The 57,671-nt window shown below is 68.2% G+C and carries 42 protein-coding genes and 8 pseudogenes (2 of these 50 cut by a window edge); 30 read left to right on the top strand and 20 right to left on the bottom strand.

The window, feature by feature from the left end:
• The 4 genes in view from OCT49_RS34515 to OCT49_RS34500 are tightly spaced (at most 56 nt apart) and all read right to left on the bottom strand, a layout consistent with a single transcriptional unit that may run on beyond the window.
• Positions 1 to 440 carry the 5' portion of an SDR family NAD(P)-dependent oxidoreductase gene (locus OCT49_RS34515; RefSeq protein WP_283856098.1) on the bottom strand. Its footprint begins 382 nt before the window's first position, so 440 of the gene's 822 nt are visible here — the first part of the coding sequence; it begins with the start codon at positions 438 to 440; its stop codon lies beyond the left edge, outside the window.
• Positions 441 to 496: 56 nt separating this feature from the next.
• Positions 497 to 1,279: an SDR family NAD(P)-dependent oxidoreductase gene (locus tag OCT49_RS34510; RefSeq protein WP_283856097.1), complete on the bottom strand. Its 783-nt coding sequence runs from the start codon at positions 1,277 to 1,279 to the stop codon at positions 497 to 499.
• A complete protein-coding gene (locus OCT49_RS34505; RefSeq protein WP_283856096.1) occupies positions 1,236 to 2,045 on the bottom strand; it encodes a GntR family transcriptional regulator in 810 nt (269 codons plus the stop codon). Before OCT49_RS34505 ends, OCT49_RS34510 begins: the two co-directional genes overlap by 44 nt.
• A 33-nt stretch (positions 2,046 to 2,078) precedes the next feature.
• The gene (locus tag OCT49_RS34500; RefSeq protein ID WP_283856095.1) at positions 2,079 to 2,633 is read right to left on the bottom strand and encodes a VOC family protein; all 555 of its coding nucleotides are present in this window, start codon (positions 2,631 to 2,633) and stop codon (positions 2,079 to 2,081) included.
• A gap of 138 nt (positions 2,634 to 2,771) precedes the next feature.
• Between OCT49_RS34500 and OCT49_RS34495 the strand changes: the two genes are divergently transcribed.
• From OCT49_RS34495 to OCT49_RS34485, 3 genes are all read left to right on the top strand, one after another.
• Positions 2,772 to 4,970, top strand: coding sequence for an alpha-ketoacid dehydrogenase subunit alpha/beta (locus OCT49_RS34495; protein WP_283856094.1), 2,199 nt, complete (start codon positions 2,772 to 2,774; stop codon positions 4,968 to 4,970).
• 37 nt (positions 4,971 to 5,007) lie between these two features.
• The gene (locus OCT49_RS34490) at positions 5,008 to 6,339 is read left to right on the top strand and encodes a 2-oxo acid dehydrogenase subunit E2 (protein ID WP_283856093.1); all 1,332 of its coding nucleotides are present in this window, start codon (positions 5,008 to 5,010) and stop codon (positions 6,337 to 6,339) included.
• A gap of 119 nt (positions 6,340 to 6,458) precedes the next feature.
• Entirely contained in the window at positions 6,459 to 7,796 is a 1,338-nt protein-coding gene (locus OCT49_RS34485) for an MFS transporter (protein ID WP_283856092.1), read from the top strand.
• Positions 7,797 to 8,631: 835 nt separating this feature from the next.
• Here the strand turns inward: OCT49_RS34485 and OCT49_RS34480 are convergent.
• Positions 8,632 to 9,264, bottom strand: coding sequence for a TetR/AcrR family transcriptional regulator (locus OCT49_RS34480; RefSeq protein WP_283856091.1), 633 nt, complete (start codon positions 9,262 to 9,264; stop codon positions 8,632 to 8,634).
• Positions 9,265 to 9,371: 107 nt separating this feature from the next.
• Between OCT49_RS34480 and OCT49_RS34475 the strand changes: the two genes are divergently transcribed.
• The 3 genes from OCT49_RS34475 (at position 9,372) to OCT49_RS34465 (ending at position 13,555) form a co-directional block, all read left to right on the top strand.
• A complete protein-coding gene (locus OCT49_RS34475) occupies positions 9,372 to 10,928 on the top strand; it encodes an acyl-CoA synthetase (RefSeq protein WP_283856090.1) in 1,557 nt (518 codons plus the stop codon).
• A 14-nt stretch (positions 10,929 to 10,942) separates the two neighbouring features.
• Complete coding sequence (locus OCT49_RS34470; RefSeq protein ID WP_283856089.1) at positions 10,943 to 12,115, top strand: acyl-CoA dehydrogenase family protein; 1,173 nt, start codon at positions 10,943 to 10,945, stop codon at positions 12,113 to 12,115.
• 111 nt (positions 12,116 to 12,226) lie between these two features.
• Entirely contained in the window at positions 12,227 to 13,555 is a 1,329-nt protein-coding gene (locus OCT49_RS34465) for an MFS transporter (RefSeq protein ID WP_283856088.1), read from the top strand.
• Between the two features lie 447 nt (positions 13,556 to 14,002).
• Here the strand turns inward: OCT49_RS34465 and OCT49_RS34460 are convergent, their stop codons facing one another.
• Positions 14,003 to 14,587 (bottom strand): TetR/AcrR family transcriptional regulator, encoded by a 585-nt coding sequence (locus OCT49_RS34460; protein ID WP_283856087.1) that lies wholly within the window; start codon positions 14,585 to 14,587, stop codon positions 14,003 to 14,005.
• Positions 14,588 to 14,729: 142 nt separating this feature from the next.
• Between OCT49_RS34460 and OCT49_RS34455 the strand changes: the two genes are divergently transcribed.
• The 7 genes and pseudogenes from OCT49_RS34455 (at position 14,730) to OCT49_RS34425 (ending at position 21,507) form a co-directional block, all read left to right on the top strand.
• A complete protein-coding gene (locus tag OCT49_RS34455; RefSeq protein WP_283856086.1) occupies positions 14,730 to 15,521 on the top strand; it encodes a cyclase family protein in 792 nt (263 codons plus the stop codon).
• A gap of 111 nt (positions 15,522 to 15,632) precedes the next feature.
• Positions 15,633 to 16,565, top strand: a complete 933-nt coding sequence (locus tag OCT49_RS34450; RefSeq protein ID WP_283856085.1) for a fumarylacetoacetate hydrolase family protein — start codon at positions 15,633 to 15,635, stop codon at positions 16,563 to 16,565.
• Positions 16,562 to 17,788: a thiolase family protein gene (locus OCT49_RS34445; protein ID WP_283856084.1), complete on the top strand. Its 1,227-nt coding sequence runs from the start codon at positions 16,562 to 16,564 to the stop codon at positions 17,786 to 17,788. The genes OCT49_RS34450 and OCT49_RS34445 overlap by 4 nt, the downstream gene beginning before the upstream one ends.
• The gene (locus OCT49_RS34440; RefSeq protein WP_283856083.1) at positions 17,785 to 19,269 is read left to right on the top strand and encodes an AMP-binding protein; all 1,485 of its coding nucleotides are present in this window, start codon (positions 17,785 to 17,787) and stop codon (positions 19,267 to 19,269) included. The genes OCT49_RS34445 and OCT49_RS34440 overlap by 4 nt, the downstream gene beginning before the upstream one ends.
• A gap of 651 nt (positions 19,270 to 19,920) precedes the next feature.
• Positions 19,921 to 20,082 (top strand): hypothetical protein, encoded by a 162-nt coding sequence (locus OCT49_RS34435; RefSeq protein WP_283856082.1) that lies wholly within the window; start codon positions 19,921 to 19,923, stop codon positions 20,080 to 20,082.
• A gap of 105 nt (positions 20,083 to 20,187) precedes the next feature.
• A pseudogene (locus OCT49_RS34430) lies at positions 20,188 to 20,481 on the top strand (transposase); the annotation flags it as partial.
• A 42-nt stretch (positions 20,482 to 20,523) separates the two neighbouring features.
• The gene (locus tag OCT49_RS34425; RefSeq protein ID WP_283856081.1) at positions 20,524 to 21,507 is read left to right on the top strand and encodes a GNAT family N-acetyltransferase; all 984 of its coding nucleotides are present in this window, start codon (positions 20,524 to 20,526) and stop codon (positions 21,505 to 21,507) included.
• An 87-nt stretch (positions 21,508 to 21,594) separates the two neighbouring features.
• Here OCT49_RS34425 and OCT49_RS34420 read toward each other — a convergent pair whose 3' ends face one another.
• Positions 21,595 to 22,128, bottom strand: a complete 534-nt coding sequence (locus OCT49_RS34420) for a GrpB family protein (RefSeq protein WP_283856080.1) — start codon at positions 22,126 to 22,128, stop codon at positions 21,595 to 21,597.
• 129 nt (positions 22,129 to 22,257) lie between these two features.
• Between OCT49_RS34420 and OCT49_RS40215 the strand changes: the two are divergent.
• The 5 genes and pseudogenes from OCT49_RS40215 to OCT49_RS34395 form a co-directional block, all read left to right on the top strand.
• Positions 22,258 to 22,529 (top strand): annotated as a pseudogene (locus OCT49_RS40215) (oxidoreductase); the annotation flags it as partial.
• 129 nt (positions 22,530 to 22,658) lie between these two features.
• Positions 22,659 to 25,349 (top strand): SpoIIE family protein phosphatase/ATP-binding protein, encoded by a 2,691-nt coding sequence (locus tag OCT49_RS34410; RefSeq protein ID WP_283856079.1) that lies wholly within the window; start codon positions 22,659 to 22,661, stop codon positions 25,347 to 25,349.
• An 826-nt stretch (positions 25,350 to 26,175) separates the two neighbouring features.
• Entirely contained in the window at positions 26,176 to 26,517 is a 342-nt protein-coding gene (locus tag OCT49_RS34405) for a hypothetical protein (RefSeq protein ID WP_283856078.1), read from the top strand.
• Positions 26,445 to 27,145 (top strand): annotated as a pseudogene (locus tag OCT49_RS40210) (reverse transcriptase domain-containing protein); the annotation flags it as partial. The gene OCT49_RS34405 and the pseudogene OCT49_RS40210, both read left to right, overlap by 73 nt.
• On the top strand, positions 27,128 to 27,628 hold the full coding sequence (locus tag OCT49_RS34395) for a group II intron maturase-specific domain-containing protein (protein ID WP_502963515.1): 501 nt from the start codon (positions 27,128 to 27,130) through the stop codon (positions 27,626 to 27,628). The pseudogene OCT49_RS40210 and the gene OCT49_RS34395, both read left to right, overlap by 18 nt.
• 942 nt (positions 27,629 to 28,570) lie before the next feature.
• On the opposite strand, the gene OCT49_RS34390 is transcribed toward OCT49_RS34395, so the two are convergent.
• Together OCT49_RS34390 and OCT49_RS34385 are read right to left on the bottom strand one after the other, a co-directional pair.
• Entirely contained in the window at positions 28,571 to 29,287 is a 717-nt protein-coding gene (locus OCT49_RS34390; RefSeq protein ID WP_283856077.1) for an ABC transporter ATP-binding protein, read from the bottom strand.
• Position 29,288: 1 nt separating this feature from the next.
• Entirely contained in the window at positions 29,289 to 30,728 is a 1,440-nt protein-coding gene (locus OCT49_RS34385; protein ID WP_283856076.1) for an ABC transporter permease, read from the bottom strand.
• Positions 30,729 to 30,916: 188 nt separating this feature from the next.
• Here OCT49_RS34385 and OCT49_RS34380 point away from each other — a divergent pair, with 188 nt between their 5' ends.
• Positions 30,917 to 31,579: a response regulator transcription factor gene (locus tag OCT49_RS34380; RefSeq protein ID WP_283856075.1), complete on the top strand. Its 663-nt coding sequence runs from the start codon at positions 30,917 to 30,919 to the stop codon at positions 31,577 to 31,579.
• Positions 31,580 to 31,677: 98 nt separating this feature from the next.
• Positions 31,678 to 32,829, top strand: coding sequence for a sensor histidine kinase (locus OCT49_RS34375; protein ID WP_283856074.1), 1,152 nt, complete (start codon positions 31,678 to 31,680; stop codon positions 32,827 to 32,829).
• Between the two features lie 140 nt (positions 32,830 to 32,969).
• Here OCT49_RS34375 and OCT49_RS34370 read toward each other — a convergent pair whose 3' ends face one another.
• Positions 32,970 to 34,559, bottom strand: coding sequence for an ISAzo13 family transposase (locus OCT49_RS34370; protein WP_502963500.1), 1,590 nt, complete (start codon positions 34,557 to 34,559; stop codon positions 32,970 to 32,972).
• A 104-nt stretch (positions 34,560 to 34,663) separates the two neighbouring features.
• Between OCT49_RS34370 and OCT49_RS34365 the strand changes: the two genes are divergently transcribed.
• A complete protein-coding gene (locus OCT49_RS34365; RefSeq protein WP_283856073.1) occupies positions 34,664 to 35,902 on the top strand; it encodes an IS4 family transposase in 1,239 nt (412 codons plus the stop codon).
• A 254-nt stretch (positions 35,903 to 36,156) separates the two neighbouring features.
• Positions 36,157 to 37,038, top strand: a complete 882-nt coding sequence (locus OCT49_RS34360; RefSeq protein WP_283856072.1) for an IS5 family transposase — start codon at positions 36,157 to 36,159, stop codon at positions 37,036 to 37,038.
• Between the two features lie 109 nt (positions 37,039 to 37,147).
• Here OCT49_RS34360 and OCT49_RS34355 read toward each other — a convergent pair whose 3' ends face one another.
• The 5 genes from OCT49_RS34355 to OCT49_RS34335 form a co-directional block, all read right to left on the bottom strand.
• Positions 37,148 to 37,597, bottom strand: a complete 450-nt coding sequence (locus tag OCT49_RS34355; RefSeq protein WP_283856071.1) for a hypothetical protein — start codon at positions 37,595 to 37,597, stop codon at positions 37,148 to 37,150.
• A gap of 828 nt (positions 37,598 to 38,425) precedes the next feature.
• Positions 38,426 to 40,447 (bottom strand): trypsin-like serine peptidase, encoded by a 2,022-nt coding sequence (locus OCT49_RS34350; protein WP_283856070.1) that lies wholly within the window; start codon positions 40,445 to 40,447, stop codon positions 38,426 to 38,428.
• 1 nt (position 40,448) lies between these two features.
• Entirely contained in the window at positions 40,449 to 42,302 is a 1,854-nt protein-coding gene (locus OCT49_RS34345) for a peroxidase family protein (protein WP_283856069.1), read from the bottom strand.
• A gap of 51 nt (positions 42,303 to 42,353) precedes the next feature.
• Positions 42,354 to 44,258, bottom strand: coding sequence for a GMC family oxidoreductase (locus OCT49_RS34340; protein WP_283856068.1), 1,905 nt, complete (start codon positions 44,256 to 44,258; stop codon positions 42,354 to 42,356).
• Positions 44,255 to 44,668, bottom strand: a complete 414-nt coding sequence (locus OCT49_RS34335; protein WP_283856067.1) for a hypothetical protein — start codon at positions 44,666 to 44,668, stop codon at positions 44,255 to 44,257. The genes OCT49_RS34340 and OCT49_RS34335 overlap by 4 nt, the downstream gene beginning before the upstream one ends.
• 201 nt (positions 44,669 to 44,869) lie before the next feature.
• Between OCT49_RS34335 and OCT49_RS34330 the strand changes: the two genes are divergently transcribed.
• On the top strand, positions 44,870 to 46,324 hold the full coding sequence (locus OCT49_RS34330) for a hypothetical protein (RefSeq protein WP_283856066.1): 1,455 nt from the start codon (positions 44,870 to 44,872) through the stop codon (positions 46,322 to 46,324).
• Here the strand turns inward: OCT49_RS34330 and OCT49_RS34325 are convergent.
• The 3 genes and pseudogenes from OCT49_RS34325 to OCT49_RS34315 form a co-directional block, all read right to left on the bottom strand.
• Positions 46,308 to 47,342, bottom strand: a complete 1,035-nt coding sequence (locus OCT49_RS34325; RefSeq protein WP_283856065.1) for a hypothetical protein — start codon at positions 47,340 to 47,342, stop codon at positions 46,308 to 46,310. The two genes, OCT49_RS34330 and OCT49_RS34325, sit on opposite strands and share 17 nt — an antisense overlap.
• A 1,229-nt stretch (positions 47,343 to 48,571) precedes the next feature.
• A pseudogene (locus OCT49_RS34320) lies at positions 48,572 to 50,058 on the bottom strand (IS1182 family transposase); the annotation flags it as partial.
• Positions 50,059 to 50,238: 180 nt separating this feature from the next.
• Entirely contained in the window at positions 50,239 to 50,748 is a 510-nt protein-coding gene (locus OCT49_RS34315) for an AAA family ATPase (RefSeq protein ID WP_283856063.1), read from the bottom strand.
• A gap of 67 nt (positions 50,749 to 50,815) precedes the next feature.
• On the opposite strand from OCT49_RS34315, the gene OCT49_RS40205 reads away from it, so the two are divergent.
• A complete protein-coding gene (locus OCT49_RS40205) occupies positions 50,816 to 51,235 on the top strand; it encodes a DNA/RNA non-specific endonuclease (protein ID WP_502963499.1) in 420 nt (139 codons plus the stop codon).
• A 5-nt stretch (positions 51,236 to 51,240) separates the two neighbouring features.
• Here the strand turns inward: OCT49_RS40205 and OCT49_RS34300 are convergent.
• Together OCT49_RS34300 and OCT49_RS34295 are read right to left on the bottom strand one after the other, a co-directional pair.
• A pseudogene (locus OCT49_RS34300) lies at positions 51,241 to 51,936 on the bottom strand (IS256 family transposase); the annotation flags it as partial.
• 114 nt (positions 51,937 to 52,050) lie between these two features.
• Positions 52,051 to 52,737: an HAD family hydrolase gene (locus tag OCT49_RS34295; RefSeq protein ID WP_283856062.1), complete on the bottom strand. Its 687-nt coding sequence runs from the start codon at positions 52,735 to 52,737 to the stop codon at positions 52,051 to 52,053.
• 573 nt (positions 52,738 to 53,310) lie between these two features.
• On the opposite strand from OCT49_RS34295, the gene OCT49_RS34290 reads away from it, so the two are divergent.
• From OCT49_RS34290 to OCT49_RS34265, 6 genes and pseudogenes are all read left to right on the top strand, one after another.
• Positions 53,311 to 53,952 carry a ScbR family autoregulator-binding transcription factor gene (locus tag OCT49_RS34290; protein WP_283856061.1) on the top strand — a complete coding sequence of 214 codons (642 nt, stop codon included), beginning with the start codon at positions 53,311 to 53,313 and terminating at the stop codon, positions 53,950 to 53,952.
• A gap of 156 nt (positions 53,953 to 54,108) precedes the next feature.
• A pseudogene (locus OCT49_RS34285) lies at positions 54,109 to 54,384 on the top strand (integrase core domain-containing protein); the annotation flags it as partial.
• A gap of 10 nt (positions 54,385 to 54,394) precedes the next feature.
• Positions 54,395 to 55,027: pseudogene (locus OCT49_RS34280) on the top strand (IS3 family transposase); the annotation flags it as partial.
• A gap of 48 nt (positions 55,028 to 55,075) precedes the next feature.
• A complete protein-coding gene (locus OCT49_RS34275) occupies positions 55,076 to 56,476 on the top strand; it encodes an IS30 family transposase (protein ID WP_283856060.1) in 1,401 nt (466 codons plus the stop codon).
• Between the two features lie 10 nt (positions 56,477 to 56,486).
• A pseudogene (locus OCT49_RS34270) lies at positions 56,487 to 56,783 on the top strand (integrase core domain-containing protein); the annotation flags it as partial.
• Positions 56,784 to 56,934: 151 nt separating this feature from the next.
• Positions 56,935 to 57,671: the 5' portion of an IS4 family transposase gene (locus tag OCT49_RS34265; RefSeq protein WP_283856059.1), read on the top strand. Its footprint extends 904 nt past the window's final position; only the first 737 of its 1,641 coding nucleotides appear in the window; the start codon lies at positions 56,935 to 56,937; its stop codon lies beyond the right edge, outside the window.

Raw genomic sequence — 57,671 nt, 5'->3', positions numbered from 1 at the left:
ACGACGCCCCCGTCGCCCTCGCGCATGATGCGGGCGGCGGCGCGTGCGCAGACGAAGACTCCGGTGAGGTTGACGTCCAGCGCCGTGTTCCAGCGGTCCAGTTCGAGATCGAGCGAGGGCGCATTGGCGGACACGCCGGCGTTGGCGACCATCACCGACAGGTCTCCCGTCCGGGCGGTGAACGCGGTGAGCGCCGCCGTCACGGCGTCCTGGTCGCTGACCGGCGCGGTGGCGGTCTCGATCACCTGACCGGGGCTGCTCCCGGCCGCCAACACGGGCCGTACCCGGTCCAGTTCCTCGCCGTCGACGTCGAGCAGCAGCACATGGCAGCCGGCCCGTACGTACGCGTCGGCCATCGCCAGACCCAGGCCGCGCGCGGCACCGGTGACGCATACGGACCTACCCCTCAGGTCGGGGTAGATCGCCGCTTCGCTCGTCATGTTCCGTTCCGTTCCCGCTCGTTCTTACGCTGTCCCACCGGTGTGTTCGGTCCTGCTCAGATCATGTGCATCCCGCCGTTCACATGGATGACCTCGCCCTGCACGAAGCTCGCCGCGGGCGAGCACAGGAAGGTGACGACGGAGGCCACTTCCTCCGGCCTGCCCAGGCGGCCGAGGGGGGTGCCGGCGAGAGCGGTGTCGCCGCGGGTGGCGACGTAGTCGCGGGTCATGGCGGTCTCGATGATGCCGGGCGAGACCATGTTGATCCGTGCCCTGGAGCCGAGTTCCCAGGCGAGGCTGCGGGAGAAGGCGAGCAGCGCGCCCTTGGTCGCCGCGTAGTGCGCGTGCCGGATGCTGCCGCGGTGACCGGCCATGGAGGTCAGATTGACGATGCTGCCGCCCTCGTTGAGGTGGGGCAGGACGGCGCGGGTGAGGTAGAAGACGCCGTTGAGGTTGACCGAGATGACGGTGTTCCACTGCTCGTCGGTCATGTCGGCGACGGCCTGCTCCGGATAGATCCCGGCCGCCGGTACGAGAAAGTCGACCGAGCCGTACGTCTCGACCGCGGCGGCGACGAACGCGTTGTTGCTCTCCGGCGAGGCCGCGTCCAGGGTGCGGGTGATCACGGTCGTGCCCGTGGGGTCGAGCGTCGCGGCGAATTCCTCCAGCGCCCCGGCGTTCAGGTCGCCGAGCACCAGGTTGGCGCCGGCGGTGTGGAACTGGCGGGCCACCTCGCGGGCGATGCCGCCGCCCGCGCCGGACAGGAGGAGGGTCCGGCCCTCGAAGGGGCGGGCGTCAGTCCGCTCGGTCTGCTGCGTCTGCGATGTGGTCGTTGTCATGGTCGTCCTCCGTGAACAGTTCGGGATGCTGGGCCAGTTCCAGCCGGGTGCGGCGGATGTGGCCGGTGAGAAAGCGTTCGGCGTCGACGGTGTCGGCCCGCTTGATCGCCTCGATGAGCAGGCGGTGTTCGGCGTGGATCAGTTCCCAGCCGCTGTCGCCCGCGAGCCGGGCGAAGGCACGGCGGTAGTGCTGTGTGGTGTTCCAGAACCGGTCGACCATGGTGGTGATCTGGGCGACCCGGCATCCGGCGTAGGTGAGCAGATGCAGACGGCGGTCGAGGGCCAGGAAGCGGTCCACGTCGGTGGTGAGCTCGATCTGCCGGGCGATCGTCTCCAGTTCGGCGACCTGCTCGGCGGTCAGGTTCGGAATGCTCTCGCTGAGGGCGAGCGGTTCCAGGCGTTCGCGGATCTTGTAGACGCCCTCGCACTCCGCCATGTCCATTCTGGAGACCCAGGCGCCGCTGTTGGACTTCACGACGGTCAGCCCCTCGGCCGCCAGTATCCGCAGGGCCTCGCGCACGGGCAGCCGGCTGGCGCCGAGCCGGGCGGCGACCTGCTCCTGCATGATCCGTGCGCCGGGGCGCAGTTCACCGCTCAGGATGGCGGCCCGCAGATGGTCCGCGACGCGCTGGCTGGCGACTGCGGTGCCGGACCCGGACGCGCCGGCTCCGGACTTGCCGGCTCCGGACTCGCTGGATCCGGAGGGTTCAGATCCGGATGGTTCGGATCCCGACGGTTCGGATCCGGCGGTCGGCTTGCGTGACATGACTCTCCCTGATGCGGTGTCGCGGCAGCGTGTTCAGACGGAAGGCTGCCACAGCCGTACCGGTGAGTCGGCTTCGTACCGCTTGCCTCCCGGATACGAGACCAGCTCCAGCTGCATCCCCCAGGGCGTGAGGAAGTAGACCCAGCGCTGCCCCGTGCTCGGGCCCGAGCTGGCCGTGGGCTCGCCCAGGATCCGTACGCCGTGCCGCCGCAGGTGCGCCACGGCGGCATCGAGGTCGGTGACGTAGAAGGCGAGGTGGTGACCGCCGATGTCGCTGTTGCGCGGCGGCCTCGTCTCCTGCCCGGGGGCCTCGTACTCGAAGATCTCGAAGTTCGGGCCTCCGGCGCAGCGGAAGAAGCGCAGTTCGCGCATCACGGCACGCGGGTGGACGCCGAGGTGGTCGCTCATCCAGGTGCCGTCGGAGCGGAACGGACCGAGCGAGTAGGCGTGTTCGCAGCCGATCACCTCGACGAAGAAGCGGGTCGCCTCTTCGAGGTCGGGAACGGTGAAGCCGATGTGTTCGACACCGGCCAGTCCCGGAAGCCCATGCCCCCGGCCATCTGCTGAATGGATCCATTTCTCCGCCATGCCTCTCACTTTGCTTCGCCGAAGGTGCCGTAGTCAATGGAATCTCCCGGTACCTGAATGTAACGTTCCAGTGACGAGGTATTGGCTATGGATCCATTCGCTGCGACAGTGCTCACCGAATCACACAGGAGAGTGCTCATGCCCACACACCGGAAACTGGCCCCCGCGTCACCCTGGACCGAGGTGACGGCAACCAAGAAGGACTGGCACGGCGCGGACCCGCGGCTGCTGACCTCGATGTTCACCCAGACCTTGCTGATCAGGACCTTCGAGGAGTACGTTCTCGACCTGGCAGGCCAAGGACTGGTCCACGGGCCGGCCCACTCCAGCATCGGTCAGGAGGGCGGCGCCGTCGGCTCCGTGCTGCCGCTGACCGGCGCCGACTTCGTCGGCGGCTCGCACCGGGGGCACCACCAGTTCCTGGCCAAGGCACTGGGATACGTCGCGCCCGACGGCATCGATCTGCGCCGCCCCGTCGACGACGAAGTGCGCACCGTCCTGCAGCGCAGCCTGGCCGAGATCTGCGGGCTGGCCAGGGGCTTCTGCCGGGGCCGGGGCGGCTCCATGCATCTGCAGTGGCGCGAGGCCGGGGCCATGGGCACCAACGCGATCGTCGGCGGCGGCGTGCCGCAGGCCGCCGGGTTCGCCTGGTCGGCGCGGCAGGCCGGCACCGATGCCGTCTCGGTGACCTACTTCGGGGACGGCGCGGTCAACATCGGCTCCGTGCTGGAGACGATGAACCTCGCCGCCGCCTGGAAGCTTCCGGTCTGCTTCTTCATCGAGAACAACAAGTACGCCGTCTCCACCCACGTGGACGAGGCGACGGCCGAGCCCCGGCTCTCGGCGCGCGGTCTGGGCTTCAACATCCCCAGCTGGCGCGTGGACGGCATGGACCCGCTCGCCGTGTACATGGCCATGAGCGAGGCCGTGGACCACATGCGGGCCGGCGGCGGCCCGACCATCGTCGAGGCCGAGGTCTACCGCTTCTTCCACCAGAACGGACCGTTCCCCGGCAGCGCGTTCGGCTACCGCACCAAGGACGAGGAGAAGGAGTGGCGGGCCCGCGACCCGCTGGCCCTCCTCTCGCGGCAGCTCGTCGAGAACGGCGTGCTGAGCGCCGACGAGATCGAGGAGAGCACCGCGCGGGCCAAGGCGGTCATGGCCGCCATCGGCGACGAACTGCTGGAGCCCGACCCCGACGGCAAGCCGGGCACCCGCCGTATCAGGCCCTCCGAGTGGCCCGACCCGTCCTTCCGCGACGTCGGCGTACGGGGCGACCTCAGCGAGTTCGAGGGCGTGCGCCTCGCCGACACCGGCAGCGGGCCGGACGCCTTCCGGGGGCGTCTGGAGCAGCGGAAGTTCATCGACGTCGTGGCCGAGGTGATGGGCCGGCGCATGGCCGAGGACGCGTCGGTCGTCGTCATGGGCGAGGACGTGCACCGGCTCAAGGGCGGCACCAACGGCGCCACCAAGGGCCTGGCCGAGGCCCACCCGGACCGTGTCCTGGGCACCCCGATCAGCGAGAACGCCTTCGCCGGTCTCGCCGGCGGCATCGCGCTCGACGGCCGGTACAAGCCGGTGGTGGAGTTCATGTACGCCGACTTCATGTGGGTCGCGGCCGACCAGATCTTCAACCAGATCGGCAAGGCCCGGCACATGTTCGGCGGCGACGGGCAGGGCACCGGCGTCCCGCTCGTCCTGCGCAGCAAGGTCGCCATGGGCACCGGCTACGGCTCCCAGCACTCCATGGACCCGGCGGGAATCCTCGCCACGGCCCCGGGCTGGCGGATCGTCGCCCCGTCCACGCCCTTCGACTACGTCGGCCTGATGAACTCCGCGCTGACCTGCAAGGACCCGGTCGTCGTACTGGAACACACCGACCTGTACAACTCGGTCGGTCCGGGCCCGGTGGACGACTTCGACTACTGCCTGCCCGTGGGCAGAGCGGCCGTGCGCCGCACCGGCTCGCGGATCACCGTCGTGACGTACCTCGCGATGACCAACTACGTCCTGGAGGCCGTCGAGCAGCTGGGCCTGGACGCCGAGGTCATCGATCTGCGCTGGCTGGACCGCGCCAGTCTCGACTGGGACACCCTCGGCGAGAGCATCCGCAAGACCAACAACGTGCTCATCGCCGAGCAGGGACCCGTCGGCACCTCCTACGGCGGCTGGCTGTCCGACGAGATCCAGCGCCGCTACTTCGACTGGCTCGACCAGCCGGTGGAGCGCGTCCAGGCCGGCGAGTCCTCGCCCAGCATCAGCAAGGTGCTGGAGCGGGCGGCCATCGCACGGACCGAAGAGGTCGTCGACGCGCTCCAGCGGGTCACCGGGAACTGACCCTCCCCGTACGAGAGAACACCCAGGAGGGTTGATCATGGCAGAACTGTTCCGAATGCCCGCCGTGGCCGCCGACGCGACGACGGCCGTGCTGTCCGCCTGGCAGGTGGCGGAGGGGGCGTCGTTCACCAAGGACGACGCGCTGGTCTCCATCGAGACCGACAAGGCCGAGGTGGACGTCGCCGCCGAGCAGGACGGAGTCCTGCTCAAGACCCTGTACGAGGCCGGTGTCGAGATCGAGGTGGGCGACCCGATCGCCGTGCTCGGCGCCGTCGGCGAGCAGGCCGGTGACCTCGACGCACTGCTGGCGGAGCTCGGCGTCGGCACGCCCGCCGCCGCCCCGCAGGCAGTGCGCCGGGACGTACCGGAGGAGCCGGACGCTCAGCGCCCGGCCTCCCCGGCCCCCGCCGCAGCGGCATCCGGCGAGCCGGATCGCGGCGGGCGCGTCTTCAGCAGCCCGCTGGCCCGTCGGCTGGCCCGGGAGGCGGGCCTCGACATCGAGGCCCTCACCGGCACCGGACCCGGCGGCCGCATCGTCAGGCGCGACGTCGAGGCGGCGGCCGCGGCCCGGCCCGTACCGGCGACGGAACCCGCCGCCGCCCCACCCGTACCGGCGACGGAGCCGGCCGCCGCCCCGGCTCCCCGGCCGGCCCCCGCCGCGCCGCAGGCGGTCGCTCCCGCCGGCAGCGGCGACCACGAGGACATCCCGCACACCCGCATGCGCCGGGCCATCGCCCGACGCCTGACGGAGAGCAAGCAGCACACCCCGCACTTCTACCTGCGGGCGACCTGCGCCGTGGACGAGCTGCTCGCCCTGCGGCAGCGGATCAACGCGGTCAGCCCGGTCAAGGTCTCGGTCAACGACCTGTTGATCAAGGCCGTCGCCACGGCACACACACAGGTGCCGGAGATGAACGCGGTCTGGCAGCCGGAGGCCGTCCGCCGGTTCCGTACCGTCGACGTCTCGGTCGCCATCGCCACCGAAACGGGCCTGGTGACCCCGGTCCTGCGCGGCATCGAGAACCTGTCGGTATCGGCGATCGCCACGCGGACCCGCGCGTACGCGGAGCAGGCACGCTCCGGGTCCCTGCACCCCGCGGACCTCGAAGGCGGATCGATCACCGTCTCGAACCTCGGCATGTACGGGGTCGAGGAGTTCGCCGCGATCATCAACCCGCCGCAGGCCGCGATCCTGGCCATCGGCGCCGCACGCGACGAGGCGGTGGTCCGCGACGGTGCGGTCACCGCGGCCAAGGTGCTCGGCGTGGTCCTCTCCGTGGACCACCGTCCGGTGGACGGAGCCGTGGCGGCGCGCTGGCTCGCGGCCTTCACCGAGGCCGTTCAGAACCCGGTCCGACTCGTCGTCTGACCCCACCCCGGCGGCGCCGGGCCGGCCGCGGCGTCATCGCCGCGGTCCGCCCGGCACCGCCCACCCCCTGGGCCGCAGTCCGCGTCCGGCGGCTGCCAGAGCACTCCAGAAGGACACCGATGTCTTTGATCCGCGCTTCCCGCACACCAGGTGCGGCCCCATCGAACGAACCCCCGCGCGACGCGCTCGGCGAGCTGGACCGGCGCAATCTGCGGCGGCTGATGCCGCTGCTGCTGGCCGCCTACATCATGTCGTTCCTGGACCGGACCAACATCGGCCTGGCCAAGGAACGCCTGGAGGTCGACCTCGGCATCTCCGCCGCGGCCTACGGCCTGGGCGCGGGGCTGTTCTTCCTCACCTACGCGATCTCCGAGGTGCCCAGCAACCTGATCATGTACCGCGTGGGCGCCCGCTGGTGGATCACCCGGATCATGCTCACCTGGGGCGTCATCTCCGCCTGCATGGCCTTCGTACAGGGTGAGAAGTCCTTCTACGCCATGCGGCTGCTGCTCGGCGCCGCCGAGGCCGGGCTGCTGCCGGGCATCCTGCTCTACCTCACCTACTGGTTCCGCTCCGAGAGCCGCGGCAGGGCCATCGGGCTGCTCCTGCTCGGCGCCTCCATCGCCAGCGTCGTCGGCAACCCGCTCGGCGGACTGCTCATGGAGATGGACGGGATCGGCGGCTGGCACGGCTGGCAGTGGATGTTCGTCATCGAAGGCGCTCCCTGCCTCTTCCTGGCGGTCGCCATCTTCCGGTTCCTGCCCGACAGCCCGGCCAAGGCGCCCTGGCTGACGCCGGAGGAGGCCCAACAGGTCCAGGACGCGGTCGCCCGCGAGCAGGCCGAGGGAGCCGAGGCGGCCGGTAACGGCTCGGGATCCGGCTTCCTGCTGACGGTGCTGCGCGACAAGCAGATGCTGCTGGCCATCTTCGCCAACTGGACCCACCAGGTCGCCCTGTACTCCGTCGTCTACTTCCTGCCCGGCATCATCGGCGGCTGGGGCGACCTCTCGCCGTTCACCATCGGCCTGCTCACCGGACTGCCCTGGCTCACCGCGGCCGTCGGCGCCGTGCTGGTGCCGCCGCGCGCGACCACGCCCCGGCGCTCCCGCAACTTCGTGGTGGTCGGCCTGCTGATGATGTTCACCGGCCTCGTCGTCGCCGCCCTCGCCGGCCCCGTCATCGCCCTGCTCGGCTTCTGCTTCACCGGCCTGGCGTTCTTCGTCGTCCAGCCCCTCCTGTTCAACTTCCCCGCCACCCGGCTCTCGGGCAAGACCCTCGCAGGCGGCATCGCACTGCTCAACACCATCGGCATCACCGGCGGCTTCGTCGGCCCGTACATCATGGGCTACGCCGAGGACGCCACCGGCAACCACCTGTCCGGCCTGTGGGTGTCCATCGTCCTGCTGGCCCTCGGCGCGGTGGCGGCCACCCGCCTGCGCTTCTCCCCCAAGTCCTGAGCGGGACCGGCGTCGGCTCCTTCGGTCCGGGGGAGCCGGCGCCGGCACCCGGTCCGGGACAACGGGCACCGGTACCCGGTCCGGGACAGCCGGTGCCGGACGAGACCGGGCGGCGGCTCATCGGGGGCAAGGATCTCGCCGAGTTCTCAGTGGAGCCGGCCAAGGGCGGTGACGGTGCGGAGAACGCTTCGTCCACCCCGGGCCGCCACGCCTGCCCCTGGATTGTCACCGTGGTGAACTCGGCGATATCGCCGCCCAGGTGGAGATCCAGGCAGGCCCGCATCGGCTTCCGGGGCGGGTGGGAGCCACGCGGCACGGTACGGGCGGGCCTCCGGCCGGAGGCCGGTTCTTACGCAGCCGATCCCCGGCTCGGGGTGGTCGTGGTGGGTGCGGGGCCGGCGGGCCGACTTCCAGATACCGTCGGTGCCCGGGTGGAAGTTCCAGGCGGCCCTGTCGGCAACGTCATCGGCGGCGGGCTCGCCGACCTTTGGGGGACGAGGAGCTCCGCGAGCGTGAGGCACCGCCCGTACGGCTCCGTGAACGTGAGGCCGTCCAGGGCGCCGGCCGGTGTGGCGGGCAGCGGGGAGGGGCACACCGGAGCCCCGCCGGACACGGCGGCTCGGAAGGAGTTCCCGCCCCGATGCCGTGTGCCATCGGGCCGGCCCGGGCGGGATCGGTGTATCCCCGCGCCCGGACGAGGTCAGCCAACGAGGGAACGCCTGTCATGCGTTCGCTCCACTCTTCGATCGTGCGCCTCCTGAACTCATTATCGTACACATTGTTCGGTAACTTGACCAGAGATGGGCAGCGAAGACGGCCGCGTGGGCGGGGCGCCTCAGGGGGTGAGGTCGAGGGCCCCCGGTGCATCGGACGGGGTGAGCCCGGTGGCCCAGACGCGACCGTAGACCGACAGATCGCGCAGGTGGGCGGTGATCTCGGCGGCGCCGTAGCCGGTGTCGTTCTCCACCCACCAGGTGAGCAGGGCGATGAGTTCTCCCGTCCAGGCCCGCGCGACAACGTCCAGAGGGATCCTCGGGGCCACCGCGAGTTGCTCGACCCGCGTACGGAAAGCGGCTTCGGCGTGCATGCAGATGAGGTCCGCGAACTCGCGCAAAGCGCGGCCGTCGCCCTCGCCCCGCAGGATGACCTGGTAGACGGGCTTCTCCTGCTCGGCATGTTCGAAGATGTACTTCACCGGCAGTCCGGTGAACCCTTCCGCATGCGCCTGTCGCATCGCCGGCAGGAGGCGTTCGCGGTCCTCGGCCAGGTCGCGGACGATGCCGACCAGGAGGTCCTCCTTGTCGCGGTAGTGCGCGTAGAAGGTGGCGCGGCCGACATCGGCGCGCTCGGTGATCTCCTCGACCGTGACCGCGTGGAACCCCTTGTCCAGGACCAGTTCGACCAGGGCCTGGCGCAGTGCGGCACGCGTCCTGCGGACGCGGCGGTCTCCCGCGGGCTTCATGTCCATTTCGCTTCCTTCTCCTCCGGACCGTTGACCTGACCCTAACGCTGCCCTTACGTTTCCGCACACCAAGATTGATACCCGACACTCTGTTCGGAAACTCTGGAGGTGTGATGAATCTCGGGCGGTACGTACGCCGGACTGCTGGCCATCAACCCGGAGCCGAGGCTGTGGTCTGCGGACCGGTCCGGCTGACGTATGCGGAACTCGACGATCACAGCGACCGCCTCGCGACGGCTCTGCGCGCACTCGGCCTGAGCCGGGGCGACCGCGTGGCGATCCTCGCCGACAACCGAGCCGAACTGGTCGTCACGGAAGTCGCCCTCTACAAGGCCGGCCTGGCCCGAGTGCCGATCAACGCCAGGCTCGGCGCCGCCGAGGTGGCCCATCTGCTCGCCGAGTCCGACGCGCGGGTGCTCCTGACGGACGCCGCCCACCTGGACATCGCCCGCGCGACAGTGCCCGGCACGGGCGTGAGGACCGTACTCGGCTACGACGGCCCGAACGATCTCGGCACCGGCTACGCCGAGACCCTCGCGGGCACCGGGCCGGAACCCGTCGACACGGACTGCGACGAGGGCGACATCGCCGTACTGCATTTCACCTCGGGCTCCACCGGCAAGCTCAAGGCGGCGGTCCAGACATACGGAAACAGGCTCGCCCTGATGCGCAAGTCGGTGATGAGCGCCGACACCCGGGTCGGTCCCGGCGGCCGGCAGATCCTGGCCGGGCCGGTCACCCACGCCTCCGGCATGCCGCTGATGGGGATCTTCTTCGCCGGCGGCTGCGCGATCGTCCTGCCGCGTTGGGACGCCGAGGAGTTCCTCGCCACCGTCCAGCGCGAGCGTGCCACCCACGCCTTCGTCGTGCCGACCATGGTCAACACCGTGCTCGCACTGCCGAACGCCCGCGACCACGACCTGTCCAGCCTGCGCCAGCTGACCTACGGCGCCGCGCCGATGTCACCGGCCCGCATCAGGGCCGCCTGGGACCTCTTCGGCCCCGTCCTCTCCCAGGGATACGGGTGCGGCGAGACCACCTCCGGCGTGCTGTTCCTCTCCACCGAGGACCACCGGCGCGCGATCGAGGGTGAGGACGAAGAACTGTTGCTGTCCTGCGGACGTCCGCTCGCCGAGGCGGAGGTCGCCATCGTCGACGACGGCGGAAAGCCCGTACCGGACGGGGAGATCGGCGAGATCGCCGTGCGCGGGCCCGATGTCGTGCCCGGCTACCACAACGAGCCGGAACTCACGGCGGAGACCTTCCGGGACGGCTGGTTCCTCACCGGCGACCTCGCCCGGCGCCGCGCGGACGGCTACGTCTTCATCGTCGACCGGAAGAAGGACATGATCGTCTCCGGCGGGTTCAACATCTACGCCGTCGAGGTCGAGTCCGTCCTGCACCAGCACCCCGACGTGTACGAGGCCGCCGTCGTCGGCGTCCCCGACGAGCAGTGGGGCGAGGCCGTCACGGCGGTCGTCGTGAGGCGCGACGGCGCCACCCTCACGGAGGCCGACCTCGTCGACTTCTGCGCCGAGCACCTCGCCCGTATGAAGAAGCCCCGCTCGGTCGACTTCGTCGCCGCGCTGCCCCACAACCCCAACGGCAAGATCGACCGCCGCGCCATCCGCGACCGCTACTGGGCGGGCGCCGAACGCCGCGTCAACTGAACAGGATCACCGGCATGCCCTTCACCCTCGAACCCTCCTACGACGACAACCCCCGCCTCCAGGACCTCGTCCTCCGCCTCCGTGCCTATCTGCGCGACGAACTCGTCCCGTACGAGCACGAGCGCGGCATCACCGCCGAGACCAAGCTCGACCGCCCCACCCTCGAACACGTCTGGAAACGCAGCGCTGAACTCGGCTTCTACGGCATCAGCCTGCCGCCGGAGCTGGGCGGTCAGGGCCTGAACTTCTCCGAACTGTGCGCGCTCAAGGAGGAGCTGACCGCCTCCGGCGCCGCGCTCTCGCACTCCGTCCTCGGCGACATGGGCGGACCCCTGCGCGTCGGCGCGATCGTCAAGTACGCCACCGAGGACCAGCGGGAGCGCTACCTGATGCCCGTCGTCCGGGGCGAGCGGGCGTGCTGCTTCTCCATCACGGAAGAGGACGCGGGCTCCGACGTACGCCGGATGACGACCACCGCCACCCCGGACGGTGACAGCTACGTCCTCAACGGCAAGAAGGTGTTCAGCTCCGCCGCCCCCTTCGCGGACTTCGCCATCGTCGTGGCCCGCATGGCCGGCGATGAGGAGGAGGCTTACAGCGCTTTCCTCGTCGACCTGGACACCCCCGGCTGCACCGTTCTGGAGGGTGAAGTCCCCATGTCCGGCCAGCAGATGGAAGGCGATCTCGTCTTCGACGACTGCCGGATCCCGGCGGCGAACCTGCTCGGCGAGATCGGCCAGGGCCTGCGCATCGGCATCGGCCGCATCACCCTCAACCGCCTGCTGCACTGCCCGTCCCTGATCGGCGCCGCCCGTCGTGCCTGGGACCTGTCCCTTCAGTACGCGATGAACCGCGTCGTCTTCGGCCAGCCGCTCCTCGCCCACCAGGCGATCCACCACAAGATCGCCGAGATGGCCACCGAGATCTACGCCGCCCGCGCGATGGTCATGACCACCGCCGCCAAGGCCGACCGGGGCGACAACGTCTCCGTCGAGGCCAACATGTGCAAGCTCTTCACCTCCGAGGCGGCCTTCCGCGTCGCCGACCAGGCCGTCCAGATCCACGGCAAGGCCGGCCTGACCCGCGGCAACGAGGTCGAACAGATCTTCCGCACCCTGCGCATGTACCGGATCGTCACCGGAACCACCGAGATCCACAAGAACGCCATCGCCAAGGGCCTGATCTGACCGACCACCTTGGTGTCCGGGCGGCACCGCGGGCCCCGCAGCCGGGGCCCGCGGCCACGGGGAACCGCCCACTCGCCCCCCTGCCCCACTCGCATCCGCAGGAGCCGCCCCATGGCACCGCACACCGCCGCGCAGCCGCGGCCCACCGACGCCCCGGACCCCACTCCCGAGCGCCGCCGCGCCTGGCTGGTCACCGCCTTGATCGTGACGTTCATGGTCATCAACTTCGCCGACAAATCGGTCTTCGGCCTCGCCGCCGTTCCGATCATGGAGGAGCTGGACCTCAGCAACAGCACCTACGGCCTGATCTCCAGCTCCTTCTACTTCCTCTTCAGCCTCTCCGGACTGCTCGTCGGATTTCTCTCCACCCGCCTCTCCAGCCGCATCCTGCTCTTCGGCATGACGCTGCTGTGGGCCGTCGCGCAGCTACCGGTCCTGGTCGTGGCCTCGGTGCCCACCCTGCTCGCCGGCCGCATCCTGCTCGGCGCCGCCGAGGGACCGGCGGCCTCCATGTCCATGCACGCCCTGTACAAGTGGTTCCCGCCCGAGCGCCGCGCCCTGCCCTCGGCCCTCCAGATCGGCGGAGCGGCTCTGGGCACGCTCATCGCGGCACCCCTGGTGACCTGGCTCATCGAGGGATACGGATGGCGCTCGGCGTACGCCGTCCTCGCCGCCGTCAGCGCGATCTGGGCGCTGGGGTGGTGGCAGATCGGTCACGACGGCCCCTACGATCACGCCCGCTCCGGCCCCGGCGCCGGGAAGGGTGAAGATCCTCGGCTGCCCTACCGCAGGCTCCTGTCGACCGGCACCATCCTCGGCAGCATCTCCAGCGCGTTCGGCGCGGAATGGGCGCTGTCCCTCAGCCACGCCTGGCTGCCCGCCTATCTCAGGACCGAGCTGGACATGTCGGCGGAGTCCACCGCGACCACCATCAGCGTCATCTCCGGTTACGGCCTGCTCCTGCTGCTCGCCGTCTCCCCGGTCGTGGACGCGCTCAAGGCGCGCGGCGTCAGCAGCCGTTGGTCGAGCGGGGCGGCCCAGAGCATTGCGGTGTGCGTCGCGGGCTGCGCGATGGCCGCCTTCCCGTTCATCGGGAGCACCGTGGGCCGTCTGGTCCTGATCGGACTGGCCTTCGGCACGATCGCCATCGCCATTCCCCTGCACTACATGACCGCGGCCGAGGTCGTGCCCACCTCTCAGCGCGGCGCCGTCTTCGGCATCGTCGCCGGACTCGGCACCCTGCCCGGCCTCGTCGCACCCTCTCTGACCGGCCACCTCATCGACACGGCCGAGTCTCCCGCCGACGGCTACACCACAGCGTTCCTCACCGCCGCCGCGGTGATGCTCGTCGCCGGTGTGCTCGCCCTGACCGCCATCCGGCCAGAGCGCGATGCCCGTCGTCTGGGCCTGGACCACGGGCCGGCGGACGGAGCGCACTGAGATCGGCTCCCGCCGGCCTCGGCGCGCAGCTTCGGCGCGGCGGCTGGGCGCGGCGGTGCCGGCTCCGGAAGCCGGCGGTTCCCCGGCCCGTGAAGCGACCCGAGTCGCCCCTCACCCTCGCCCGCCCCTCGGTACCCGGCCATCCGTTCTTGCGCTCCAACAGCGCCGGCAACCCCCACACACAGGCCGGAGCCGACTCTCGCGGCTCGCTCCGCGTGAACCGGTGGGCAAACGCTCGTGCAACCCAGCGAGCCCGTCCGGCCACCGACGAGCATCCGCCTCGGACATGTCCCCACCCATGAATAGCCCAAGAGCGAACCGAACACCCCTTCCCGGCAAGCACCGTTGCAGTACCAGCTCGCCCGAGCTGCCCGGGCAGCCCGGGCGAACAGGCAGGGGTCAGGTGCCGGACGGAACGGGGGGTTCGGCGCCGGACGGAACGTGGGGTCAGGTGCCGGAGAGCGCAGCGGTGTAGATGTCCGTCATCGCGGTCACGGCCTGCCGGCGGTCCAGGGCCGGGTCCAGGTGGTGCTGGATGTTGATGCCCAGGGTGCCGCCGAGCAGTGCCGTCGCGACGGCCTCCGGGGCGGCGACGTGTGCGCCCGCCGCGCGCAGGTGGTCGGTGTACAGGCCGCGGATCTTGGCATACTCCTCGGCGTACGTCGCACGCAAGGGCGACTCGCGGCTCACCACCTCGATCAGGAGTGTCGAGAAGATGCGCGCCTCGGGTCGGGACATCAGGGCGAAGTTCGCCTCGATCAGCGCCTCGATCCCGGTGTCCGGTCCGGCGGCGTCCAGGCGTTCGCGCATGAAGCCCGCGCCCCACCGGAACGCTTCCTCGACCACCGCCTTCAGCAGCCCGTCCTTCGAGCCGAAGTGCCAGGCCACGGATCCCCGGCTGATGCCGGAGCGCTCCGCCACGGCCTGGACCGACGCCGCGGCAGCCCCGCCCTCGGCGGCGAGTTCCCACGCGGCGGCCACCAGGCGGCGCCGGGTCTCGGCGGAGATCTCCTGCTTGCGGGTCGCACCCACGCGGTGTCCTTCCCAACGTTGCGGCTGCTTGACGCAGCCGATTCTGTCACGCCGACCGGGCGACGCCCCGGGGCCGACGAACCTTGCCTATGTTAGCGATCCAGTTCTATGCTGAACGTCCAATAACCAAGAAGGGCTCGACATGGCACTGATCGACCTCACCCGGACGCTGGACCCCGCCGACCGCGAACGGCTCCCCGAGCAGCTGCGCGCCCTCGCCCCGGTGGTCGCACCCGTCGTGGCCTACGCGCACCCGGCGGGCGAGGGCCGAGAGCAGTTCGCCGCCGCCATGCACTGCAGCATCGAGGACCTGCCCGACGGCGAGGGCTGGGGCGCGGAACTGCTCACCGACTTCAACACCCACCTCGGCACCCATGTCGACGCCCCGCTGCACTACGGCTCGACCTGTGAGGGCAGGCCCGCCCGTACCATCACCGACATTGCCCTCGACGAGCTGTGGTGCGAGGCGCTCGTGCTGGACCTGCGCGGCCGGTGCGAACCGGACGCCCCGATCACCGTCGAGGCACTGGAGTCCGCCCTCGCCGACAACGGCGCCCCGGTCCCGGCCGGTGGGGCGATCCTGCTGCGCACCGGCCAGGAGCGGTACGGGCTGTCCGACCCCGAGTTCTTCCGCTACCCGGGCATGAGCCGCGAGTCGACGCTGTTCCTGGCCGACCTCGGGGCCAAGGTCCTGGGCACCGACGCGGCGGGTTGGGACCTGAGCTTCTCCGTGATGGCGGGCAAGTTCCGTGAAAGCGGCGACAACTCCGTGCTGTGGGACGGTCACCGGGCCGGCCGTGAGCGGGAGGTCTTCATCGTCCAGCAGCTGACGAACCTCGCCGCCCTGCCCCCGTCGGGGTTCCGGGTGGCGTTCTTCCCCATCAAGATCGCCCGTGCGAGCGCCGCCCCGGCCCGCGTCGTGGCCTTCGTCTGACACCCCGGCCCTTGCTGAGGATCTGACACCCCCGACCCTTGCTGAGGATCTGATCTTCCAGCCCCTGCTGAGGATCTGATCCCCGGCTCCTGCTGAGAAGAGGAACCGGCTGTGAAACTCGCAACCGTGGAGCACGACCGTGTCGAGCGGACCGCGCTCGTGCTCGACCAGGGCGAGCGCCTGTTGCTGCTCGACCGCGCCCACCGCCTGGTGACCGGTGAGCACGCCCCCGCGCTGACCACCATGCAGGCGATCATCGAGGGCGGCGAACCCGTGCGGCAGACCCTGGAGCGGCTCGCCGAACAAGTCCCGCCCGAAGCGGTCGTCGCCGCGTCCGAGGTGCGCTGGCTGTCCCCGCTGCCCCAGCCCGTGCAGATCCGGGACTTCGGCAGTTTCATGGATCACTTCCGCAATGCCCGCTCCCGGATCCAGGGCATCCCGGCCGACCAGGTCGAACTTCCCGCCATCATGCTCGAACGCCCGCTGTACTACGTGACCAACCGGCTCTCCGTGACCGGCCACGACAGCGACATCCACTGGCCCGCCTACTCCTCGGTGCGGGACTACGAGCTGGAGTTCGCCTGCGTGCTGGGCCGCGGCGGCACGGACATCCCCGCGACGGACGCCCCCTCGCACATCTTCGGCTACCTGATCTTCAACGACTTCAGCGCCCGAGACACCCAGCTGGAGGAGATCGCCACGGGCCTGGGCCTGAGCAAGAGCAAGGACTTCACCGACGCGAACGTCCTCGGCCCATGGATCGTCACCGCCGACGAGCTCGGCGACCCGTACCGGCTCACGATGACCGCCCGCATCAACGGCGAGGAGGTCAGCCGGGGCACCTCCGCCGACATGCACCACAGCTTCGCCGACATGATCGCATTCGCCTCCCGGTCGACCCGGCTGCATGCCGGAGAGGTCCTGTGCTCGGGCACCGTGCCCACCGGCTGCGGGCTGGAACACGGCCGCTTCCTGGAACCGGGCGACACCGTGGAACTCGAAGTCTCCGGCCTGGGCGTGCTGCGCAACCGGGTCGTGTCATGAACCGCGAAGCACTCATCCTCGGCGTCGGCGCCACCCCCTTCGGCCGCCACCTCGACCGCTCCGCCGGCGATCTCGCCGGCCAGGCCGCACACGAGGCACTGCGCGACGCCGGACTCGCCCCGGCCGATGTCGGCGCCGTCTTCCACGCCACGGTCAGCCAGAAGGCGATCGACGGCCAGCACATGATCCCCGGCCAGGTCGCCCTGCGCCCGCACGGGTTCGCCGGGGTACCCGTAGTGAATGTGGAAAACGCCTGCGCGGGCGGCGCCACAGCCCTGTGGCTGGCGATCGCCCACGTACGGGCAGGCCTGTCGGACACCGCCCTGGCCGTCGGCGTGGACAAGCTCGTCTGCGCCGACCCCGCCCAGGGACTGGCGGTGTTCGACGGAGCCATGGACGTCGCCCACCGCGAGGAGACCCTGGCCGCGCTCGCCGCCCTGACCGACCCCCTGCCGCCCGAACTGACCGTGGACGGCGACCGGTCGGTGTTCATGGAGATCTACGCCTCCCTGGCCCGCGCCCACATGCAGCGCTTCGGCACCACCGAAACCCACCTGGCCGCGGTCGCGGCGAAGAACCACGCCCACTCCGTCCACAACTCCCGAGCCCACTTCCGCCGGGCGTTCACCACGCAGGAGATCCTGGCCGCACGGCGGGTGGCATGGCCGCTGACGGTGCCGATGTGCTCACCGGTCAGCGACGGGGCCGCCGCCGTCGTCGTGACGCGGGCCGACCTCACCCATGACGAGTCGGCCGTGGCGGTGCTGAGCAGTGTCCTGCTGTCGGGCACCGACCGGGAGGCGGACGACGCCGGACGGCACATCGGCCGCCGGGCCGCACGTGCCGCCTACGAGAAGGCCGGCATCGCTCCGCAGGACATCGACGTGGCGGAGGTCCACGACGCCACCGCCTTCGGCGAGATCCAGCAGGTGGAGAACCTGGGATTCTGTCCGATCGGCGACGGCGGACCGTGGTCGGCCTCGGGCGCCGGCGCGCTCGGCGGCACCCTCCCGGTCAACCCGTCGGGAGGACTCGAATCGCGCGGCCACCCGGTGTCCGCCACCGGACTGGCGCAGATCCACGAACTGGTCACCCAACTACGCGGCCGGGCGGGCAAGCGCCAGGTCCCCGACGCGCGCATCGCCATCGCCGAGAACGGCGGCGGCCTCTACGGAATCGAGGAGGCGGTGGCCTCCGTGACCATCCTGGGGAGAACACGATGACACCCGGATACGCGGACCTGATCCTGTCGGCGCTGCGCAGACGGCCCGAGCGCACCGCCTTCCGCTTCACCGGCGACGACAAGACCAAGCACACCTGGACCTATGGCGAGACCGCGGAACGGATCGAACGCACCGCGGCCGCGTTCGGACAACTGGGTCTCACACCCGGCGACGGGATCGCCCTGCTGTGCGGCCCGAACCCGCAGGCGTTCACCGTCATGGCCGCCGCCTGCCTGGCCGGAATGCGCTACACCGCCCTGCACCCGCTGGCCACCGCGGACACCGACCGGACCATCCTGCGCGACAGCGCGTCCGACTACCTGGTCGTGGACGACACCCGCTTCGCCGCCCGCGCCCGCCCCGACGGCACCAAGGTGATCACCCTCGCCGAACTCGACCGCCTCGCCGCCGACACGCCCCCCGGCCCCGACGACCCGCGCGGCCCCGCCCTCTACCTCTTCTACACCGGCGGCACGACCGGCGAACCCAAGGGCGTGATGCTGCGCGACCGCTCCCTGCTCGCCAACGCCTGGGCCTCCTCCACCTGGGCCTGGCCACCGGACACCCACTTCCTGATCACCACCCCCATGTCGCACGCCGCCGGGCTCCTCGTCGCCCCCGGCCTGCTCCACGGCGCCGGCTTCGAACTCCACCCCTCCTTCGACCCGGACCGCGTCATCGACGCGATCGAACGCGACGGCGTGAGCGCCACGTTCGTCGTCCCCACGATGTTGTACTCCCTGCTCGACCACCCCCGCCTCCCCACGGCCGACCTGTCAGGGCTGAACTGGGTCCTCTACGGCGCCGCACCCGCCGACCCCGCCCGCCTCGCCCAGGCACACCGGCTCCTCGGCCCCGTACTCAGCCAGCACTACGGCCAGGCCGAGGCTCCCAACGCGCTGACCGTCCTGGACCCGGCCGAGCACCGCGACGACCCGAACGTCCTGGGCAGCTGCGGCCGGCCGATGCCCGGCGTGGAAATCGCCCTGCTCGACCCGCACGGCAGGCACGTACCGGCAGGCGAGCCCGGCGAGCTGTGCGTCCGAGGACCGCTCGTGATGGACGGCTACTGGAACAAGCCCGAACAGACAGCAATCGCGCTCGACGGAGGCTGGCTGCACACCGGTGATGTCGCCCGCCGGGACGACACCGGCCTGATCACCATCATCGACCGGATCAAGGACATCATCATCACCGGCGGCTTCAACGTCTACCCGCGCGAAGTCGAGGACGCCCTCGCCACACACCCGGCCGTCGCCGCCAGCGCCGTCTACGGCACACCCGACCCGCACTGGGGCGAAGCCGTCACCGCCACCGTGGTCCTGCACCCCGGACAGCAGGCCACCCCAGCCGATCTGACGGAGCACGTCCGTGCCCGCAAGGGCGCACTCTGGGCCCCGAAACTGCTCCGGCTCGCCGATTCGCTCCCCCTCACCGCCCTGGGCAAGGTGGACCGGAAGAAACTCCGCAACCAGCCCTGAACAGGGCTCGGGCGGGTAAACCGCCGCACCTGCCCGGACGACGATTGCCCGGCGGCACCGGCACGGGACCCCGGTGGACCTGTCCTGGAAATGACAGGTCCACCAAGACCTCCTGCACACCCGGCCGCGCAGGAGGAGCGGGGCGCTCTCCCTCCGTTCGCAGACGAGGCAGTCTCTCGGGCCGGCCGACCAGGACATACCGGCCGTGTACGGGCCGGGCACGGCTGGCTCTGTCACGCATTCGGCGGTGCCTGAATGCCGACGTCGAAGTGCCTGGTCCGGCATCCAAGCGCAGCAGACGCAGACACGTCCTCAAGCCGGACGGGCGCTGCCTCACTGGTGGCGTTACCTGCACCGACCTGGGAACAGCGCTGCCGACGACGGCACGGAAGCGGCAGTTCGCCGAGGCATGCTGAGATGCGGCATGTCACCCGTACCGCACGGCACCCCCACCGAACCTCCGTGGGGTAGGCCGTCGGCCGCGGCTTGAAGCAGTGGCGGACGTTCTTCTGATTGCGAGGGAGGAGCTGGCCGAGGCCCTGGCCGTGTCCGCCGCCGAGACGACTGCCGTGACCGAGGCGGAGCAGGAAGCCGTCTGGCGCTGAGAAGCACCAGCCGCTGACCTGGGCCGACGGCGAGGCCATCGGTTTCATGAGACACCCTGAACGCGAAGAACTACTCCACGACCACTGCCTGATCCTGAACCGCGTGCAGCACACTGATGGATGCCGAAACCGCCACCACCGCAATCAAGGATTCCTGGTCATGAGCGGCATCTACGACGCCCAGTACGGGCCCACCACCGAGCAGTAAGGGCCACGACCATGAACAGCGCCAACACCTACCGCGACGCGGCTCTTCAGGACCGCGTCGACGAGAACCGGCAACTCCGCCGCGACGCCGCCCGCGCCCTGGAGCTCATCGAACGAGGACGAACTGTTGGCGTTCTACGACTTCCCCGCCGAGCACTGGATCCACCTGCGGACAACCAACCCCGTCGAGTCGACCTTCACGACCGTCCGTCTGCGGACCAAGGTCACCAAGGGTGCCGGATCCCGGGCCGCCGCCCTGGCGATGGTCTTCAAGCTCGTCGAGGCCGCCCAGGCCCGCTGGCGAGCCGTGAATGCACCCCACCTCGTTGCCCTCGTCCGCGCCGGGGCCTGTTTCGAACGCGGCCAGCTCGTTGAACGGCCGCAGACGACCGCGGCGTGAATAGGGTGGCGGGCCTGCCTCGAAGTTCGAGATCATCCGGTCATGTTGGATGGCACGGCAGGACAGGACCTTCCGGTCGGCTTCGGGTTCCGGCCGTATCGCGGCGACGAAGACCACGGCGCCATGGCTGCGGTGCGGCGGGGGTGTGCTGAACGGGACCGGGTCGATGCCCAGTCGGTTGTGGAAGGGCTCCCGACAGCAGCCGAGATCGCGGAAGCTTCTGCCAAGTTGGAGGAGCCGTCCAAGAACCAGATCCTGGTGGTGTGCGACGGGAGCGTCGTCGGCTACTCGACGATCCGGTGGTGGCAGGAGCGGGACGATACGTGGCTATACCTGCACCGCGGCTACCTCTTGCCCGAGCATCGCGGCCAGGGCATCGGCTCAGAGATGCTGAGCTGGGCCGAAGAGCGGATCCGCCGGCTCGTCAAACAGCATGGAACGGCGCGGACGGCAGTGATCGGCGCGAACGCCATGACCTCCGAGCAGGATGCCACGGCACTTCTGCGCGCAGCCGGCTACCGACGTGTCTTCAGTCTGGTCGAGCTGGAGCTGGGCGATCTGCAGCAGATGCCCGAGCCGGGCGACGAACTGCCGGCCGGGATACGGACGGGGCCGATCGGGACAAGCCACTACCGTGCAGCCTGGAGGACGGTCGTCGATTCGTACGCGGACAGCGGCTTCACTCAGAGATGGCCGTTCCAGGACTTCGTCGACACCGCCGACCCGGCATGCTGGAGGGCTGCCTGGAACGGGCAGGACATGGTCGGCGTCGCCCTCTGCTCCATCCGCCGTCACGACCACACCGTGGGCGAGGTAGAAGAGCTGAGTATCCGGACGGATCAGCGACGCCTCGGAATCGGCCGGGCCCTGCTACTGGACGGGCTGCAAAGCCTTCGCGAACAGGGTGCAACGATCGCCCGGCTGTTCACGGGCACGGCAAATCCACACCGGTCCTACGACCTCTACGAGAGCGTGGGGTTCCGGCGGCAGAACGAATACGTCCGCTACCGCAAGCCGCTTGCTTGATCGACCGGCCATCGGGCTGTCCGGTCATCCACAGGATTTGACAATAGCTCAGCGTCGACATCACCAACCCGTGCGGCCACCGTCACGTCACGGTTCTCCGGCGGCCCGAGCGACGTAGGACTTCGCGACCAGTTCCTCCACCAGAGCGCTCTTCGCCCTCGAGTAGTCCCGTCTGCCCTGGCTGTCGGCGCGGAACCGCTGTGCGAGGGCCACCTTCAACGCACTGTAGCGCCGGACTTCATCGGGCCGCTGACGTAGGTAGTCACGGAGCAAGACGTGATCAAGGTGGGGTCTGGATCCTTTGACCACGCTGTACAGGTGATGCTCGGGAGCCGCAGGAGGGGCTTGAAAGGCCTCCCGCCCCGGAATCCCCAAATCGCCTTCGTGCCGGTAGCCCCGCTCGGAAAGCCGGGAGATCAGCGCGGGCATGGTGGCCTCCTCGGCCACCACGATGTCGAGGTCGATGATCGGCTTGGCGGCACATCCGGGCACGGCTGTGCTTCCGACATGCTCGATGGATACAGCCAGGTCCGCGGCATGAGGTGCAAGCCGCTGCCGCAGGTCCTCAAACCGCTCGGGCCATCGGGGGTCATAGTCGCCGACCACGATCATGCCAGTCATGCCAGCAGTCTCGCAGGATCGCCAGGGCCCATCGAATCGCTCTGACGGCCCCGGCTATCGCGTACCGAGTCGTAACGGACCGCAGGGACGCGGAACGCAAGTAATTGGTCGGCCGCGTATTTCTGAAGCATGCATGATCGCCCGTGTGGTACCCGTCTCGCCCACCACATTGCGGTGCTCCGATAACCTGCGGCCTGGCCTGTGAGGGCGGCACCACCACGGATCTCGTCGCCGAGTATTACGCCCAGCGCGCCTCGGCAGGCCTCATCATCACGGAGGGCATCCAGCCGTCCGTGGTGGGCCAGGGCCACCAGACCGGGTCCTCCCCGCCGATCCGGGCCGACGGTATCCGTACTCCTGGCGTTGAATCCGTACTGCCCTGGCGCCGAGCCGGTTCCGCTGCTGCCGGATTGTCGTCGGGCCGACGCGCGGTACCGCCTCCGAGCGAGCCCTGACCGCACGCACCTTCGAGCTCGCGGTGTTACAAAGAGCACTGGGTTAGTCGTTTCGGCCGATTCCGGAGCGCACAGATGCGGTCACTCACGGGCAAACGCCCCCGGAGCCTCGCAGGCCAGGTCTTCGCCCTGCAGGTGGTTGTGGTCGTGCTCCTCGTGGCTGCTTCGGTGCTGGCACTCGTAGTGCAGGCCCGGCACGCCAGCAGTACGGAGGCGCGAAACCGCTCCGTCGCCGTCGCGCAGACGTTCGCCCATTCACCGGTCCTCCTGACCGCGCTGAAGGCTCCTGATCCTTCCAGAGTGCTCCAGCCGCTCACCGAGGCGGGGCGGAAGGCGGCGGGCGTCGATTTCATCGTGGTGATGGACACGAACGGGATCCGCTACACGCATCCCCGGCCTGAGCTGATCGGGAAGAGGGTCGTCGCCACCATCGCACCGGCGCTGGCCGGCCACGTGTACACCGAGACGGTCAACGGCCCGCTCGGCCGCGAGGCGCAGACGATCGTCCCCGTCCACGATCACTCGCAGGTCGTCGCCCTGGTGGCCGCCGGCGTGAAGATCGAGAAAGTGACCGGAGCGGTGGCGCGGCAGATTCCGATCATCCTCGGCGCAGGAACGATCGTGCTCGGAGTGGCCACGGTCGGAACGGCCCTGGTGACCAGGCGGCTGCGGCGGCAGACCCACCGTCTGGGCCCTGCCGAGATGAATCGCATGTACGAGCACCACGACGCGGTGCTGCATGCCGTACGCGAAGGTGTGCTCATCGTCAGCAAGGACGGCCGACTGCTGCTGGCCAACGACGAGGCCAGACGGTTGCTGGATCTGCCGGTCGACGCCGAGGGGCGACGCATCTCGGACTTGTCCAGCCTTGATCCCGGCATGGTGGAGCTGCTGGCCTCAGGGCGCGCGGCCACGGACGAAGTGCATCTCGTGGGGGGCCAGCTGCTCGCGGTGAACCAGCGGCCCACGGATCGTCACGGTGGCCCCCGGGGGACAGTCACGACCTTGCGTGACTCCACAGAACTGCGGGTGCTGTCCGGCAGGGCGGAGAACGCCCGCGAGCGGCTGAACCTGCTGTACGACGCGGGCCTCGGTATCGGCACCACGCTCGATGTGGTGCGCACGGCCGACGAACTGACCGAGATCGCGGTCCCCCGGCTCGCCGACTTCGCAACCGTCGATCTGGCCGAACCGGTCCTCCACGGTGACGAGCCGACCAGTACGGACACGGGCATGCACCGCACCGCTGTACACGGCATCCGGGACGACCATCCCCTGTACAAAGTCGGCCAGCTGATCAGCTTTCTCCCCTCCACACCCCAGGCCCGGGCCTTCGCCACCGGTCGGCCGGAGCTGGTGCCCGACCTGTCCACCACACCCGGCTGGCTCGCCCAGGACCCGGAGCGAACACGAATGATCGTCGGTTACGGCATCCATTCGCTCATCACGGTCCCCCTCCAGGCACGGGGCGTCATCCTGGGCATGGCCAACTTCTGGCGCTCCGAGAAGCCCCAGCCGTTCGAGGAGGACGATCTGTCCCTGGCCGAAGAGCTGGTCGCGCGGGCAGCCGTCAGCATCGACAACGCCCGCCGGTACACCCGTGAGCACGCCATGGCCGTGACTCTGCAGCGCAGCCTGCTCCCGCGGGCCCTGCCCGAACAGAGCGCGCTCGACGTCGCCCATCGCTACCTGCCCGCAATCTCCGGGGTGAGCGGCGACTGGTTCGACGTGATCCCTCTCCCGGGCAGCCGGGTGGCGCTGGTCGTCGGGGATGTCGTCGGCCACGGCCTGCACGCGGCCGCAACAATGGGACGACTGCGTACGGCCGTACACAACTTCTCCACACTCGACCTGCCGCCCGACGAGATCCTCCACCACCTCGACGACCTGGTCGGGCGCATCGACCAGGAGGAGGCGGGAACCGCCGCCGATGCGGGAATCGTAGGGGCCACCTGCCTGTACGCGATCTACGATCCCGTCTCCCGCCACTGCGCCATGGCCCGTGCAGGGCACCCACTGCCCGCACTGGTCCGGCCCGACGGCAGTGTGTCGTTCCCCGACCTGCCGGCCGGCCCGCCCCTGGGCCTGGGCGCCATGCCGTTCGAGACGGCCGAACTGGAGGTGACGGAGGGCACGCAGTTCGTCCTCTACACCGATGGGCTCATCGAGGACCGCACCCGGGACATCGACGTGGGGATCGAGCTGCTGCGTCAGGCCCTGGCGTGCCATCCCGACCGGTCGCCGGAGGAGAGCTGCCAGGCGGTTCTCGACGCGCTCCTGCCGGATCGGCCGAAGGACGATGTGGCACTGCTCATCGCCCGGGCGCGGGCGATCCCGCCCGACCATGTCGCCGACTGGGACGTGCCGTTCGATCCTGCCGCTGTGGCGGGAATGCGCGCTGCCGTGGCAGAGCAGGTCGACAACTGGGGTCTGTCCGAGCTTGCGTTCGCCACGGAACTGCTGCTCAGCGAGTTGATCACCAATGCCATCCGCTACGGCTCCGCGCCGGTCACCGTACGACTGCTGTACGACCGCACCCTGACCTGTGAGGTGGCCGACAGCAGCAACACCTCGCCCCATCTGCGCGATGCCGCCGCGATGGACGAAGGGGGCCGCGGCCTGTTTCTCGTGGCACAACTGGCCGAGCGTTGGGGCGCCCGTTACACCCCCCAGGGAAAGGTCATCTGGGCGGAGATGTCGTTGCCCCGGCCCGACGGGAGCGCGGAAGGCGCGGCGCGGTCGGACGTCCTCGACGCGGAAATCTGACCGCTGGACCGGCAGGTCCCCGAAATCTGCGGTGGGTGCTCGGAGTAGTTCAGCGCGTATGCTCGACAGCCGCTTCAGTCGCTTCAGCTCCCTTCCGCAAGGCCTCCTCCGGGCCGCGGAACCCTTCTGGGGTGCGTTTCGAAGGTGCTGGTCACAGCCACTCGTTGTTGGCTGAGACCGGCACGGTCGCCTCGTAGCGGACGGCGAGCTTGTCGTATCTCGTGGGTGCGCCACGAGGCGCCATGGAATCGAGTGAGGTGAGAGACCTTCACCGCCGGGTTGTCGCAGCAACCTGGTTGAAGCTGGGGGAAGTTCGGCTCGGGGGATGCCGAGTCGAGCGGTAAGCAGCCCCGACAACGTCGGGACGGGCTGGCACTGCCAGACGGTCCGGGTCCGGCTAGTGAGACGGGAAGGTGCACGCGAGGAATCAGTGCTTGACGCCCCGTAATTACGACACCGGCTCGAACCTGGCGGATCTGGGCCGGATGCAGTGCACGACCACCGCTAGCCGGTGGTCGACTCCGAAGCCGATTCCACGTATCGGTGAGGAGGCCACGCCGAAAGCCTGCGGCGTAAGCGGGGCGATGCTGCCGGGGTAGAGCTGAGCACCTCACCCGTCGATTGATTCCGTGGTGAACGTGGGAACTGCCCGCGGGCACCCCAAGCCGGACCTCCAGTCCGGTGGAGGGCAGGCCCATCGCCGGCTGATGGCCGTCGGGCAGGACGGAGACTCCGTAGTACTCCGAGGCCGGGAAAGCCGGCCACAGAGGGAAGGGGGTCAGCAAGTCGGCAGTAAGGATGCTGGAATGCCAGGGGGTGGTCGCCGGTGAATTCCGACGAGCTGGAATGGGCCTTTATGAAGGCCGAACGCCGGGTACTGGATATCCAGACCAAGCTGCACCGTTGGGCTGCTGATGATTCTCATCGCAAGTTCGACGATCTGTTCAACCTCGTGGCCGATCCCGCCTTCCTGTTGGTGGCGTGGGACCGTGTCCGGGGAAACAAGGGTGCCCGCACGGCCGGTGTGGACGGGAAGACCGCCCGCTCCATTGAGGCCGGGCCGCCCGCTCCATTGAGGCCGGGCAAGGAGTCGAGATGTTTCTCGGCAGGTTGCGGGATCAGATCAGAGACCGCAGTTTCCGGCCGGTCCCCGTGCGTGAGCGGATGATTCCCAAGGCGAACGGCAAACTCCGTCGCCTTGGGATTCCGACCGTGGTGGACCGAGTGGTCCAGGCGTCCTTGAAACTGGCGCTGGAGCCGGTGTTCGAAGCGGATTTCCTCCCGTGTTCCTATGGGTTCCGCCCGAATCGCCGGGCTCATGGCGTGATCGCCGAGACTCGCTACCTCGCCAGCCACGGATATGAGTGGGTGGTGGAGGGCGACATCACGGCGTGCTTCGATGAGGTCTCGCACCCGGCTCTCATGGAGCGGGTGAGGAATCGAATCGGGGACAAGCGGGTGCTGTCCTTGGTGAAGGCGTTCTTGAAGTCCGGGATCCTGTCCCGGGACGGAGCCTTCACGGACACACGCACCGGAACCCCGCAGGGCGGGATCCTTCGCCGCTGCTGGCCAACATCGCGCTCTCGGTCCTGGACGAGCACATCGCCCAGGGGCTTGGAGGATCAGATGGCACCTCCGAGGATCGGCGCAGGAGACGGCGCCGGGGATTGCCCAACTATCGGCTGGTCCGGTATGCGGATGATTTCCTCGTGCTTGTCTTCGGGCGCCGTGAGCATGCCGAGGAATTACGCGACGAGGTCGCGGAGGTGTTGAAGCCGATGGGCCTTCGCCTGTCGGTGGAGAAGACAAAGATCACGCACATTGACGAGGGCCTTGATTTTCTCGGATGGCGCATCCAGCGCCACCGGAAACCGGGCACTGACCGGCAATACATCTACACCTATCCGGCACGGAAGTCAGTGCGTTCCGCAACGGGCAAGGTGAAGGAACTGACCGGACGGCAGAACGTCGGCTTGTCGCTGGAGTCCTTGCTCCACCGGCTGAACTCGGTGTTGCGGGGATGGTGCGCGTACTTCCGTCCCGGAGTGTCGAACGTCGCTTTCTGTTACCTCAGCCACTACACGTGGATGAGGATGACGCGATGGATCCGGCGCAAGCATCCCGGGATCACTTGGAAGCAGCTCCGTCGACGCTATTACGGCGGTGGCTGGTGGCCTGCCACGGAGGAAGCGGAATTGTTCAACCCGGCAAAGGTGAGCACGACCAGATACCGATACCGGGGAACACTCATCCCGACCCCGTGGCTCACTATGACATGAGGAACTGAGCATCCCGAAACGGGATTTGTGGAGAGCCCGGTGCCCGGAGACGGGCACGCCGGGTTCGGGAGGCGGCTCGGGGAAACCCGCTGGTGGAGACATCGGCAGGGCGCCCCGAGTCGACCTCACCGACCACGCGGTGACGCTTGAGGCGATTGATGCCGCACTCCATCGCATGGCGCTCTTTGCAGTCGGCCATGCCGGACTTCGGCGGCCGGCCACCGAGGAGCCGCGCTTTTTGCGGTTGGCGATCTGGTCACACTTCTCCGGGATCGTGCAGCGGATGCGGATACCGTGCTTGCGCAGGTAGGTGCGGTTCGCGCGGGAGCCGTAGGCCTGCCCCGCACGAACCCCTGTCCGGCCGGGGCACGGGCGGCCCGGCCCGAGCCCGGGCACCCGGATACGCCCAGGATCACTTGGAATCGAGGCGAGCCACCGCGCTGCCCGGCAGTGATCACAAGTGACATCGGCTTCTGGGCAGGCTCGACCGCCAGGTGGAGCCTGGTCGTCAGCCCGCCCCGGGAGCGTCCGAGCCCGTGGTCGTCGGGTTCGGCGAAGATGCCACCTGGCGGCTCGACCTGCATCCCCCTTCTTCTGCGGGCACCCGCCGCATACAGGCGGGCGCGGGAGATGGCCGAGTCACCGAGACGTCCCAGGTGATCAGCGGGGGGCAACAGTCATGCCGGGCCCGGAGGCCAGCGACCCTCTTGCAGGACCGCGAAAAGCATCACGGGGCAGTTTCGTGGATTTCTCCTCCGACTGCCCTCTGCGGCTCGGCTGCGCCCGGCGTACTGCCGATTCTGCCGGCGATCACTGGTGTCACAAGAGGGCGGAACGAGCCGGATCCGCGCAAGCGCGAACGGCCGTGGCCCCGGCGCCCATCTCCGCGCGGGAAACGCGACGACAGGGGGCGCCGGGTCCACGGCCCGCGCCACGTCAGGATCAGCCCTGCGGGACGAGTTTGCCGCGCTTGAGGATCAGGGTCTCGTCGCAGGCGGCGGCGACTTCTTTGGAGTGGGTCACGACGATCACGCACTTGCCCTCGTGGGCCAGTTTCTGGAAGACCTCGATGATCCCGGCGGCGGTCTCGTGATCGAGAGCACCGGTCGGCTCGTCGGCGAAGAGGATGTCGACCTCGCAGGCAAGCGCCCGGGCGATGGCCACGCGTTGCTGCTGACCACCGGAGAGCTGGAGCGTACGTCGCCCCCGATCGCCGGGCTCGATACCGAGGAGGTCGAGGAGTTCGTTGGCGCGCTGCTTCCGGCTGCCGCCCTTGACGCCGGTGATCTCCATGGCGGAGGTCACGTTCTGCACGGCGTTCATGTAGGTCAGCAGGTTCAACGACTGGAACACCGTGGCCACGTGCCGGTTGCGGTACGTGCCCAGGCCCAGTTTCGCCACGTCCTGACCCTTGAAACGGACATGGCCCGAAGTAGGCGCGTCCAGTCCGCTGGCCAGGGACAACAAGGTCGACTTGCCGGAACCGGACGGGCCGACAATCGCGTACATGCGGCTGGCCTCGAAGGCGTAGGAGACGGACTTGAGGACCACGCGACGCCGGTTGCCGGTGCTGTACGTACGGCTCACGTCGGCGAGTTCGAGGATCGGCGCGGTCATGCCGCCCCGCGCGGTGATGTCGACGGTGGGAGAGGCGGTCACGTCAGTCGCCCTTCGTGAGGATGTCGCGCGGGTTCAGGCGCAGCACACGCGCGCCGGGGACGAGGGTAGCGAGGGCGGCGATGCCGAGGCCGGTGGTGCCGACCTTGGCGATGTCGGCAGGGCCGAGGTTCACGTCGAGCGAGTCGATGGGGTCGATCTCGGGCTGATCGTCGCCCTTGTTTCGCATACCTGTGGGGTCGCTGGGGTCACGTTGCAGGCCCTCGTTCTCGGCGTGCTTGTTGGCCGACTCGACCTCGCCGGCGAGCAGCTTGTCACCGATCGCCGCAGAGACGAACTGGCTGCACACCCCGGCCAAGCCGATCGCGAGGACGGCACAGGCCACGACCTCGACGAGATGCTGGCCCAGGAGCTTGGGCTTCTTCTCGCCGAGCGAGAGCAGGATGCCCAGCTCACCTCGGCGTTCGCGCAGGTTGGAGGCCACGATGAGGGCCAGGATGATCGTGCCGGCGACGGCGACGAGCCACACGGTGACGGTCGCGAAGCTCGCGGTCTTGGTGATGGGACCGACGAGGGTCTTGTACTGCTTGTCGTTGACCGCGACCGGGAAGATCTGGAGGTCGGCGCCCGCCTTCTTCGCGTCCTCCTTGAGACGGCCGAGGTCACTCGGGTCGTTCAGCTTGAAGGTGGCCGACTCGAGGGTGCCGCCTCCGTCGGTGGTCTTGCCGCCGAGGAGGCTGGCGCCCTCGATGTTCGTGTAGACCTGGTTGGCCGGGTCCATCATCGCGGGCACGTACTGGCCGGTGGGGGCCGTGCTGTTCTTGTAGATGCCGATGACCTTGAACTCGTGTTCCTCGGTCGGCATGCCGTTGCTCAGGTCGCCCTTCTTGAGCTTGACCTTGTCGCCGACCTTGAGCTTGTTCTCCTTGGCGACCCGCTCCTCGACGACGATCTCGTCGTTCCTCGTGTCGGGGCCGATGCCCTTGCCGGCGATCATCTCGGAGTCGCCGTTGCGGAAGGCGCCCACCTCGTCGAGCTTGCGGACCCCATCCACCTTGAACAGGTCGGTGCCGGTGATGTCCTGGCCGGCCGGCGGCGGAACCGGCTGGGAGAGCTTGGTCGATTCGGTCGGGAAGGCCGCGCCCTCGGCCGTGTAGTTGCAGTCGGCGACGACGGAGGACTTGCATATCCTGTCGACCAGGTCGCGCTTGAGGTCACCGGCCGACCCGATGGTGCCGGGGATCTGTCCACCTCCCCGGCGGCCGTCGTTCTGGCCGGACGCCAGCAGCCCGTTCACGTCGAGCTGCATCGTGGCGACCGCGCCCACGCTCCTCTTGGCACTGTCGGCCGCGCGCGCCGCCGCCGACTGGATCAGGAAGCCGGACAGCACCAGAGTGCACATGACGAAGAACAGGCCGACCAGCATCAGTGTCTTGCCCGGGGTGCCGGTGAGCCGCCACCACGCACGTTTGAAGAGGTTCATGGACGGCACGCTATGAAGCCGACGTTTTGAGTGACGTTTGCAAAATGGCGGCTCGCACGCTCTCCCATACACGGATCAAATACCGCGTCTGATAAACGTGACGGAAACGCTGGGAAACGGGCGGAATCCCTTCGGGCCCGGCCGGTGTTTTGAGAGAATTCTCAGGAACGGCGAAAGGTTTGGCGGACGTGCGGGTTTTGGTGGTCGAGGACGAGCAGTACATGGCTCGCGTCCTGGAGCTCGGGCTGCGGCGTGAGGCCATCGCCGTCGATGTCGTCCACGACGGCGCGACGGCCCTGGAGCGGGTCACGGTGTACGACTACGACGCGGTGGTCCTGGACCGGGATCTGCCGGGGGTGCACGGTGACGAGGTGTGCCGACGCATCGTGGAGATGGGCCTGGACTGCCGTGTCCTGATGCTCACGGCGGCGGGCCGGCTCGGCGACAAGGTGGAGGGCCTGGGCCTCGGTGCTGACGACTATCTTGCTAAGCCCTTCGACTTTCCCGAACTCGTCGCTCGTCTGCGGGCTTTGTATCGGCGTAGTCCCATGGCGCATTCTCCGATCCTCATGGTCGCTGATCTGAGCTTCGATACGTATCGCCGTCGGGTCGTGCGCGGTGGTGTGGAAGTCAGGCTCACGCCGAAGGAGATGGCGGTGCTTGAGTTGCTGATGCGCGCGGACGGCGGTGTGTTGAGCGCCGAGTATCTGCTCGACAAGGCGTGGGACGCGCATGCCGATCCGCTCACGAACGCCGTACGGTTGGTGGTGCACACGCTGCGCAGGAAGCTCGGCGAGCCGCAGCTCGTGCACACCGCGATCAGCGCGGGCTACCGCCTGGGCGCGGTGTGAGGTGCCGCATCGGGCGGGGGCTCCGGCCACGCACGCTGAGCATCCACGCCCGGCTCTTCTTCGGTTTCGGCGCCGCCCTCGCGGCCTGTTCGGCGCTGATGGTGGCGATCATCTACATCGGGATCCGCTTCCTGCCGACGTACGACTTCTCGACGCCGGTACTGGTGCCGCAATCGGAGGCGACCCTGCCGAACGTGGTGCCGAGGGAGCCCTCGCAGACGCCTACGGACACACCGACCTCGTCGCCCGAGCTGGGCAGGACCATCGACGTGTCCGGTCCCATCCGGGACAAGGAAGACGTGTGGTCGACGGTTCTCACGCTGTCCATCGGCGGTGTGACCGTGGTCCTCGGCGTCGGTCTTGGCGCGGGGTGGCTGTTGTCGCGGCGACTCCTCGCGCCGCTGCACACCATCAACCGGGCGGCGGCCAAGGCGGGCGAGGGCGATCTCGCGTACCGCATCAATGCCCAGGGCCCGCACGACGAGTTGAAACAGCTCGCCGACACCTTCGACACGATGCTGGGGCGTCTGGAGGAGTCGTTCGCGGCGCATCAGCGGTTCGCGGTGAACGCCTCGCACGAGTTGCTGACGCCGCTCGCAACGACCCGGGCGATTCTCCAGATGGCCGACGGCGGTACATCGAAGGAGGAGTTCGCCGAGTTGGTGCCGATGCTGCGCGAGACCAACGAGCGCAACATCCAGGTCGTGCAGGAATTGCTGCGGCTCGCAGCGGCGGAGCCGGAAATCCACGACACCGGGCCGGTAGACGTGGCGGACCTGACGGAACAGGTCACCACCGAACGCCGCGCCGACGCCGCCGATGTGACGCTCACCGTCACAGTCGACACCCTCGAACCCTGTAATGTGCAGGGCAGCGAGACGCTGTTGCGCCAACTCGTCGTCAATCTCGTGGCCAACGCCCACACTCACAACGTGCCGGACGGCACCGTCGACGTGCGGGTCGACCGCGTGGACGAGACGATCGTGCTGGAAGTCGCCAACACCGGTCCGACCATCGACCCCGAGGTGGTGGACCGGCTGTTCGAGCCGTTCTATCGGGCCCGCCCCCGCGTGGCCAGCGACCGCAGCGGTCACGGCCTGGGCCTCGCGATCGTCCGCTCCATCGTGCGCGGCCACCACGGCACCGTCACGGCGCGGCCGCCGGCCGCCGGCGGCCTCGTCGTACGGGTCGAACTGCCGGCGTGGCGCGGGGAAAACGGGTTCCGGTCCTCCGCGCCTTCCGCGTGCTGAAACCCCGCACGCCACAGGGAAGCGCCGAGCAGGGAGCGTTCTTTGACCTCATGTTGATGCGAGGTTGGTTTTGTACACGGGAACGGATTCTGGCTCAAGGGGCCTTTACCCAAGGCCGGGTGGTTAGGGCCTGCGGATCATTAACTCGCCGTCTTGATCTTGAGCGGGGTGATGCCTACCGCGCTCGCGTGGTCGTAAAGGTGCTCCAGGGTGGTGAGTTGCTGGTCAGCGGGATGGATGACGTATCCGGCCGTGCCGAGGAGTTGGCGGATGTCGCGGATGCGCCGGTTGATGGTGAAGGGCGTGACGGTGAAGAGGCGGGCGACGGCGACCTGCGGGAGCCCGAGCCGGTAATGGAGGAGGGTGGCCAGGAGCCGGTCGGCGAGGGTGAGGACGGGGCGCCGGCCGGTGCCCGGGGCCGCCGGGCGGGGCCGGTGGCCTCGCCGCTTGTCCAGGTGTGCTTCCCGCTGGTCCTCGTGGAGGGCGGTGAGCGTGGTGATCAGCGTGTCCCACTCCTCGGCCGGCATTCCGGTCAGGGCCGGGTGACACAGCCACGCAAGGTCGGGGCTGGGCTGGTCGAAGGGGTCCGGTGCGTCACTGACCTGGGCGTATGCCTCGGGTCGCAGCGTGTGGTTCCAGTCGCCGTGCCACTCGTGGCGGTGCAGGGGCAGGGCGTTCATCTGCCGGTCGCCGATCCGGACTCCGGTCTCGTAGGGGGTGGTGTCGAGTTCGGCGTGCACCGTCAGCCCGGTGCGGGTGGGCGTCGCGGCGATGCTGTTCACGATGACTTCGTGACTGGTGAGGGGCCTGCCGCGCCAGTTCATGGTGATGTGGGAGAACAGCCGATGTTCCACTTTGTTCCACTTTGAAGTACCTGGAGGAAAGTGACAGACGGTGATCTCCAGGCCGGCCTCCAGGGCCAGAGCGGCGAGTTCGGCTTTCCAGGCGCGGGTGCGGTAGCCGTTCGAGCCGCCCGCGTCCGCGGTGATCAGCAGTCGCCGTGCGTGCGGATAGACGCCGCGGCCCTGGCTGTTCCACCAGCGACGGACGGATTCCACGGCGAACGCTGCGGTGTCGTGGTCGGTCCCCACGCTGACCCAGCCGGTGTCCGCGGCCAGATCGTAGATCCCGTACGGGATGGCCTTGCCCAGCTCCGGGTCCGGGAAGTCGTGAGTCCGTACCTGGACCGGCTCGCCCTCGCGGTGCCATTCGCCGCCGGCGTTCTTGTAGTTGCCGACCACCTCCTTCTTCTTGGTGTCGACACTGACCACCGGGTCTCCGGCGGCCTGGTGCTCCTTGGCCCGCTCGTTGATGTATCGGAACTGGCCGTCGCGGTCCGGGTGCTGCTTGCCTTCGATGGTCTTGGCGTTGCCCTGGAGACTGAAGCCCTCCTCGCGCAGCAGGTCGGCCACGGTCTCCGCCGAGATGTGGTGTCCCTGCCTGGTCAGCTCGCCGGCCAGGTGACGAGTTGACTTCGTCGTCCAGCGCAGGGGCGACATCGGATCGCCCCGCATGTCCGGCTCGACGAGGGCCAGCAGGGCGGGCCGCAGTCCCGGGTCGAGGTCTACCGCGCGCTTGCGGCCTCCGCCTTCCCGGCGGACCCGACCCAACGGCGCTGTCCCGGCCTCCAGTTCTGCCACTCCGCGGGACACGGGGCCCTCACGCACGCCAGCGGCGCGGGCCACCTTCCGAATCCCGCCGTGCCCCAGTGACCGGGCCTCAGCCCCCATGGCCAACCGGCGTTGACGCTCGTCCAAGTGCGGGAACAACGCCTGGAACTTCGCGGCTAGGTCCAATACCGGTGACTTTGCCGACGCTGGCTCGTTGAGTTGGTATGCCAAGGCCAGGACAGTTGAAGGTAGTTGAGGGCGATCGGTTTTCGGATCGCATCGCCCTGGGAGTGCTCACGCGTGCGTTTCCGCCGGAGCTGGTGGATGAGGTGGTGGCGGAGTGCGGACGCACCGAGGAACGTCAGCGTCTGCTTCCCGCTCGGGTGGTGATGTATTTCGTGCTGGCGATGTGCCTGTTCTCGGGGCAGGGGTATGAGGAGGTCGGGCGGCTCCTCACTCAGGGCCTGGAACGGGAACGCCGCTGGTCGAAGACGTGGCGGGTGCCCACCAGCGGGGCGATCGGACGGGCCCGGTTGCGGCTGGGGGCGGAACCGATGAAGGCGTTGTTCGCCAGGGTCTGCCGACCCGTGGCGCTCCCGGCGACGACGGGAGCGTGGTTTCGGGGTCTGCGGTTGGTGTCGGTGGACGGGACGACCTTCGACCTTCCCGATACGCAGGCCAACGCCGCCTTCTTCGGACGGCCGGGAACGGGGCGTGGCCAGGGCAGGAGCGCGTATCCGCAGGCCAGGGCCGTGGCCCTGGTCGAGTGCGGCACCCACGCCGTGTTCGCCGCCGACGTCGCGCCACTGGCGGTGCATGAGACGGCCCTGGCCCGCCGCCTGTTCCCCTCGCTGACCAGAGGAATGCTGCTCCTGGCGGATCGGGGCTTCCTCGGCTTCGATCTGTGGCGGGCCGCCGCGTCGACCGGCGCGGACCTGTTGTGGCGGGTCCGGAGCAACGCGGTCCTGCCCGTGGTGGCCGCGCTGCCCGATGGCTCGTATCTGTCGGAGATCGTTGCCGCCCGGGACAAGAACCGGCGGGCCGACCCGGCACAGGTTCGCGTCATCGAATACGCCTTGGACCCAGGTGGGGAGGGCGCCGTTTACCGGCTGGTCACCACACTCCTGGACCCGGCCACCGCACCGGCCGTGGAGCTCGCTGCACTCTACGCCGAACGCTGGGAGATCGAGACGACCTTCGACGAGATCAAGATCCACCTGGGCGGACCCGGATTCGTCCTGCGCTCCCAGTATCCGGTCGGGGCCGAGCAGGAGATCTTCGCGTTCCTCCTCGTGCACCACGCGTTGCGCGACCTCATGCACCAGGCCGCCCGGCAGGAGAGGGAGGATCCGGACCGGATGTCCTTCACCCGCACCTTGCGCGTCGTCCGCCGGCAGACCACCAGCCAGGCGGGATTTTCCCCCCTCCCGGCTCACCCGGGCACTGAAGCAGACCCTGCGTGAAATCACCGAACGCCTCCTGGAACCACGGCGGTTACGGTCCAACCCGCGAGTGATCAAACGCAAAATGTCCAACTGGGCACTCAAACGCACCGAACACAACAACCCACCTCGCCCGGCCACCCCCGCCGTCACCCTCGTCGAACCCACCAAAACATCCCCAACCCCACGAATTAAGCCCTAAAGCACCGGTATTGCGGCTAGGTCGTGTCCGATGGGTCGCGTGACGCTCCCGCTGGGCACTCGTTCCGTGGGACATGGGGCGGGGAGATCTTTCGGATGAAGAGTGGGCTCGACTGGAGCCGCACTTGCCGGTGAATCGCGGGCGGGGTGGACGCTGGCAATCCCACCGCCGTGTGATCAACGGGATTCTGTTCCGGCAGCGGACCGGCCTCTCCTGGCGGGACCTTCCTCCCTGCTTCGGTAGCTGGAGGACGGTCCACGATCGTCATCGCAGGTGGTCGGCGGACGGCACGTGGGAGAGGATCCTGCGGGCCGTCCAGGCCGACGCCGATGCCGAGGGCCGGATCGATTGGAGCATGGTCAGCGTCGATTCCACGACCTGCCGCGCTCATCAGCACGCGGCCGGCGCCTCCACTCGTGCCCCGAAGATTCCGGGTCGGCGCAGAAACCCGGCGCGTCACCGTCCCGATGAGGCCCTGGGACGCTCGCGAGGCGGGCTCACGAGCAAGATCCACCTTGCTGGGGAAGGTGGGTGTCGCCCGCTCGGGTTTGTCATCACGCCCGGTCAGTGGGGGGACGCACCGCAGATGATTCCCGTCCTGGAAGAGATCCGTGTGCCCCGGCAGGCTGGTGGACGACCGCGCACTCGGCCCGACCATGTCGGGGGAGACAAGGCGTACTCATCACGCCGTAATCGGCGTCACCTGCGCAGACGCCAGATCAAGCACACGATCCCCGAGCCGAGAGACCAGCGGGCTAACCGCCGGCGCCGCGGCAGCCAAGGAGGCCGGCCCACGGGCTTCGACAAGACGATCTACCGCCGACGCAACGAGGTCGAGCGGACCATCAACCGGCTCAAGAACTTCCGCGCCGTCGCCACGCGTTTCGACAAACGGGCGTACGTCTTCCACGGGACGGTCACCGTGGCCGCGATCCGCCTATGGCTCCGTCCGTAGTGAAACGCCCCGTTGAGAGGTCCTTGGCACCTGGGTAGTGGTGGCGCAGTTCGCTGAGTACGCGCTCGTCGACAGCCCTGATGTCCCAAGATGAGCTGTCGAACTCGGTCTACCAGGGTGAGCGGGGGTCGCGGCGTGCTTCTGGGGTCTGCTCGGGCAGAGCCGTGTTTTGGTCGGTGCGCAGCAGCATGCCCGGGTCGGGTTCGAAGTCCTCATTGGGCGGTGCCGGCTGGTGGAAACGCTCGGTGCGCGGAATGGTGACTTCCACCAGCCGGCCCTCCTGGAACATCCATAGCCCGAAGCAGTCGTCGTCCTGGTCGCGAAGCAGAACCTGAACCGTGTGCGGATGTGGCCACGGCAGCGACTCCAGGTGCCTAAGCAGGCCCTGGCGGCCACGCATTTTCTCGAACTCCAGGGCCCATCCGAACTCGTAGCCCCACTGCCCCGCTATCGGGACGAAGCGACCTCGCCACGTGCGTTCCGGGTCGTCCTGGGTCAGTGGTTCCATCACCTCGTCCGACCAGCGGGCGAGCACGATGACCTCGGCGTCTCTACTCATGCCGGAGTATGACCGCATCCGCCTGATCCACCGCAACCAAATTCCTCAACCGGCCGATGCAGGCAAGGATGGGCGGATTCGCGGCGAGCCCTCAGTGCCAGCGAGCCCGACGACACGGCGCCTCCTGAGAAGCTCATCTGCGCCTATGCCACGGCCCTGGCCAGTTCGTACGACCCACCGGACAGCCCCTAGAGCCGCCTCAACCCCCTCCAACATCCCCATACCACAACAACGATGAGCAACTAAGGAAGCAACGCCTTATTTCTCCGCAGGCCCTTAGCGATCTGCCGTTGTTTGCAAGGCAGTTGGTGTCCAGGTCGTGGCTGTGCAGAGACCGGGGCCGATCTTGTGAATGAGGCCACTGTCCGCCCATCGGGAGAGTTGCCGATACGTGGTGTCCAGCCGGATGTCGCCGAAGCGAGCGGCGATCTCTGCAACTCTCCACAGGCGGTCCGGGTCGTCCTGGAGCAGGGCGAGGATGCGGTGCCGACGGCGCTGGGAAGGGACGGCGTTTCGATCGTCGCGCGAGACCGCGGGCAGCGGCGGTGGTTCGGGGCAACTACCCCCAAAATAGCGACAGAGCCCGGAAAGTGAGCCAGAACCCAGACCCGTGAACAAAGCCACCGAGGCAAGCACGGACTCGGATGCGGTCTCCAACTGGTCGGACAGCGGCAACATGCCCTCGCCTTCGACCGGGGCGCCAAGGGATACGTGGCGATCAACCAAGAGCGCCTTCCCGCGAGCACGTACTGCAACGCTGGCGATCTACGCCGGCAAGTCGAGCCGCTGAACATGCCTACGGCCGGGCCGACAGCGTCCCGCTCGCGGTCACCTGAGCTCGAGGTGGTGGCCGATCTCCCCGGCGACCTCCGGGTGGGAGAGGTACTCCACGATGTTGTGGGCCCGGTCGCGGGCGTTGATGACGGCGACGTCGGACAGCGCCCCCGACCAGTCGTCGGCCAGCGGGCATCCGATGGCCACCGCGTCGGAGGGGGACCACGCGTTGAGCCAGTCCACCACCGCCTCGGGCCGCTTCGGCCCACCGATGAGCAGCCTCTTGAACACGCTGTCCAGTCCGAGTGGGCTGCCCACCGTGGTGAGGTGGATCGTACGCAGCGCGGGAGACAGCCGGGTGGTGAGGTCCATGCCGACCACTGTGCCGAGGCTGTGGCTGACGAGTATCACCTCACCTTCCTCCGGTAGGGTCTCCAGCACACAGTCCAGGACCGCGTCCCGGACGCGCCGGTCGTCGAGATACGCGGCCACATCGTGGAGGGTCAGTGCGATGGCCCACGCGTCGAGGTCGCTCCTCGCGGCCAGCCAGCTCAGCTGCCGACGAAGCCCTTTGACGATGTCGCCCCTGGCGATCCGTTCGACCTCCGGCTGCCTCTCCTGTGGGATGTTCCATCTGACAGCGGCCTCGCTGATCATCTCCTCGTACACCGCACGGGCCGTGGGTGAGGCGGGAGCAAGTGCCTCGGCCGGAGAGAGACTCGTGGCCTCGGTGACATGGGGAACAGCCTCGTGCGCGGAGACCGCTTGCACCAGCCGATCACCGTAGTAGGGGAACCAGGCATCGGCCGGGTCGACCGGTGGGAGCCCGGCGCGGACGAGTCCCTGGTTGAGACCGGCCGTCCATTCGCCACGCAGCATGTCCGGATGCTTGTGCTCCTGGGAGCGCCCGTGCAGGAAGACGAGATGGCGCCGGCCGCCGAACGCGCCGTCCCGGGCGCGCAGGCCCGTGTGGGCGACTGCCGTCGTGGCCGGTCCGGGCACGGCGGCCGCGGGCGCCGGGGCGGGAACCGCGGACTCTGTCAGGCTAAGACCCGACTCGGCGCCCATTTCGGACAGCGGGCCCGACCGGGTGCCGGGCGGCAGTTGAGCGAGGTGGCGCAGGATGGAGCTGATGCGTACGCCCTCGTTGGACACCCATTCGACCGCGTCGTCGCCGTCACCGGGCTGCCACACCTGCCCGTCCTTGCGCAGCAGACGCCCTTGGTCGTCGGTCTTCGGTACCCCGCTGTGGTGGAGCGCGACGACCTCCCACTGATCGTTGAAGACGGGGGAGCCCGAATTGCCGGGTTCGGTGTCCGTCTGGTAGTGGAGGAAGTCGTCGAGCCGCACCTGGAGCATGTTGTCGCGGACGGCGATCTCCTTCAGGCGGCCCATCGGGTGGCCGATCACGTTGACCGGCTCCCCGATGACCAACTTGCCCGGTTGGGCGCTGAGACGGTTCCAGCCGAAGGTTTCCCCAGGTGGCAGCGCGTCCGGGCCGGGTGCGACCAGTACCAGGGTGAAGTCCAGGCGTTCGTCGGCCACGAAGAACGCGTCCGGATCCAGCCCCAGCCGCGTTGGCGGCTGCGGCGTGTTGTCGATGGTGACCTGGGCGTCGAACTCGACGAAGCAGTCCCGGGCCGCCTCGGCGTCGGCGAGCACATGATGGTTGGTCATCAGCAGGTGCGGCGAAACCAGGAAGCCGGTGCCGAGCGGCAGTTCGCGGCCGTTCTCCCGCACCGATATCCGTGCGACGGTGCGCGCCGCCCGGGCACCCCGCGGCAGGAAGCTCCACGCCTGCAGTTCCTTGGACACCCCAAGGATGCGCTCATAGGCCTCGGGTGCGGCCAGCGGTTCCGCGCGTACGGCCTCCACGGCCATGGCGGCGGGCACCGCGTGCCGGTCCAGCAGGCGCGCGGCCCGCGCGGCGAGCGCCTGCCGCGAGTCCGGGAAGGAGACGCCGGCATCCTGCTGCCGCTCCATGGCCCGGCGCGCGTCGCTCGTTGCCCGGTACCGCTCGGCGGCCGCGGCGACCTGGCGTACGTGCTCCTGACCCGTCCTCTGCGTCGCTCCCATCTCAGGTCTCTTTCTGTGCGGCGCGGTGCCACGGCACGAAGGCGTTGGTCAGCCCGGACAGGGACGTACGCAGCTCGGGGTAGTGGCGCAGCAGGACGGTGACCATGCTGTTGTCGTCGATCCAGGCCATACCGGGCTTGGAGTAGACCTCGGGGATGTAGTAGGCGGTGAAGAAGCGGTCACTGTTCAGCCGGCGCGAGGCCATCAGGATGAAGATCCGGAACGCCGTGTCGCTGAAGGCGAATCCGGCCGGCAGTTTCTCCGCGTACAGCCCGACCGTCAGGTCGACCCTCTCGATGTCGCCGTCGTAGAGCCGCTCGATTTGCTCGGCCCACGCAGGATCGTGCGCCAGCTCCGTGAAGCTCTCCGCGGGCTTGAGCCGCAGCAGTCGCCGGAACTCGTTGTAGCGTGGCACCCCCAGCTCCCGGGAGCGCAGGATGTCGGTGGCGGCGAGGTCCTGCAGATGCCCGTCAGGGCGTTCGAACTCCTGCAGAAACCTGGGGAAGTTGTGCAGGGTGACCAGTCCGGGGTGCAGCGTGCCGAAGCTGTAGAGCAGGTCGGCCATCTTGGTGGTCTCCAGGAACTTCAGTGCTCCCGGGCCCGCGATGTCACGCAGAGTGCAGTGACGCAGCGTCATGTCGTCGGTGACGGAGCGCAGGTGCCAGTTGTCACGGACGAGCGGGTGCATGCGGTAGACCGCCACGAACTCCTCGGTGAGCGCGTAGGGGACGCCGTAGTGGTCCGTCTCACCGCCGGGGATCCCACTGATGACCTCGCTGTCGCTGACGCGGCCGAAGAGGTTGTGGACGCGTTCGCCCGCGATACCCCACCAGTTGGCGCGCAGCGCCTTGACGGTGGTGGGATGGCTGATCACGGCCGGTGTCCACTCCACGGTGTGGATCTTCGCGAGGAGCGCAGCGATGACGAGCCGGGCACGCTGGAACAGCTCCTCGTCGCCCCAGGACGGGTAGGCGGCGTGCAGGTGGTCGCAGACCGCGTTGTGCTCCCGGGTGAACAGGTCCTGCATCATGGCGAGGCCCAGCCAGAAGCCGGGAACACGCGTGGGGTCCTGGGAGGGGTCGGCGGGGACGGGCGGCTGCTCGTCGTCCCACAGGTGCAGTTTGCCCCATTCGCCGGTACGCAACTGGTGCTGCTCGGCCTCGTTCTTGCCGTAGATCTGGGACGCGTCCCACCAGTGGGAGGACACGTTGACGCGGGTATCCGGCGTGCCGGCGGGCGCCTGCGGGTCACGTGTCGGGTCGTCCGGAGTCCGCATGATCTGCATGGACTCTTCCGGCCACGCGTCATCGTCCATCAGGGGAACTTCCCAGGGCCGGTCCGGGGGGCTCGTACCGTGGCTGAACCAGTCCCGGACCATGAACTGGAGCCAGGCGGCGACCAGGGAGTTGACGGACTCGGCGGGGACCAGCTGGTCGCGGGTGAGCAGCGCGCGGCTGACCTCGCGCGGATTGGGCCGTGCCAGTACATCCTCGGGCGAGGCGGGGACGATGGCCTCCAGCGGGATGTTCCGGCCGAAGCGGGTGCCCGCCATGCCCATGCGCGGCTCGCCGAGATCGTTGTGGCTGCCGTCGGCGGTCCGGTTGACCTGGTGGCTCGCGGACGGGGGCGCGGGCTCGGGCTGATTGATCGCGGGCAGACGGCCGGTGTCGTACAAGTTCTTCTGCCGGAGTCTGACGCGCAGCCCGAGGAGCGTCAGCAGGCCCGCGACGACGGGCAGTCTGTCCCAGCCGAAGCGACGGTCGATGTATGCGGCGGCACCGGTGATGATCCGCCAGGGGAGTGACGTCCGGTATCCGGCCGGGGAGCGCCGTGCGGCGCTTCGGTGCGTGCTCATAGGGATGCTCCTTGATTGGCTCCTGGTCGTATCGCGTAGCGGACGGTGCGGTCAGGTGCGGGCCGCGTCGGAGAGGATTACATCGCTCGCCTTCTCGCTGATCATATAGATGGGGGCGGCGACGAAGAAGCCAGGAATGCGGGGGAAGACCGAGGCGTCGACGATCCGCAGACGGTCCACCCCGCACACCCGGAACGCGCTGTCGACCACCGCCGAAGGATCGTCGGGGCGTCCAATCCGGCAGGTGCAGGAGGCATGGTGGCCCCAGGCCTCGTCCTGGACGAAACGGCGGACGCCGTCGCGGTCGTCGATGTCCTTGCCGGGCCACAACTCCTCGAGAACGACAGAGCCGGCCCTGCGGTTCATCGTTCGCACGAACTCCACGGCATCGGCCATCGCCTCGAGATCCAGGCCGTCCTTGTCCGTTCCCTCGGTGAAGTAGTGGAAGTTGACCAGTGGGGTGTCGCGTGGGTCGGCCGAGCGCAACCGGACGCGGCCTCCCGCGTTGTGGGTACGGCTCTTGAGGATGGCCCAGGTGAAGCGGTCCTTGTGGTGTGTCAGATCGAGCGAGTAGCCGGGACGGTATCCTCGGAAGTCGAAGGGGCCGCCGAAGATGAACAGGTCGGGGGCATCCAAGTCCGGGTGCGACTTGCGAGTGATGCCGAGGACGGCGCCGTTGGTGGTGTAGAGGCCCTCGCCCTGCTGCCAGGCCTGGTAGCAGCGGTCCGGTTCGGTTCCGGGCTTCGGAGCGTGGAAGTCGCAGTCCTTGATGACCGGGAACTCGCGGGTCATCCGGCTGACCACGCCGACTTCGTACCGGTCCTGGAGATGCGCGCCCACTCCCTGCAGGGCGACCCGCACGGGGATGCCGTGCAGCCGCAGTTCCTCAGGTGGTCCAATGCCGGAAAGCATCAGCAGCTGGGGCGTGTTGAAGGCACCGGCAGCCAGGATCACCTCGCGGGAGGCGAGGACCCGGTGCAGCTCAGGTGGCCCGGAGCCGGGGTGACTGAAGGGATCGGCCCCGTAGGCGTGCGCCTCGTCCAGGTAGTCGACGCCTTTCGCCGCATTGCTCTCGTCCAGCACGACCCGGGCGGCCAGCGCGTGGGTACGGACCACCAGGTGATCCGGATGAGCGCGCTGCACCGCCTGGACGCGTTCCCGTACGGCGCTGCGGCGGCCGTCCGCCGTGGAGATGGGGATCTGCCACAGCCCTTGCAGCCCGTGCGTCTGCACCTGCCAGTCGTTGGGGTCGACGAAAGAGCCGAACCCCTCGAGGGGGGACAGCGGCCGGCCGAGGAAGCCAGCGAGTGTGTCCTGCGCGGCGGAGAGGAGGACCTTCAGCAACTGTTTGTCCTGCACGGCAAGTTCGTGATCGGCAAGGGCGGTGGGCAGCCAGCCCTCGAACCCGTGCCGGGCGTCGTTGCGGTACCGGGCCGCCACGACGGGCAGAACCCGGAGCAGCGCGGCCAGCAGCGGGTTGCCGGGTGGCTCCTTGGGTCTCGGCCGGTAGGTACAACGCTCCAGCCGCTCGAAGTACCGGCGCATGGCTGTGCTGTGCCATGTCGCGTCGTCGGTCTCCTCGGCGATGGCGTCCCAGTCGTGGTTGTACGGGTAGACGGTGATCAGCGCATGGTGCGCCGTGCATCCGCCGACCGTCCCGGCCCGCGGGTAGAGGATGCCCTTGTCCGGTACGAGTTTACTGTCGCGCCGGTGCTGCTGCTCGTCGGCGTAGTGCCGTACGAAGTAGTTCCAGCACTGGACGGGATCCTCGGAGGCGTCGGCGTGGAACGCGGGCACCAGGTAGTTGTCGTTCTGGTCGGTGCCGCCGGCGTCGAGGAGCAGGGTGCGCATGCCCGAACTGGCGAGGTTGGCGGCCAGCGGTCCGCCACCCGCGCCGGCGCCGACCACGATGTAGTCGAAGCCCGTCTCGGCCGGGGGAGCCGACTGCGCGTTCATGTCTGCTCTTTCTTCGAGGAGTTGGCGAGCGAGGCACTGGCACTGATGGCCAAGGCGGTGTTGACGGCCGAGATGAGCGTGGTCAGTACCGCGGTGCGCGGCGGGACGTGCCCGTGGATGCCGAGCGTGGCCGCCGTCGCGGTGTCACTGCCGTGGATCAGGATTCCCTCGCACAGGTCCGCTCGGAGCCGATCGCCGCTGTGGCTCAGCAGATCGAGGCCGAGCAGGACCGTACGGATACCGAAGAGCCGGAAGGCGTAGACGGCCGCCGGACTGGGCGGCTCACGGCCGGGGTCGAACCGGCGGATGAGCAGCTCCGGTGCCAGCAGACCGGCGGCTCCGTTGAAGAGCCTGATTCCGGCAAGCAGGTAGACCGAGCCAGGGCGGGTGACAGGTGGAACCGTGGCCATGAAGTCTCCTATGGATTTGCGCGGTGAGCCGGATCGACAGCCGCACCCCGACGACACGGGAGAGGGACACCCTGGAAGTGCTCCAACTACCACGGTAGGAGACCAACTAATCACCTGCATCTGGAGAACAGGGCCGTCCGCATGGGGCCAACCGGAGCAAACCCGCATGCGCGGTTCCGGCTCCGGTTCGAGGCTGGCTTCATGAGCATCCGTCCATGGGTCGTCGTCGAGGCACCGGACAGTCGTGGTCTTCGCCGGGTCACCATCGGCGGGGAGACCGTAGGCAGTACCTGGTCGCTGCGTGAGCTGCGAAAGATGCTGGACCGCCTCGGTTACCCGGACGTGGATGTGGAGGACCCGGCATCTGTGTGCTGGCGCGGCGGGGACAGCAGCGCCTGGCCCGCCCGGACCTGGAGAAGACGCGTGACCAGCGTCCTCATGATGCTGGGACTGGTCGCATCCGCGGTCCTCAACGGAATGATCGGATGGCCGGACGCCTCCGGCGCCCTGACTTTTGCGCAACGAATAACCGGGGCCCTGTTCGTCCTGTCCGGTCTGACACAGGTTGCGGCAGCGATCTCGGTACTCGACTACTGGGGAAGACGACAGTCCAAAATCTCCGGTGCGATCGTCCTGATTGGTGTACTCATATCACTCGGCACCGACAGCCTTCTCCTTCTGATGTGGCTCGAAGAGCGGGAATACACGCCCTACATGCTGGCGTTCATGCCTCTCTGGTGCTGGTCACTGTGGGCCCTCCTCCTGCTGGTCCGGGAGAAATCATGGAAGGGAGTTCCGCAACCCAAGAGATTCGCGGCCGGCGTGTTCGTATCGGCCCTCCTGACTGCTCTCAGTCTGACGTACTCAACCATGTACCAACCGGCAGTTGCCCCTATGCGTTTCGCGCTGAAGGCGGAATTCGGAAAGGCGCGGGCAGACCGCGGACGCCCCTTCATTCAGGTCCCGCTGAAACTCTCCGTCAAGAATACTGGAGAGGTCTCGGTATACATAATCATCAATGACTTCACGGTCTACGGCAGAACTGCCAAGTATTCCGAGCAGGGTAACTTGGTAAAGGAACGATGGAAGGAGAGCTTCGAGAAGGGTGAGACGAAAGAGGAGGCGGAAAGTCATGTCGATCAACTCGAATATACGTCAATAAGCAGTGGGCGGTTCTATAGGGCTGGTGAAGTCCTCGGCACTGGGCAGGAAGACGCTAGGGTGCATGTATTTGAGATTCCCAAGAACGTCCAGTACGACCTTCTGCGCGTCGACCTGCAGATCACATACATGAGGAAGGATCGAGGGCGGATCGACGTGGAGAATTTCAGTAAACCGCACGCGTCGTGGATCAAGAGGAGCCCGTACTACTGCCATCCGTCGTTGTGCAGGGAAACGCTCAGGTATCACGGCAGGGTGCGTCACAACAACAACCTGGTCAACGTGACGCGCAAACCACGCTATGTGACAGCGGAGTGGTCGCCGACAAGAAGTCCTAAATACTCTATTTCTTCCTCTTACGATTTCAAAGGTGGAGGGGCTGCGGGTGATCCTGCCGAAGAAACAAGAGAAGTTGACAGATTCGGCACTTCCACGGTTTACGCTTCTTCGGAGGTGTCCGTGGCGGAGTTGCTGAGGTCTATTCCTTCTCCTTAGCCATCTTGACCCAGGAACCTGATTTGACCTCGGAATCCTGATCGAGCTGCAGGGCCGCACGGAGGCAATGAAGCCCCGGAGTGCCGAGGGTCCCGAAGAGTTCACTTGCCGGTACGGAATCGGCGAGCTTGGGGATGAGACGTTTGATTTTCAGTGGAGCGTCGGCGGATTCCTCGTTCAGCAACTGGACGAGTACGTCGAGGTAGTCGTTCCCTGACTCGTCCGATTTCCAGAAATCGTTGACGCCTTCGGTTTCCCACTTCTCGGGCACTACGCTCTTGAGATCACGGTTCAGGGTGTCGTCCGGGACGGAATCGAAGACGGCATTGGTGCAGACTTCGGCCGCCTTCGGGAGGGGTACGTCCGGCAGGCCCTGAGCGGAGGCGGCTTCCTCCTGCTTCTTCTTCATTCGATCGGTCTGCTCGTCCGAGTCATTCTGATTTTCCAGAGACGAACCGGCCTCGTGCGTGGTCTCCGCGAGGCCCTTCCGTTCCTTGTCAGGCGTGTTCGGGTCGCTGATGATGACCAGCGAAGTAGTCATTGACTTCGCGAGCTTCAAGGTCCTTGCATGACGGTCACGGGTTACGGCGGCGGTCACGTCGTTCACGATCCCGATCAGCTGTCCCCGCAGCCCCTGCGGCGTCTCGCGGTCGCCGATCATGTCCAGGACGGATGCCGACCTCTCAGCGACCAAGGTGACCGTGCGTCGCTGCTCGGGCGATATCCCTGGGTGGTTCGCTGTGTCCAGCGTGGCGGTCACCTGCTTCACGAGCCCGGTCAACTGTCCCCGCAGCGCGTGAGGTGTCTCGGGATCGCCGATCACTTCCAGTGTGGAGCTCAGAGCCTGTGCGGTCCTGATGACGCCGTCACGCTCCTGCGGCGAGGTCCCCGGGTCCTCCACTGCCTTTAGGATGGTGGTCAGTTGCCCCACGCTCGGGACCAGCTCCTCCGGAACTTCCTCCTTCTTCTGGTTCAGGTCTCCCGTCACTTCATCGATGTCCTCCTTCTGCTGCGTCACGGCGTGGGACGCCGGTGTATCGCCTTCCCTGGGACTGGGCGGCTCATCGGTGTCCGACGTCTCGCTCGGTTGCGGCGTCTCGGCCGGACTCGTAGTCCCGCTCGGTGTGGAGGGAGGAGGTGCTGTCGTCGAGGGTGGAGTGCTCGGCGTCGACGGGGGAGGGGGCGTCGGTGACGGAGGCGTCGGTGACGGAGGCGTCGGTGACGGAGGCGCGGGTGACGGAGGCGTCGGTGACGGAGGCGCGGGTGACGGAGGCGTTGGCCGAAGAGGCAGGTCCGCCCCGGCCTCGCTACGGACTTGAGGCGTCGGCAGAGCGGTCACGGGAGCCGCGGGCAACGCGAGCGCTGCGGCCAAGGCAGATGCGCTGGTCATGTGCAGGACGTGTCGCCGGGTGGTTTTGGCCATCGTGGATCCAGACGGGATATGCGTCGCACTGCTTCGTCCGTTGCGGACAGAACCCTTCGAGGGTGGTCCAACGGTTTGGTTTCGGGCTGAAGGCCGCTGCAAAAGCCGCTACAAGACCCATTTTTCATCGGTTCGGCGCATCCCGCAACGGGGCGTACCGGCGCAGAATCCGCCCAGCACAGACTGCTGCAGCCGGGTCCAACTCGACTCCGGCCGTGGCCGGTGATGCTGGTACTCCTTCGCGGAGAACGAGCCGTGCTTGACCCACGGTTCGGGTCGGTCGGGTGGCGTAGAGGGGATGTCAAGGCGGTCAAGCGGCACCTTGACCAGTTCAGGAAGCGGTTCGAGCGGGCGTGGGGCTTCGCGTTCGTCGACATCTGGAAGTTGGCCCCAGCGCCAGCAACGCGGCGTGAGCCGTGGCCAGGCCTGGTCTCGCACGAGGCCTCTCCTGAGGAAAGCCGCTCGGTTGTCGCGGTCCGCCTGACCGACGCCCGGATCTGGGACTGCTGGTCCGAAGGGGTATCTATCGGTGTGGTGTGCGATGGAACGCGGTACGGCTCAGTCATGGCAAACGTTCCCGACTCCCCAGATCCGGCTGTGCCGGAGAGCGTGCCCGGCGCAGCGTCTCTGACCGGCCGGCGCGGTTTTGATCCCGCGTTCGACTCTGCTGCGCAATTCCGGGGTCAGGCTGTGAGTCGGTAGGCGAGGTGTTCGAGGCGGCTGCTGCGGGTGTGGTGCTGGTCGTGTCCGGTCCAGTACGCGTCGAGTCGGATCACGTTGAGCGCGGTGGCGGAGAAGGCGTGCTGGAGGCGGACTTTCGGCAGTCCGCGGTAGCGGGCCCGGCGTATGCCGGTGATGTCCAGGGCCTGGTTGATGGTGCCCTCCACGCCCGCGCGCAGGGCGTACTTGTCTTCCAGGGCTCGGTCTTCTGCTCGGCGCGGGCCCGGACGAGGGCCTCGTACGGTTCCCTGGGCTGCAGGGTGAGCATGCGTCGGCCCGCCGCGGAGCTGGTGCACTGTTCCTGGAAGGGGCAGGGGCGGCAGGTGCGGACGCTGAAGGTGATGACGATCGCGTCCGCGCCGTGCTGCTTCACCGGGTTCCAGTGCGCGCTTCTCTTCCCGGCGGGGCAGCGGACCTGGCGGGCTTGCCAGTCGATGGCGAAGGCGTTCTTGTCGAAGCCGGTGGCGGCCTTCGCCTGGGCCGAGTGGTCCAGCAGGACGGGGGTGACCATGCGGGTGCCCTGCTTCAGGGCGGTGGTGATGAGTTCGGCGGAGGGGTATCCGGAGTCGAGGTAGTGCTCTGCGGGTCGCACCCCGTGCTCGGCCAGGCGCTGTTGGACCGGCTCGGTCGCCTTCACGTCGGGCACGGTGGCGTCGGTGGTGAACACGTCGGTGATCAGGTTCGGTGCCACCTGGCCCTCGGCTTCGGCTTCGGCTTCGGCTTCGGCTGGAGTGTCGCAGGTCTCGGTGAGGTGGACCTTGTAGCCCATCCAGAACAGGTCTTCGCCCTTGGCCGCCCAGCGGGCATCGGGGTCGTAGGGGGAGGCCAGGCGGAGTTGGCCGGGCGGGACGCCCTCGTCGCCGGCGTCCCGCTTCCTGATCACCTCCCGTCCCCGGGTGTCGGTGTGCAGGTAGTAGGTCTGGACGAGGACCTGCCGCAGGAGCCGTAGGGACTCGATCTCCCGGATCCAGCCGGGGGCGTTCAGGGCCCAGGCGGCCCGGCACAACGCCAGGGCGTCCTGCCCGAAGACCTGCGCGAGCCGGTCGCGTTTCGTCTGCGAGGACGGCATGCGCCAGCCGTCCACCCTCGGCCCGTAGCGGTGGGCGAACTCCGCCACGTCAACCTGCCTGGCCAGCCAGGCCGACGCCGCGACCGCGAGGGCCTCCAGAGCCGCCCGCACGCTCTCCCCGGCCAGTTCCAGACGGTTCAAGTCCCGCACCGCGCTGATCACATGGGTGGAATCGGTGCGCTGCTTGCCCCCGGCCGCCACCAGGCCCTCGTCCTTGCAGTGTTCCAGGAGCCGGTCGAAGATCACCCGCTCCATGCCGTGCCCGGCCAACCGAGCGCGGAACCGGCTCAGCACGCTGGCATCGAAGCCCGTGTCCGTCAGCTCGGCCCCGAGCGCGTACTTCCAGTCGATCGCCCGCACCGCCATCGCCGCGGCCTGCCGATCAGTCAGGTCCTCGGCAAACTGCAACACCGTGACCAGCGACAACACCCCCGGTGACAGCCCAGGGGCGCCACGCACCCCGAACGCCTCGGCGAACGGCTCGTCGGCGAAGACCTCCGCGAGCCGATCACGCACCCGCATCGCCAGGCTCCCCCGCGGGAACGCCGCCCGGGCCACCGCCGCAGTCTGCACCGGCACCTCCGGCAGTCCCCTCGGCCGCATCGACAACCGCATCACCCCCACGGACGCACGACAGGACAACGACCGCACGGACGATCATCCCGCGCCCACCTGTCCTGTCGCAGCGAAGGTTGAGCAGTCTCACCGAAGTTTGAGCACGGCCTCTGCGGTCTCCTCCGCGGTGAGGTCGGTGGAGTCCAGAACGTTCTTCTCGTACGGGCCGAGGTCGGCGAAGCTGTCGTATATCTGGTTGAGGATCTGCCGGTCGGTGAGCGGGTGTTGAAAGCGGGACATCCCGCGATCAAGTGCGACTTCCCGGTCAGGCCGCAGCACCACGTAGACCAGTCCGACACTCACGGCCTTCGCCGCCTTCTCGTACTCCTCCAGGAACCACGGCCCGACTACCCCGTCTACCACGGTGTGGTAGCCCCCGGCGGCGTAACCGGCGGCAGCCCGGGCGATCACCCCAGCGACGGTCCGGTTCTGCTCGTGCGCCTCCGGCAGGTACGGCGCCAACGCTCCCTGCTTGATCGCCGCGTAGAAGTCGTCCGTATGAAGATGCACGCTGGGAGAGAGCCTGCTCTGGGCCAGGATGCGCGCGACGGTCGTCTTCCCTGAGCCCGAGGGCCCGCTCACCAGGATGATTTGCATCCTCCCACCCTAGGGGCAGGTGCTCAGCCTTCGCTGCGGCAGGACACCACCCTCACCCCGCACGGAATTGCGCAGCAGAGTCGCGTTCCTTGGGCCGGTCGTGCCGCTGCCGTTGCCGAGCGATTCCAGCATCGAGACGGTGATCCTGCCCTACATGCATTTCAGCGTGGTGTTCCGCCCGGACCGGCGCCTGGCCGCGGCGACCGCGGTGGGCATCGACGGGAAGCTGTTGAAGAACCTGGAGCGTGAGGGGCAGTGGCAGTTCGATCTGCGGCTGCCCGCCGAGCAGCAGACCGGGAACGCGGTCTACGCGCACCACAGCCTGGACCGCGGCCACCTGGTGCACCGCCTGGACCCGGTGTGGGGCGGCAGGCAGACGCCGTGCGAGCGAACGGCGACACGTTCCACTTCACCAACGCGGCTCCGCAGTCCGCGAAGTTCAACCAGGGCAGGGTGTGTCAATTTAGCGGCTGATCTTGGTTGTTGAGTTGGTCAGTGGTCGGTGGGGGTCAGGCGGCCCTCGAAGGCGACCTGGAAAGCGTTCGAGGGCGCCTTCCAGCGCATGGTCCACCGCTTGCGGCCCTTGCCGGTCGGGTCCAGGCTCATCAGCGCCATGTAGACGCACTTGAGCGCCGCGGCCTCGTTGGGGAAGTGCCCGCGAGCCCGGGCGGCCTTGCGTATGCGGGCGTTCACGCTCTCGATCGCGTTCGTCGAGCAGATGACTTTGCAGAACTCGACGTCAAAGAAGAGGAAGGGCACGAACTCGGCCCAGGCGTCGGACCACAGCTTCACGATCGCCGGATACTTCCGGCCCCACGCCTCCTGGAACTCCAGGAACCGCTCCATCGCCGCGTCTTCGTTCGGCGCGGTGTAAACGGGCCGCAGCGCCTTGGCGATCTTGTCCCAGTCCTGGCGGGCCGCGTAACGGAAGCTGTTCCGCAGCAGGTGAACGACACAGGTTTGGACAATCGTTCGAGGCCAGACGGCCTCCACCGCATCGGGCAGGCCCTTCAGTCCGTCGCAGACCAGCATGAGCACGTCGTCGGTGCCGCGGTTCTTCAGCTCGGTGAACACGTGCAGCCAGTACTTCGCGCCCTCGCCGCCGTCGCCGGCCCAGATCCCCAGGATGTCCCGGATGCCTTCGGCGGTCACGGCCATGACGACGTAGATCGGGCGGTTTGCGACCTGCGCCAGTTCCGCCGCGGCGATGGCCTTCTCCGGCTCGGCAGGGACGAGCCGCGCACGCGGCTCGTAGTGCTCCTTGCGCGTCACCCCGCCGGGCCGAAGGATGCCCGGGGCATCTCAGGCCGTCCTGTCCGCCCAGGCATGGGCCCATGCCTGGAGTTCCGGATCAGCCAGAGTGCGCAGCCACAGGTCGGCCTGGTCAGCCTCCTCTGCGGCCGGTCGAGGTCCCACGCCGAGCACGCGCATACCGGCTCTCCGGGCCGACTCGACCCCGGTGACCGAGTCTTCCACAGCCATCGCGTCCTCCGGCCGCACGCTGCACAGGCGGACCGCGGTGGCGTAGACGTCGGGATGGGGTTTCGGTAGCAGCCCGTCACCCGCAACGACGACATGGGCGAAGTAGCTGAGCAGGCCGACCCGGGCAAGGGTGGACTCGACCACGTCCAGCGGGCAGTTGCTGGCGACCGCGAGCGGGATGTGGCGGGCGGCGAGGCGGACCAGTGCCGCCGCGCCCGGCATGGTCACGGGGTCTTCGGCAACGAGCGCCGTGAATTGCCTCAGGAGTGCGTGCGTCATGTCGTCGGCGAGTTGCGGCTTCCCGGCCTCTCTGGCCATGAGGCTGCCGCACTCGGTGTAGTGCACGCCCTTGGCCCGTTCGGCGAAGCCGGGGCGGGGTTTCAGACCGAACTCTCCGAAGACCCGGCTGCGCGCGTCCTGCCAGTGTCGTTCGGTATCAACGAGGGTTCCGTCACAGTCGAAGACGATGGCGGCTGGGGACCAGATGAAGATGCGACGAGGTGACATTTACCTGCCGTTCTCGAAAGAGCGCGCCGCCCCGCATCGTTGGTGCTCGCAGTAGGAAGCAGGGCGCTGCGGAGAGGCGCGCCTGGCCGCAGAAGGTGAGCGCTGTCGAACGAGTTCCCGTTCGACCATGTGTGAAGGCCGATGCTTCGTCTCCGGGTCCTCCAGCAACGGACGTCGTCCGACTTTCTCCGGATGACCCCCAGAAACATCGTGATGACTACGTTAATTCCTCAGCCAAGGAGGTGCAATCATCATTTCGAGTGTTTGACGGCACGCTCATTACCCAGTACTCGCGGCGCGTGCGCGACAACCGATAACAGGCGAAACAGAGCCGCTCCCTCCAACTCAAGTAGAGCCAAGGGGACTTGACTGTAGATTCCGAACTGCGGAGGCCGATGCCCGCACCGGCAGCAACGGCGGAGCGCGAATTTTCGCGATTGACCGTACTCACGTACGACCAAAGAACAATAATAATCTCCAAGCATTAACGGCGCAGAGCGCCGTATGTGCGCTACGGCGCACGACTTTCCCTGATCAAGAAAATGTGAACTGACGAACGAAAGTGGAACACGCATGCAGGACAGGGCGCGTGCAACGCGAAGGTCTCTGCTGGAAGCTGCAGCACACCTTTTCGTTGAACAAGGGTACGCACGGACAAGCATTAATGAGATCAGCGACCTTTCAGGGCGCACCAGCGGAGCCGTCTACTTCCATTACTCCAGCAAGGAGAAACTCGCACTGGCGGTAGTGCGCGAACAGTTCGCATCCTGGGCGATGTTGAACGACCGCTATACCGCCCCCGGGATACCACCGTTGGAGAAGCTGGTCGCCCTCAGCTTCGATATCGCCAAGGCACTGCGCGACGACGTCATGACCCGGGCCGGCGCGCGCCTGTGGGCCGAGCGCCGCACCATCGACGTCGCCATACCCACTCCCTTCGCCGTCTGGACGGCTGCCGTCACGCGTCTTCTGGCCAAGGCGCGCGCCGACGGCGAACTGGCCGACGAAGTCGAGCCGTCGGACACCGCCACTACCTTGGTGTGCTCGTTCTTCGGGCTGTACGACCTCACCGAGGAGATGACGGAGCACGAGGATCTCCCCGACCGGCTGCACCGGTGGTGGATGCTGATCCTGAAGGCGTTGCAGGCACAACCCGAGCCCGCCGCCCTGGTAGCACGGGCCCTGGCGCACCACGGGTCGGAGCAGCGAAGGTGAGGTACTGCCAGGGAAGCGGCGTTCGTGGTGACGCCGGACGCCTACAAGATGATCTCCGAGGCCTTCTGCTCTCGGCGTCGGTGTCTCCCGCGTCGGTCTGCTGATCATCGCCTTCGCCGCCGGTGCGATCGTCGGCGGGCCGAACTTACGAGAATCAGTCAGGTCTTCGCCGACGCCTGCCGCCGAGCCGGCGTTCGCCAGTCCATGAGCGCGATCGGCAGCTCGGTGGCCAACGCGCTCGCCGAGTCCTTCAACGCGACGTTCAAACGCGAAACACTCCAGGGCCGCAAGCACTGGACCGGCGAACGCGAAGCCCGGCTCGACGCCTTCCGATGGCTGCACCGCTACAACGTCCGGCGCCGACACTCCCGCCTTGGACACCGCAGCCCATCGCCTACGAAAACGCCTTCCGAACGACATCAACTACGCTGACGCAAGCCGCATGACTCGTGTCCAGGAACCGGGGTCAAGGCCCAACCGCTTCCAGTTCGTCGCCGACCACCAGCGCCGCTACGGCGTGAAGCGGCTGTGCACCATCCTGGGCATCGCCCGCTCCAGCTTCTACTACTGGTGCCGCACCGCCGTCGACCGGGCCGCCCGGCAGGCGGCCGACGCCGCTCTCGCATCACGGATACGGGCCGTGCACCGCGAGTCGGACGGCACCTACGGCGTCCCCAGGGTCACCGCCGAGCTCCGCGAGAACGGCGAACGCGTCAACCACAAGCGGGTCGCACGCGTGATGCGGAGCATCAATCTGGCCGGCGTGAGGCTGCGACGAAGGCACCGCACCACGGTCGCGGACCCGGCCGCGGCGAAGGCCCCGGACCTGATCGGCCGCAACTTCACCGCACGCGAGACGAACACGAAGTACGTCGGCGACATCACCTACCTCCCCCTGGAGAGCGGGAAGTTCCTCTACCTGGCCACCGTCATCGACCTCGCCTCACGCCGCCTGGCCGGCTGGGCGATCGCAGATCACATGCGCACCGATCTCGTCACCGACGCCCTGGCCGCCGCCGAACGCACCCGAGGCAGCCCCGCCGGAGCAATCCTGCACACCGATCACGGCGCCCAGGGTGGATTCAACTGATCGTCGCAACACCTCGTAGTCGGAGGTGGAGTAATGGGTGTTGGCCCGCAGCAGCGCAGGGTTCGTGAGTACCGGGGGCAGATGCCGTCGCCGGGCCGGCCAACGGTTGCGTGGCGTGAGGACCGCGTGCGGTTCTGGGCTGCGATCGCCCGAGGGCTCCGGTCGGAGGAAGCAGGAGTCGAGGCCGGGGTGTCGCCCGCAGTCGGGACACGGTGGTTTCGCCACGCTGGCGGCGTGGGACCGAATCTCTCCCCGACGGTGTCGGGACGCTATCTGTCGTTTGCGGAGCGCGAGGACATCGCCCTGTGGCGGGCTCAGAACATCGGGGTCCGTGAGATCGCGCGTCGGCTGGGCCGCTCGCCGCCGACGATCTCGCGGGAGCTACGCCGGAACGCGTCAACGCGCACCTACCGTCTGGAGTATCGGGCGACCACCGCGCAGTGGCATGCCGAGCGCAGAGCACAGAGGCCGAAGACCGCGAAGCTGGCGGGGAATGAGCGGCTGTGTGGATACGTGCAGGACAGGCTCGCCGGGGTGATCCGGGCTGCAGACGGGAGGCCTGTGCCGGGGCCTGCAACGCCCCAGTGGAAAGGCCGCAACAAGCCCAGGCGGCGAGACCGGCGGTGGGCGACGTCGTGGAGTCCGCAGCAGATCTCGAACCGGCTCAGGGCCGACTTCCCCGATGATGAGTCCATGCGCATCTCGCACGAGGCGATCTACCAGGCCCTCTATGTCCAGGGCCGCGGCGCGCTCAAGCGCGAACTGGTCGCCTGTCTGCGCACCGGGCGAGCGTTGCGCGTCCCGCGTGCTCGAACGCGGCGGCGTCCCGGTGGCCATGTCACGCCTGAGCTGATGATCAGCGAACGACCGGCTGAGGCCGAGGACCGAGCGGTCCCGGGGCACTGGGAGGGCGACCTGATCATCGGCCTGAACCATTCGGCGATCGGCACGCTCGTCGAGCGCACGACCAGGTTCACGATGCTGCTGCACCTGCCCCGAATGGACGGTTACGGCCTCGAACCACGAGTGAAGAACGGCCCGGCACTGGCAGGCCGCGGCGCCGAGGCCGTGAAGGACGCGATCGCTGACACGATCACCACGCTGCCCGAACATCTGCGGCGGTCACTGACCTGGGACCGCGGCAAGGAGCTGGCCCAGCATGCTCAACTCCGCATCGGCACGGGCCTGAAGGTCTACTTCGCCGACCCGCACAGCCCCTGGCAGCGGGGCACCAACGAGAACACGAACGGACTCCTTCGTCAGTACTTCCCGAAAGGCACCGACCTGTCGCGATGGGACGCCAGCGAACTCGAGGCCGTTGCCCTCGCGCTCAACAACAGGCCCCGCAAAACCCTCGCCTGGAAGACACCCGCCGAAGCCCTCAACGAGCACCTCCCCTTGACCCAGGAAGCCGGTGTTGCGACGACCGATTGAGTCCGGGCAGTACACCAGCCAGGCCTTCGCCGACGCCTGCCACCAGGCCGGCGTCCGCCAGTCCATGAGCGCGATCGGCTCCAGCGCGGACAACGCACTGGCCGAATCCTTCAACGCAACGTTCAAACGCGAGACCCTCCAGGGCCGCAAGCACTGGGCCGACGAGCGAGCGGCCCGGCTCGACGCGTTCCGATGGCTGCACCGCTACAACGTCCGACGCCGACACTCCCGCCTCGGACACCGCAGCCCCATCGCCCACGAGAACGCCCTCCGAACGACATCCACTGCGCTGACGCAAGCCGCATAACCCGTGTCCAGAAACCGGGGTCAAGGCCCAAGGCCGGGTAGTTAACGTTTTCGCAGGTCATGCGCGCCAGTTGAAAGATTTCCGACGCAAGAGCAACGGAGCTCGTTGGTGCAGGCAGTCGTCCAAGACAGCTTGTACTCGAGGAGCTCCGTTGCCGTTTCATCATGTCCTGCCGGCCTCGGTGATGGCCATCACCCGTACGGTCACAGTGGCCGCGGGCCGGTTCGCGCCCGGGCGTCTGGGCGAGTTGACGCCCGTCGTGCCGTTCGAGCTCATCGACGCGGTCCTGGCGGAGACCCGCTCGGTGCAGAGACGACTGCGCGATCTTCCTTCGCGGGTCGGGATCTACTTCCTGCTCGCGATGTGTCTGTTCCCTGAAGTCGGCTACCGGCTGGTCTGGGACAAGCTGACGGCCGGGCTGGCCGAAGTGCCGGTGGCCTCCCCCACGCCGAAGGCCCTGCGTGATCTGCGCCGACGACTGGGCAGTGCGCCGGTGCGGGCGTTATTCGAGGTTCTCGCGGGGCCTCTGGCACGGCCGACGACACCCGGTGTGCGGTTCGGGCCGTACCGGACTGTGTCATTCGACGGCTGCAGTTCGCAGAAGGTCCCCGACTCCGGGCGAAACAGGGCCTGGCTGGGGCGAACCTCCCATCACGGCTATCCCACACTGGAGTTGATGACGCTGGTCGAGACCGGGACACGGGCCCTGATCGGCGCAGTGTTCGGACCCACCGCCGAGGGCGAGACCAGCTATGCCTCGCGCCTGCTGCATCTGCTGCGGCCGGACATGCTCGTCCTGTGGGACAAGGGCTTCGACGGCAACGACTTCCTCGCTTCCGTCACCGCGACCCGCGCCCAGTTCCTGGGCCGACTCCGCAGCAACCGGCG

It is taken from the genome of Streptomyces sp. ML-6 (genome assembly GCF_030116705.1).
In the GTDB taxonomy this organism is placed as follows: domain Bacteria; phylum Actinomycetota; class Actinomycetes; order Streptomycetales; family Streptomycetaceae; genus Streptomyces.
Note: the sequence above shows the minus strand (reverse complement) of the source record. Positions and strands in the feature narration are given on the sequence as shown.

Bases quoted from the DNA above. Each gene is read 5' to 3' on its own strand.
- OCT49_RS34510 (WP_283856097.1), bottom strand. From the start codon at position 1,279: ATGACAACGACCACATCGCAGACGCAGCAGACCGAGCGGACTGACGCC.
- OCT49_RS34505 (WP_283856096.1), bottom strand. From the start codon at position 2,045: ATGTCACGCAAGCCGACCGCCGGATCCGAACCGTCGGGATCCGAACCA.
- OCT49_RS34500 (WP_283856095.1), bottom strand. From the start codon at position 2,633: ATGGCGGAGAAATGGATCCATTCAGCAGATGGCCGGGGGCATGGGCTT.
- OCT49_RS34495 (WP_283856094.1), top strand. From the start codon at position 2,772: ATGCCCACACACCGGAAACTGGCCCCCGCGTCACCCTGGACCGAGGTG.
- OCT49_RS34490 (WP_283856093.1), top strand. From the start codon at position 5,008: ATGGCAGAACTGTTCCGAATGCCCGCCGTGGCCGCCGACGCGACGACG.
- OCT49_RS34485 (WP_283856092.1), top strand. From the start codon at position 6,459: ATGTCTTTGATCCGCGCTTCCCGCACACCAGGTGCGGCCCCATCGAAC.
- OCT49_RS34480 (WP_283856091.1), bottom strand. From the start codon at position 9,264: ATGGACATGAAGCCCGCGGGAGACCGCCGCGTCCGCAGGACGCGTGCC.
- OCT49_RS34475 (WP_283856090.1), top strand. From the start codon at position 9,372: ATGAATCTCGGGCGGTACGTACGCCGGACTGCTGGCCATCAACCCGGA.
- OCT49_RS34470 (WP_283856089.1), top strand. From the start codon at position 10,943: ATGCCCTTCACCCTCGAACCCTCCTACGACGACAACCCCCGCCTCCAG.
- OCT49_RS34465 (WP_283856088.1), top strand. From the start codon at position 12,227: ATGGCACCGCACACCGCCGCGCAGCCGCGGCCCACCGACGCCCCGGAC.
- OCT49_RS34455 (WP_283856086.1), top strand. From the start codon at position 14,730: ATGGCACTGATCGACCTCACCCGGACGCTGGACCCCGCCGACCGCGAA.
- OCT49_RS34445 (WP_283856084.1), top strand. From the start codon at position 16,562: ATGAACCGCGAAGCACTCATCCTCGGCGTCGGCGCCACCCCCTTCGGC.
- OCT49_RS34440 (WP_283856083.1), top strand. From the start codon at position 17,785: ATGACACCCGGATACGCGGACCTGATCCTGTCGGCGCTGCGCAGACGG.
- OCT49_RS34435 (WP_283856082.1), top strand. From the start codon at position 19,921: ATGAGACACCCTGAACGCGAAGAACTACTCCACGACCACTGCCTGATC.
- OCT49_RS34425 (WP_283856081.1), top strand. From the start codon at position 20,524: ATGTTGGATGGCACGGCAGGACAGGACCTTCCGGTCGGCTTCGGGTTC.
- OCT49_RS34420 (WP_283856080.1), bottom strand. From the start codon at position 22,128: ATGACTGGCATGATCGTGGTCGGCGACTATGACCCCCGATGGCCCGAG.
- OCT49_RS34410 (WP_283856079.1), top strand. From the start codon at position 22,659: ATGCGGTCACTCACGGGCAAACGCCCCCGGAGCCTCGCAGGCCAGGTC.
- OCT49_RS34395 (WP_502963515.1), top strand. From the start codon at position 27,128: ATGGGCCTTCGCCTGTCGGTGGAGAAGACAAAGATCACGCACATTGAC.
- OCT49_RS34385 (WP_283856076.1), bottom strand. From the start codon at position 30,728: ATGAACCTCTTCAAACGTGCGTGGTGGCGGCTCACCGGCACCCCGGGC.
- OCT49_RS34375 (WP_283856074.1), top strand. From the start codon at position 31,678: ATGGTGGCGATCATCTACATCGGGATCCGCTTCCTGCCGACGTACGAC.
- OCT49_RS34370 (WP_502963500.1), bottom strand. From the start codon at position 34,559: ATGGGGGCTGAGGCCCGGTCACTGGGGCACGGCGGGATTCGGAAGGTG.
- OCT49_RS34365 (WP_283856073.1), top strand. From the start codon at position 34,664: ATGCCAAGGCCAGGACAGTTGAAGGTAGTTGAGGGCGATCGGTTTTCG.
- OCT49_RS34360 (WP_283856072.1), top strand. From the start codon at position 36,157: ATGGGGCGGGGAGATCTTTCGGATGAAGAGTGGGCTCGACTGGAGCCG.
- OCT49_RS34355 (WP_283856071.1), bottom strand. From the start codon at position 37,597: ATGAGTAGAGACGCCGAGGTCATCGTGCTCGCCCGCTGGTCGGACGAG.
- OCT49_RS34350 (WP_283856070.1), bottom strand. From the start codon at position 40,447: ATGGGAGCGACGCAGAGGACGGGTCAGGAGCACGTACGCCAGGTCGCC.
- OCT49_RS34345 (WP_283856069.1), bottom strand. From the start codon at position 42,302: ATGAGCACGCACCGAAGCGCCGCACGGCGCTCCCCGGCCGGATACCGG.
- OCT49_RS34340 (WP_283856068.1), bottom strand. From the start codon at position 44,258: ATGAACGCGCAGTCGGCTCCCCCGGCCGAGACGGGCTTCGACTACATC.
- OCT49_RS34335 (WP_283856067.1), bottom strand. From the start codon at position 44,668: ATGGCCACGGTTCCACCTGTCACCCGCCCTGGCTCGGTCTACCTGCTT.
- OCT49_RS34330 (WP_283856066.1), top strand. From the start codon at position 44,870: ATGAGCATCCGTCCATGGGTCGTCGTCGAGGCACCGGACAGTCGTGGT.
- OCT49_RS34315 (WP_283856063.1), bottom strand. From the start codon at position 50,748: ATGCAAATCATCCTGGTGAGCGGGCCCTCGGGCTCAGGGAAGACGACC.
- OCT49_RS34295 (WP_283856062.1), bottom strand. From the start codon at position 52,737: ATGTCACCTCGTCGCATCTTCATCTGGTCCCCAGCCGCCATCGTCTTC.
- OCT49_RS34290 (WP_283856061.1), top strand. From the start codon at position 53,311: ATGCAGGACAGGGCGCGTGCAACGCGAAGGTCTCTGCTGGAAGCTGCA.
- OCT49_RS34275 (WP_283856060.1), top strand. From the start codon at position 55,076: ATGGGTGTTGGCCCGCAGCAGCGCAGGGTTCGTGAGTACCGGGGGCAG.